Here is a 55,594-nt window from a genome sequence, read left to right as displayed (position 1 = left end):
TGGGTTGTAGTGGTGCGAGCGTAGGTGAGAGAGCTAGAATCTAGGGCTTTGGGGCTATGGGATTGGCTAGAATCTAGGGACTCTGTGCTAGCTAGTGCGGGATCTGTCTGTATAAAATCAGCTTGCTCTGCTTGGGCGCGCCCTACAAACGCATGTAAAAATGGCTTGATATTAGCATATTTAGTGAAGCGGTGGATTTTAGCCTGAAGTGCTGGGAGTGAAGTGCGAGAATCTAGAGCGCTAGGATTTGATTTGAGTGATTTGCCTTTTGCCTCATCTTGGGTTAATGTATCTTGCCCCCCCCCCCAATTTTTTAGTGCTTGATAGAGATTCTGGTGTGCTAAAGGCTGGCTCGATAGCATAGATGATACTCATCATAGCGACACTAGCGTATTTTATATAGTTATCATCACAGCCAAAAACGATGTGATAGGCATTGTCTGGGAAGTTTGTAGGGCTTGGTTTCATTTGGAGTGTCCTTTGATATGGGCTTTGGGGCGATATTATAGCAGAAGCAGAATCTAGGATTGCGCTTTTGCTTCTTGTGGGTCTTGTGGGTCTAAAAATCGCTCATCGCTAAAGCTATTTGCGTGGAGATTGCTAAAGGCATTTTTGAGCGATTTGAATAAAAGTGGATTCTCAAGCTCGAGATTTTCTAGCATTTTTTTGGTGTTGGCGCGAGATTTTGGGCGTTTATCTTCAGGGAGCCAATTTATAGGGCAGTTGCAATCAGGGGCTATGTAGATGTTGTTATGAGCGATAAAGTCGCGGATCTGTCGCTCGCGCACGAAAATCATCGGGCGCAGGACATATAAGCCATTTTGTGCGCGATAAATGGGCGGCATAGAGCGCAGCGCGCCATTAAAGCTAAGGTTCATAAAAAAGCTCTCCACCGCATCATCTAAGTGATGTCCTAGGGCGATTTTATTAAAGCCGCCCTCAAGGGCAAGTGTGTAGAGACTGCCTCGGCGCATCCTAGAGCAAAAGCTGCAGTAAATCGTCCCCTCTCTTTTGTGCTCTTCTAAAATCTTATAAATATCTGTGCGGATTCGCTCATATGGGATATTGTTTTGCTCACAATACTTGATGATATACTCATACTCCCCACCCCTGCCATAGTCAATCGTAACTGCCTTAAAGTCAAAGGAGAAAGGCGCGTGCTTCTTCATATACGCAAGGATTGTGGCAAGCAGCATAGAGTCCTTACCCCCACTTAGCCCTAGTAGAATCCTATCGCCCTCTTGGATAAGCTTGTATCGCGCGTTGGTGCGCCCTACGATGTTTAAGATCTTTTTGCTAATGGTGGGAGTGATGGGGGCTGTCATTGGGGCTTCTTTATGGTGCTGGCTAGCTCTTGGGCTTGCTGTGTGTCGATAATGTCGCTATCGTATTTTAAGACAATCACGCCTTCTGTGTCGTTGGTATAGACTTCGATAATGCCATTTGTGGATTCTAGGGTGGAGATCTTGCTGCGATCATACTCGCTTATGGGGAGATAGAGATTTTTCTGCTTAGTGGGGCTTGCTAGTAGAGCAAAAGAGCCTAGCCATAGCACACAAACCACTGCGACAATAATCCCTATCCACATAATCCCTAAATGATGATATAGCACACCGCCTAGCACACCCCCTGCAAAGGACCCCGCATACGCATAGGTGGTAAAGACTCCCAATGCCCTGCCTCTCTCGTGCGCTTTGGCATACTTGCTTGTGAGCGATTGCATAATAGGCTCTAAAGTCGCAAAGCCTATGAAAAACAGCACGATCCCAGCCACAAATAGCCATAAATAATTCTCCGCCCCACCAATAGCAAGCAAAATATATGCGAGCAAAAACAGCCCCACACCATAGCCTAGCACGAGCTTCGCCCTGCCATATTTCTCCGCCAAAATACTTGCAGGTGCTAGGGCGAAAATCCCACAAAGTGCCGCTGGAGTGTAGATCTTCCATAAATCTTCTTTATGCGCTCCTAGCTCATTGACAAAGCACAGAGGGATTACGACAAAAATCAAAGTCATAAACATCTTTTCTAAAAATGAGCTGCAATTCATAATGGTGAGGTTGCGATTGCGCGCGCTTTTTTGCGGGGCTTGCTCAAAGGAGTAGGAGATTTTGGGCGTGGGTGGGACTTTGAGCGCGAGCAGAAGCATTGAAATAAGCGTGAGTGCAGCAGTAAGCCAGAAAAGCCACGCCACACCGACATAGCCACCGATGAGCGGACCAATAAGCATAGCAAGCGTAAAGCTAGCAAATATCCCCCCACCCATAATCGCCATAGCTCCTGTGCGCTGCTCCTCTCGCACAAGATCGGTGATCTGCGCGCTCACCACGCCGCCTATCGCGCCTGCTCCTTGGATAAATCGCCCAAGAATGAGCAGGTAAATATTATCGGCTAATGCGCAAATAACAGAGCCGATAAGAAAAATCAAAAGCCCTGCCATAACGACCTTTTTGCGATCGATTTTATCGCTTAGGATACCAAAGGGCGTTTGAAAGATGATTTGCGTAAGATATGCCCCACCCACCGCAAGCCCTAGTAAAATCGCGGAAGTCTCGCCAAACTCTGTCGCATACAAAGAAATAACCGGAAGCACGATAAAAAGCCCCAAAAATCGCAGAAATACCACGAAGCTTAGGGGGAGAATTGTCTTAAACATCAATAAGTCCTTTCGATAAATACTTGAAGTTTATGGAAGAAATTCGCTATTATAGCCGCTTTATTGTAAAAATTTCGCTAGAAAAATCATCTAAATTATTAGATTCTAGGAGTGGGAAGTATGTTTCAGTTTATCATCGCGAGCAACAATGAGGGCAAAATCAAAGAATTCCGCGCCATGCTTGGGGATCTTGGCAGGGTGATGAGCCAGAGAGAAGCTAATATCCGCCTTGAGCCAGAAGAAAACGCGCAAAGCTTTGAGGAAAATGCACTGAAAAAAGCAAAGGCGATTTTCAACACACTTCCCCGCGAGCCTTATGGCACATTTATTTTGGCTGATGATAGTGGGATTTGCGTCGATGTGCTAGGCGGGGAGCCTGGCGTTCGTAGCGCGCGCTATGCGAGTAAAAATGACAAAAATGCCACCGATGAAGCCAACCGATACAAACTCATTCAAGAGCTAAGATCCCATGGCGTGCCAAGCTCACCAGCGCGATTTGTGGCGTGTGTAGCGCTTGTAGGCATGGGTGCGCGCGGAGAGCGGATAGAGTTTGTCGCTAGGGGCGAGTGCGAGGGCAGGGTCATCGATGAGGAGCGGGGGAAAAACGGCTTTGGCTATGATAGGTTGTTTATCCCAGATGGACTAGAAGAGACGCTAGCAGAAGTCGCTCCAGAGATCAAAAACCGCCTCTCACACAGATACAAAGCCCTGCTACAAGTGCGCGCTCATCTCGCTGCACTTATGTAGAATCTATCGCAAATCAAAATCCAAGGCTGCCTGTGAATATCGTGCAAAAACTCTTGCGCAATAGTGCTGTGAAATATGCCATTGTCGGGGGGATCAATACACTAGTGTGCTGGGTGGTGATTTTTGTGCTGATGTGGGGCGGGGTTATCCCAGAGATTGCCAACGCCATTGGCTATGGTGTGGGGATTATTGTCTCTTATGTGCTCAATAAACGCTATACATTTGCCTCCAAGCGCTCGCATAGAGAGGATTTCGTGCGCTTTTGCGTGGCGATGGGGATTGCGTATGGGGTGAATTTCATCGTGCTGGTGGTGCTGTATCGGGGATTTGGCGTGAATGAGTATCTCGCGCAAATCATCGCAGCAGTGTTCTATACCATAAGTGGCTATCTCATCAGCAAAATCTGGGCGTTTAAACCAAAATCTAGCCATTAAGGGTTAGCCATATATGGAATTTGGTTTCTGGATTTTTATGTGTCGCTGCCTTTGTCTGTAAGATTATTTGCTTAGGTCTTGACAATCACCGGGTGTAAGGGCTTATAATGCTCGCTAGATCTAGGTTTTAGATTTTGCAACTCAAACACAAAAGGAGCAAACATGCTTTTACAAGAGAATCTGGCTCAAGCTCAAAGCGGGCAAAAAATCACAGCCAAAGGCTATGCCCTAGCGCATAAAGATGATACATTTGCGCCTTTTTCTTTCACGCGACATGCGATGGGAGATACTGATATTCTTATTGAGATTCTTTATGCTGGAATCTGCCATAGCGACATACACTCCGCGCGCAGCGAGTGGAAAAAAGGCATCTACCCAATGGTCCCAGGGCATGAAATCGCCGGGCGCGTGGTGGCTACTGGCAAAAATGTAAGCAAGTTCAAAGTCGGCGATTATGCAGGGGTGGGCTGCATGGTAAATAGCTGTGGCGAATGCGAGGCATGCAAAAAGAGTTTGGAGCAGTTTTGTGAGCGTGGGCAGACGATTTTTACCTATGATTGCCTTGACTGCTTTCATGAGAATACACCCACCTATGGTGGCTACTCAAATAACATCGTGGTGAGCGAAAAGTTCGCCGTGAATGTCCCACAAGATGCGCCGCTCGATAAGGTTGCGCCGCTTTTATGCGCGGGGATTACCACCTATAGCCCACTGAAATTTAGTGGCGTAGGGAAGGGGCATAAAGTCGCAATAGCTGGCTTTGGTGGGCTTGGCGTCATGGCGCTGAAATATGCACTGCAAATGGGCGCTGAAGTGAGCATTTTTGCGCGAGATTTTAGAAAGAGAGAAGCGGCATTGAATCTTGGCGCAAAGGTGCTGTATGCAAGTCCTAGCGAATGTCAAGAAAAGTTTGACTTCATCATCTCTACCATTCCCACAGGCTATGATCCAATGCAATATGTCAATCTCCTAAAACACGGCGGCGAAATGGCAATTGTAGGACTACCCCCACTTAATGAGACGATAAAAACGGATTTAACGCGCCTAGTCTTTTGCGCAAACAAAAAAGTGTATGGCAGTATTATTGGTGGTATGCAGGAGACGCAAGAAATGCTGGATTTCTCAATCAAACACAACATCTACCCCGAGACTGAAATTATTGGAGTTGATGAGATAAATAGTGCGTATGAGAGTCTCACAAATGGTAGGGCAAAATTCCGCTATGTGATTGATATGGGGAGCTTGCATTAAGGAGCTTAAAGGTTGGGGTGGTGTAATGTTGGAGAGCGTCCTGCATTTGTGAGAGACAAAAGCGATCTGGGCGCTTTGGCTCTCCAAAAACGCCTAGCTTCTAAAACACTAATCTAAAAAAATAACCACAAATAACCCAGAATCCAAAATGCCCTTGCTACTTCAAACACCCAGACTACGAAAACACGCCATGAAGTGCGCTATAATCCCACACAAAATCACTAAAGGATATGTATGCCACAATCACAACCAGCCACATCGCTAAACGCGCGCCAAATGCGCGATAGCCTTGGTGGCGCATTACACTACACCACGCTTTTACAAACTGTGCTTTTTACCCTACTGCTGCTTGTCCTTTGCACTTGTGCTAGGGGCATTATGGTCGCACACTATATCCCAAATGAGCTATGGTGGTCGAAGGATTTTTATGCGATGTGGCTTATGGGTTTTAGGCTCGATATGCGCACGATAGGGATTGCGATGCTTATTTTTATAGGCTTTAAACTAATCGCTTATAGCATAACGCTGCTGCTTACTCTGGCTTCAAAGCTATCAATTAAGTGGGAGCGGGGGCAAAAGGGGCTAAGGCTCTCTAGGGCATTTGCCTTTTTATGCACATTTTTCACTACTTGTAGTAGCGCGGTATTTCATCTCTATGCCTTTTTGCTTGGGCTTGTGTTTATGGCAGCAGCCTTTGTAAATTTTTATTATTTCCAAACTTATGGCAGCAAAATCGATCTTTTTATCTTTGGACTCAAAGATGATGATACACTAGCGATTTTATCTGTTATGTGGCAGGATTATCCTGTTATTTGGGGTGTTTTGGCATCTTTGCTATGTGGGTATATCACGCTCACCATTTATAGATTCCCCATAGCCCACCAACATATCGCCAAGCAAATGCAAATAGCTTTTAGCAAGACCAATTTTCTTATCTACGCATTTACTCATATTTGCGCAATTGCTGTGATTTTTATCGCCGCTAGAGGGTCCTTGGGGACATTTCCGCTCAAAGAAGACAACCACCACATCTCGCCGATACCTATTTTTAACCACATTGCTACAAACCCCATCATCGCATTTGACTGGGCGTGGAAAAACTACCGCCATAGCGCAGTAATTAGCAAGCCAGACATACTTAGGGGTGAGAGCTTGCAAAAGCAGCTATTCCCTCTTTTTCATGCCACCCCAGATTCTAGCTTTTTACGCGAAAATCCGCCGCATATTGTTGTCAATCTTATGGAAAGCTTTGGGACAAATACGCTCATCTATGATGATAAGGACACAAATGACTTGCTTGGGGCTTTACGCAAGCATTTTGAAGATGACTTTGTGTTTTATCGGTTTTTAAGCGCAGCAGATGGGACGGGACCATCGACTTCGGCATTGTTTTTTGACGCTCCAATGCAAATCTCAATCAGCACATACAAATCACTAAAACTGCCATATAATCCTTTTGCAATCTATGCAGATGCTGGCTATGATGTTGTTTTCATCACTTCTGGCTATGGTGCGTGGCTTGATCTGGGTGAGTATATCAAAACTCAAGGGGCGCATAGATTTTATGATGCTGTTAGCATTATGGAGAAATACCCAGAGAGTAAGCAAGACCTAAATGGATGGGGCGTGCCAGATGAATATATCTACAAAATCGCTTATGAGATTCTAGATAATGCGCAAAAACCTACATTTATCGCAATACTCACAACCAGCAATCACCCACCACTTATACTCCCCCACACCTATACCCCAAAGCCCATCTCCTTGCCCGATGATTTACTGGCTAAATTTCCAAGGCAAACCAAAACAAAGCTCGAAATCCCCATAACACTCTATCAATATGCCAATCACTCTTTTGGAGAGTTTTTGGACAAGATTAAGCAATCTCATCTCGCTAAAAACACTATCATAAGTGCCACTGGCGATCATCGCCTGCGTAATTTTGAGATCAACCCCACGACAGACAAAGCCTTGCACCATAGCGTGCCTTTCTATCTTTATGTGCCACAAGCCTATCAAACACATCTCACCTATGATCCAGATCGCATAGGCTCACACAAAGATATATTCCCAACTCTCTATGCCCTTAGCCTACCAAATACCACTTATATGAGTTTGGGCGGGCGCAATATGCTTGCCAAAGTAGATGATGAGAAATATGCCTTTGGCTACAACCAATCTGTATGGATTGATAAACAAGGAATCTACCCAATCCACGCAAGCGTAGGATATATGTGGCAAAATCCCCAAGCCCCAGAATCTAAAACACAATTTACCAAATGGCTAAAAGACTTCACATATTCTCGTGATACAAGCTTCGCCCTGCACGATAAAAAAGACTTTATGGAGCTGTATAATGAGCTTTTTGCCTATGCTATCGCGTGGAGAATCCAAACTGCTAGCAAATAAGCGCTATCACTCATAAGAATCTCACATGGGTAGTCGCCCATGATACAAATCTGGACTTCCCTGATATGCGGTATTTGGTCGCATTTGTTTAAAAATATTTAACCAAAAATTAAAGTAATATTTAAGTGTTTAGCGTTACAATCGGTGTTTCAATAAAGTCAAAAGGAGAGAGTATGGCTGAAGTCAAAAGACGCGATTTCTTAGGCTTGACGCTTGGTGGCGTCGCCGCTGTCGGCGGTATCGCCTCCCTAATCGCTATGAAAAAGACTTGGGACCCGCTGCCAAGTGTTGTTTCTGCTGGATTTACGACAGTTGATCTAGGCAGTTTGCAAGAAGGAGAATTTGCCCAAGTGGAGTGGCGTGGAAAGCCGGTATTTATCATAAGAAAATCTAGTGGTGATGGGTTTGATGATCGCCGAGATTTTAAGATTGGCGATAATGTCTATACGCTTGGCTTGCAGGTTTGCACGCATTTGGGCTGTATCCCGCTATACAAACCAAGTGAAAAAGAATTTCTCTGTCCGTGCCACGGCGGTAAATTCACTATCGATGGTATCAATGTCGAAGGCACGCCACCTCCACGCCCATTTGACATACCACCTTTCAAGGTAGAGGGTATGACTCTAACGCTGGGTGAGGCTGGGGAAGAATACAACAAAATGACCGCACTGGCATAAGGAGAGAAAATGGCAGAGATAAAAAAAGCAGATGGGCTTGTTGATTGGCTTGATCAACGGCTTGGGGTGAAAAAGTTTCTCCAAGTGATGATGACGGAATATTGGATTCCAAAGAATATCAATTTTCTTTGGGCTATGGGTGTGCTGCTTCTTACACTATTTACACTGCTTGTAGTAAGTGGGCTATTTTTGCTAATGTATTACAAGCCTGATGTCAATATGGCATTTTATAGTGTGAATTACACGATTATGCAAGAGGCTGATTATGGCTGGCTGTGGCGACATATCCACGCGGTGGCTGCAAGTATGGTGTTTGTGATTATTTATATCCATATGTTTGTAGCTATCTATTATGGCTCGTATAAAAAAGGGCGTGAGATGGTGTGGATTGGCGGTATGCTGCTTTTTGTCGTGTTTTCTGCAGAGGCATTTAGTGGCTATATGCTTCCTTGGGGGCAGATGAGCTACTGGGCAGCAACGGTTATCACCAACCTTTTTGGTGGGATTCCGCTCATCGGTGATGATGTGGTTGAGTGGATCCGTGGGAATTACATTGTAGCCGATGCGACCTTGACACGATTTTTTATGCTCCATGTTGTTTTGTTGCCTGTTGTGATTATGCTGCTTATCGCATTCCACTTTTATTCTCTCCGCTTCCCACACGTCAATAATCAAGATGGTGAAGAAATCGATTTTGAAGCAGAGGCGAAAAAATACCAAGAAGGTAAGAAAAAAGACGCTAAAGTGATCCCATTCTGGCCCGTATTTATGTCTAAAGACATTTTTGTAGTTTGTGCATTTATGGCACTATTTTTCTACCTTGTATGCTACCACTTTGACTTTGCTATGGATCCAGTGAATTTCGATCCAGCAGATTCTCTTAAAACTCCACCACACATCTACCCAGAGTGGTATTTCCTATGGAGCTATGAAGTGTTGCGCGGCTTTTTCTTTGATGTGGGACCAATTAAGGCTGCTGACATTGGTCTTGTAGCATTTGGTGTGGCACAAGTAGTATTTTTGCTCCTCCCTTGGCTTGATAGAAGCCCTGTTGTGCGCCCAGCCCATCAGCGCAAAGGATACTTTGTGTGGTTCTGGTCGCTTATAGTTGTGCTTATCGTGCTTACCGTGTATGGCAAGCTACCGCCAGAGGGTATTAACACCTACATTGGCTTTGTAGCTTCTATCGCATTTTTATTCCTAATCTTTGTCGCGCTTCCGCTTATCACAATTAACGAGCGTAAAAAGGCTAACTGCTGTGGGCAATGTGGCAATATAGGAGGTGCAAAATGAGAGAGCTAAAAATCCTAGCAATCCTAGTTGTTGTCGTGGGTGTAATATATTGGGGTGTAGAGCCTTTGGCACATAGTATTATGCACCCCAAAGTTGCCGATGCGCAATATGACTATGTTAAAGCAAATGCCGATGATGTAGCAAAGCTAAAAGCTACAATCGCAAACCTTGAAACAGAGCTTCAAAGTGCGCGCAATGCAAATGATGCGATCAATATCGAGCGTTTGGAGAAAGAGCTTGCCAAAAATCAATCCTATCTTGCTTCTATTGAAAATTTCTGGAAGGAAATAGACCTAAGTAAAGGCAATGCGCAGGCTGGACGAGCTCTTGTAGAGCAATGTCTCGCCTGCCATACTATTGACTCTCAAAAGCTCGCTCGCTCTAGCGGACAAAGCAATGCTGATGTATCTGCTGCTTATGGTGTAACCCCTCCAGACTTGTCCAATATTGCTGCTGTATTTGACCACACCTACTTGGCACACTTCTTAAAAGATCCGGTGTTGGCATCAAAACTTTGGCATAAAGATGGACTTGCCTACCCTATGCCACCCTACTCATATCTTAGCGATCAGGAAATTGCAGATATTATTGCATACTTCGCATCAATTGCGCCAAAATCTCTAAATGACAAGCAGGTGTTTGAGCAAGCGTGTGCTCGCTGTCATAGTGTAAGCTACGATAATCTTGCAAGCACAAGTGATCCACAAGATCTTAAGCGATACCTTGGGACAAAAGTCCCGGATCTCTCTATGATGATTCGATCTCGTGGAGAGCATTATCTAAGCAATTTTATCAATGATCCTCAAAGACTACTGCCAAATACTGCTATGCCTAGAGTTGGTGTTACAGAGCAAGCTGAAAAGCAGATTGTGGCATATTTGGATTCTGTGGGAGATAGCAAAAAACACGAGCGAAACGCGCTTGGCTTTAAGATTATTATATTCTTCTTTGTTATGACAATTATTGCATACCTATGGAAGCGCAAAATTTGGAGCGATCTCCACTAATATAGCTCGCTGCATCTGCAGCGAGCCTCTAACACAAACCTACACACCAAGACAAATGCTTGTTTGCCACCAAGCTACAATGCACCTAAATATCCACGCTAGAATCTAGTAAGCTCAAAAACATAAATCGCAAAACAATCCCACAAGCACAATTGCCCAATCCACGCAATCAAAATATCCTGTATATTTCAAAAATCTTGCTTGCTTTAAGCTGTTTTTTTTTTTTTTTGATTAGAATGCCTGTCTAATTTTGACACGAAAGGGTTCTTATGCAGTTTATCAAACATATCTTTTCATCGCTCACGCCTAGCTTTTTGATTAGAAACTATATTTTTGGTATTTGTTTTTGGGCAGCTTGTGTGTTTCTTTTGCCAGATATTCCAATACCACTCATTATTATCTTGACGATCAATCTTTTATTCTTCCCATTTGCCACACTTGTTTGGGACGAAATGTGCGATATGCTTATGGGAGGCACTGCGGTATTTTTGCCACTCTGGACTATGCTTATTATCAAATTTTTTATCAAAGGTATGATATTTTCTTTTGCAATTCCTGTTGGGGTGCTTGGGATTCTCTATATTTGGTTTCGCACAAAAAATGCTTCTTGAGAGATACCACACAATCAAGCAGAAAAGATTGTTGCTGGTTATAATCTTTGCTCCAAAATCTCCCGTGCCTGCTTAATATCACACTCTATTTGAGCCTTAAGCTCTTGGAGTGAGTCAAAGCGGCGATTTTCGCGGATTTTTTTATACATCTGTATCGTTAGTCGCTCTGGCACCTGTGTAATCTCACTATCAATAATATGGCTCTCTATTGCATATTCCCCATCTGTGCTAACACGATGCCCAAAGAAGCTCACTGCCATTTTCCCATCTACACGCGTAGCATACACACCACTTGCTGGCAAAACATAGCCTTGAGCGCGGATATTTATCGTGGGAAAAAGCTCCTTGCTCGCTATCCCCTGCCCACGCACCACTTCACCAGATACACTATAACACCACCCTAGCATTGCATTTGCCACAGCAATATCTCCGTGTTTTATAAAGTCTTTAATCACGCTTGCGTGCAATGGAATCTCGCCATAGCATACTTTAGGGACAACAATCGCCTCTATCGCTCGCTCTTGGCTACTTTGCCTAATCTCACATAAGCGCCGCAAATCGTCCGCCCCACAGAGCCGATCCCTGCCAAAGCGAAAATCATAGCCCACAATGATTGTCTCTAGGCTTGGCAGGGATTCTAGCAGCGTAGCGACAAACTCCTCCCCGCTCATATGCGCCACGCTTGCAAACTCCACGACATAGGCATTTGGCAAGCGATCAAGCCGATCTTGCAGCGAAGTAAGGAAGCCTTGATTTTGCACGCTTGGATTGTGGCTAATTAGATTCTGCTCAATCGCTTTATCGATGATTAGCACCGCGCCACGATCTCCTAGCAGCTCTAGCAATTTCCTATGCCCTAAGTGTATCCCATCAAACTTCCCAATCGCCAGACTTGTAATCTGCTTAGGAGCAAGATTCTCTGCAAGCATAGATGAAAAACTCTGCATTTCCTTCCTTTCCTTTCACGCTAGATTCTGCCACCAAACGCACGCAAAATCCACGATTTTCTATCATCACTATGACTTCTTGCATAGAGCTATCAATCGCACCGCTATCTTGCACCACCCCTCTCTTGCTTCGTTTAATCCCTCTGCCCACTTCAAACTGCGGCTTAAAAAGCACGATAAGCTCATCGCTTAACCTGCATAAATCATCGATGATACACCCAATGCTAATAAAACTCACATCACACACCGCCACATCAAAACGCCTAGCATACCTGCGCACAAAATCTCGTATATCACAGCGCTCAAACACTTCCACACGCGGGTCAGTAGCTATGCTTGTATGCAGTTGCCCACTCCCCACATCGACACAGCAAACACGCCGCACTCCATGAGTCAGTAGCACTTGGCTAAATCCTCCTCGCGCTGCACCTACATCAATCGCGCTCTGCCAGCTTGTGGGTATCGCATTTTTGGCACATGTTTCCAAGAAACCCTGTAGTTTCTTGCCTGCACGCGAGACAAACCCTCTATCTATGATAGTGATTCTGGGCATGTTGGAATCTAGCTTAGATTCCAACCCTAAAGCCAGGGCATTAGCATTATTGGATTCTCGCGCGGATTCTAGTATTTTGGCTGCTAATGTTTCATCAATCTCGTATGCTGGCTTTTGCACTATGGTGTCGTTGATAGCGACCTTGCCTGCTTTTATCGCCTCCTGTGCTTTCTGCCTAGAGTCAAACTCCCCCAGCACTACAAGCAATCTATCAAGCCGCATAGATTCTGCTAAATCGCTTGGAATGGAATGACAAAATAGCTAAAATCTAGCACCTGTGGCTCCCCGTCGATTGAGATTCGAAGCTTTGCGTTATCGCTTTTCTCCATTGAAAGCTTCTCAAATGCCACGAGATAGCAGCTTGACCATTTGTTGATTGGCTTTAGCACTGCGTCGTATTCATCTGGGGTAATTTTTCGCATATAGCGTGGTTCTTCCCATACACCATTTGCGTTGGAGAGCTCGATTTGCACGCGGTAAAGGTTGATAGGCTCTTGACTTGGGGCATAGAGCTCGACGAAAAAATACTCCAGATTTTTATAGTATGTGCGCTCGATTTCATTAAGATGCGTAGCAAATACAACTAGATCAATTTTCTCATCGCGCAGGGTTTGAAATTTTCTCGTGGCTTGGATTTTTTTCTCTTCAAGCATTTGGGGGTGATAGCCTGACTCAAAATAATTCGTGCAAGCCCCAAACACACAAACAAGCCCAGCTATCGCACTATTTTTAGCAACCTTAAATGCGCTTTTTACACTCTGCTTCAAGCTATTCCTTTAGATTTTATATAGCAAAAAGTGGCTATTATTATAGCTGCTTTTATGCCAACTTGTAAGGAAGTCCATGCGCCATCTTATCCAGACAAGCGACTTGTCTATCGATGAAATCGAGCAGATTCTCCGCAAAGCCACGCTTTTTCTTAACACCTTAGATTCTAGTGCTAAGCGCCCAACACAAACCCTAGCCCACACCAATATCATCACCATATTTTTTGAAAACTCCACGCGCACACTAAGCAGCTTTGAATGCGCGGTGAAAAATTTAGGCGGCTCTATCACTAGGCTTGATGTCTCGCGCTCCTCTACTTCAAAAGGCGAGACAATCAGCGATACCGCCGCAAATCTCAATGCGATGAGCCCTCACGCTATCATTATCCGCCACCAAAGCTCTGGCGCACCTGTGCATCTCACCAAATCTGTCTCCTGCCCTATCATCAATGGTGGTGATGGCGCACACGCCCACCCCACTCAAGCCCTGCTCGATCTTCTCACGCTCAAACAATGCCTAGGGCAGAATCTAGCGGGAAAGCGCGTAGGTATTATCGGCGATATCAAGACTTCGCGCGTGGCAAATAGCAATATCGAGCTGCTCTGTCGCTATGGTGTAGATCTAACACTCATTGCTCCTCCACATTTTCTACCCACGCACACCAGTCTGCCCTGCACGCATGATGTGCGTGAGGTGATAGATTCTCTCGATGCGATTATCTCGCTACGCACACAGACGGAGCGACACAGCAAGCAAAACTATGGATCGCTGCGCGATTATGCACATGATTTTTGCCTCACGCGTCAGCTTGTGGGCGATAGAGATATCATCATCATGCACCCAGGACCTGTGCATCATAACATTGATATTGAAGATGAGCTGCTTAAAGATCCGCGCTGCAAAGTGCTTGACCAAGTGCGCAATGGCGTGGCGGTGCGTATGGCGGTGCTAGAGTTTTTTATCCTAGGGAGTGAGTATCATGGGCAAGCCAGCTAGAGAGCTTTATATCGGGATTATCGGTATAGGCGTTGTGGGCAGTAGTGTTGTGGAGATTCTACAAAAAAATAGAGAGCTTATTACTGCGCGCACAGGCGTGGAGATTATTGTCAAAAGGGGTGTGGTAAGAGATCTAAACAAAGCACGAGCATGCACAATTCCACTCACAGATAATGTCGATGAAGTGCTTTATGATGAGTCAATCGATGTTGTAGTCGAGCTTATGGGTGGGCGCGAGCTTCCCTACCAAATCGCCAAAACTGCACTCGCACAAGGCAAAGCATTTGTAACTGCCAATAAAGCCATGCTTGCCTACCACCGATACGAGCTTGCCAGTATGGCAAAAACCCCCATAGGATTTGAAGCAAGTGTATGTGGCGGTATTCCTATTATCAACGCGCTCAAGGTGGGTTTGAGCGCAAATGAGATTCTAGCGATACGGGGGATTCTCAATGGCACAAGCAACTATATCCTAACCAAAATGGCTCAAGATGGCTGGGATTTCGCACAAGCCCTACAGCAAGCCCAGAATCTAGGCTATGCGGAGGCAAATCCAAGCCTAGACATTGATGGCTATGATGCCGCGCACAAGCTGCTAATCCTTGCGAGTATCGCTTATGGGATTAAAGCTGCTCCTGAAGAGATTTTGGTTGAAGGTATTAGCGAGGTAGCACCTGAAGATATTGAGTTTGCCAAAGAATTTGGCTACTGCATAAAACTGCTGGGAATTGCCAAAAAGCATGGCAATGAAATTGAGTTGCGCGTGCATCCAACAATGATTGATGAAGAAAAACTGCTAGCAGATGTCGATGGTGTAATGAATGCTGTGAGTGTGGTGGGGGACTGCACAGGTGAGAGTGTATATTATGGAGCTGGAGCTGGTGGGAATCCAACCGCAAGCTCTGTAATAAGCGATCTCATCGCCATAGCACGCAGCTACCACATAAGCCAAAGTCTCCAACCAAGTGCTATGCTTGGCTTTATCACTGAACAGCAGTATAGCATTACCCCCAAAGAGCAGATAAAGAGCAAATACTACATGCGTATTCTTGCTGATGATAAACACGGAGTGCTGGAGAAAATCACCGCAATCCTTAGCAAAAACGCTATTTCCATTAGCACATTTTTGCAAAAGCCCCAAAAGCCTGCGCATACGGATTCTACACCAAGCCAGATAAGCAGCATAGACGGCTTAAACCAGCCAGAGTGCGCCAAGATTTTGCTAGCTACACATGAGACTTCAGAGCTCGCTATCCAAAATGCCATAAAAGGTCTGCAAGCACTAGAATCTGTGCGCCAGCGTCCTGTCATTATCCGCATAGAAGAGTAGGCGCCACATGGAAAAGCGTGTGCATGCTGCGCGCCGTGCCCCAAAAGCCAAAAGTGCAAGAGTCATGGGTAAAGTGGGCGAGGATAAAGCATGCGCGTGGCTAGAATCTAGGGGATTTAGGATTCTGGCGCGTAACTGCTCCACACGATTTGGAGAGATTGATATTATCGCATTGAAGAATGATGTGCTGCATTTTATCGAAGTGAAAAGATTCTCATCTAGCAGCCTCTCTCCACGCTACGCTATCACCCCAAAAAAGCTAGAAAAAATCTATACCAGTATCGCCGCACTCCAAACATACGAGAATCTAGCACAATCTGCCAGCCCCTCTGCTACTCAAGAGTTACAAAAAGCATTGCAAAATCTCCATGCCCATCAGCATTGTGTCGATGCGCTGCTGATTTGGGGCGATAGTATTGAATTATTAGAAAATATAAGCCTTGCGTGATCTCTACAAGCAATCTCATAAGCCTATCAAAGTCTATGGCTACTTGGCAGCAAATAAAGCAGTAAGCAAGCGTGATTTATCTAATTTATCCCCAATACATAGTTAATATGATCATTGCGACCACTTTTATTAGCAGCTATAACAACTCTCCCGCATCGCACATATTCTGCGAGCATATCGTTGCCAAACTTCGCAAGCTCTTTATCAGTTATAAACCCATACCAGCTAAGCCATAGTATTGCTAGATCTGCTTGAGCATAGCCTTGCTCTGCCATCTCACTATCTAAATCGCCAGCCGCATTGCCGCGAGATTGAAGAATCGCCCCTACCATATCATCAATTTCACCTTTATTTGGATAGTTGCTAGAGTTTTTGACTTTTACTCAGTACCTATCAAACACCGCGTCTAGCTCCACTTTTGAAAGCTTTTGATACTCTTTTATGCTCTTTGGTATATCGCTACCACAGCCGCCAATTATCAGCATTGCCATCACGCCTAATGGTAGGGATATTTTCATTCTTACTCTTTATGTAGCAAAGGACGATTAGCAACCAGAATCTAAATATCACTTCAATAATCATCGCTGTAAATTTTTGTGGAAATAAAACAGGTGGCCGGGAGAGAGGGATTCGAACCCCCGGAGGTGTTACCCTCAACGGTTTTCAAGACCGCCGCTTTCAACCACTCAGCCATCTCCCGCATATTGTAGAAAAATCGAAGTAATTTGGAGGCGACACCCAGATTCGAACTGGGGAATCAGAGCTTTGCAGGCTCCTGCCTTACCACTTGGCTATGTCGCCTTAAACCCCGAGTGGTGCCCGGAGCCGGACTTGAACCGGCACGGACAAATGTCCGAGGGATTTTAAGTCCCTTGTGTCTACCATTCCACCACCCGGGCAAGATACCATTGACTTCAAGGATTATAAAAACGATTTAAAGATGATGATTAAAAAGTGGAGCGGGAAACGGGGATCGAACCCGCGACCCCAACCTTGGCAAGGTTGTGCTCTACCACTGAGCTATTCCCGCAAACAGATTCTGTAAATAAAGGCGTAATTCTAGCAGTGCTTTGAAAAAAAATCAAGGCTATAAAAGGAATTTTAGTATTTTTTGCATACAATACGCCCGTAACAGCCACGCCAGCATAGCACAGCGCCTTATATGCCATATCACCTTCAAGGAGCACCATGCAGTTTGAGCCTTATCCTTTTGAGCGACTCCAAGCCCTTATCGCATCTATCACACCAAAACAGCCTGTGCGCAAGCTCACTATCGGCGAACCCCAGCTTGACACACCAGAATCCATCACTCACGCTCTGCGCGATCATGCTAGCGATCTCCGCTACTATCCACCCTCTGCTGGCATGCCCTATCTCAAAGAGGCTATGCTGGATTTTATCCGCGCTCGCTATGGTATTGCGCTAGATTCTGCACAGCTTATCCCAACATTTGGCACGCGCGAAGCGTTGTTTAATTTTCCGCAATTTTATCTCGCAGACATAACCTCCCCTGTCATCGCCCACCCAAATCCTTTCTACCAAATCTATGAGGGCGCTGCAATTGCCAGTGGGGCAAAAACAATCTACATGCCCCTAACCCAAGAAAACAACTTCAAGCCAAACCTAACCATAGAGGAATGCAAGCTCGCAAATCTCGTCATACTAAACTCGCCCAATAATCCAACAGGCAGCACACTAAGTCTCGAAGAGCTCACAGGCTGGGTGCAAAAGGCACTAGAGTATGATTTTGTCCTGCTTTGCGATGAGTGTTATAGTGAGATTTATAAGCTGCCAGACACGCTAGAATCCACTTTTTTACACAGCAATGCACCGGCAGGGATTTTACAGGCAAGCATTAAGGCGGGTAATCCCACATTTAAAAATATCCTAGCGCTAAATTCCATTTCCAAGCGCAGCAGTGCGCCTGGACTTCGTAGTGGATTTATCGCGGGGGATAGGGAGATTCTCGCGCGCTACCAGGTTTATCGCACTTATGCTGGGCTCGCCCAGCCCCTACCTCTGGCAAGAGCAAGTGCAGTAGCATGGAGAGATGAGCAAAGCGCGCTAGAGATTCGCAAAATCTACAGCCACAATCTCGCTCTCGCTCAAACGCTTTTTCCCGATGTCCCCATAGCGCCTTATAGCTTTTACATCTGGCTACCTGTGGAAGATGATCTTGCTTTCACCACGCAGCTCTATGAGCAAACTGGGATTCTCGTGCTACCAGGGAGGTTTTTAGGCAGAGAAAATGCTGGGGCAAACTATGTGCGAATCGCACTTGTCTATCCCACAGAGCAGATGAAAGATATCCTAGAAGAGCTTGCAGCTTTTTATACGGCATACAAGCACGCCCACATTGCCATCGCACCAAAACCTAAGATCCCTCCGTTGCATAAAGCCAGAATCCACTTTATAGGAATCGGCGGGATTGGGATCTCGGGGCTTGCCAAATATTTGCGCGCACAAGGTGCGACTATCAGCGGTAGCGACATCGCCCACTCGCCTACCACGCACTACTTGCGCTCACTTGGTGTGCAAATCCACATTCCCCATGATGCCAGTGCGATTACCAATCAAGATCTCATTATCCACTCCGCGATTATTACTCAAGACAACCCCGAAATTATCCAAGCTAAGCAAAAGCATATCCCTGTTTTCTCGCGCGAGCAAGCGCTAAGACTTATTTTGGATTCTAAGCGTGTCTTTAGCGTGTGTGGCGCACATGGGAAATCCAGCATTAGCGCTATGCTTAGTAGTATTTTCCCAGAGTTTGGTGCGATTATTGGTGCAGAGAGCAAGGAATTCCACTCAAATGTCCGTGAAGCTCAAAGTGAGAGCATTATCTTTGAAGCTGATGAATCTGATAAAAGTTTTCTAAATTCCAATCCCTACTTCGCCATCGTCCCAAATGCCGAGCCAGAGCATATGGAGACCTACGGGCACGATGTGGGCGTGCTACGCGCTGCGTATGAGGAGTTCCTAGGCAAGGCGAGCGTGCGCTGCGTAAATGATAGCGATGAGTTCTTGCGTGGTATTACTATCCCAAGTCTGCACCTAGACCCTGCAAAAGACATTAGCAATATCTCCTATGTCCTAGAAGATGATATGCCCTATACAAAATTTCATCTGCGGGATTTAGGGGAGTTTGCTGTGTGGGGATTAGGGGAGCATGTCGCACAAAATGCCTCACTAGCTATACTTAGCGCCCTAGAATCCATGCGCCAAGATTGCCAAAGCCAGGATTCTGCCCTAGAATCTAAACTAGCTTGCCACTCTAGCTATCCTAGCGCGCACATTGAGCAAGTGCGAAAAAATCTCAAAAACTTCGCTGGAATCAAAAAGCGCTTTGATATCCTCTGCACAAACGAGCTTACAATTATCGATGACTACGCCCATCACCCCACAGAAATTAAAGCCACAATCCAGTCTCTCCAAGTCTATGCGTGTCTGCGAGATATTACAAATATCAGCGCAATTTGGCAGCCACATAAATTCTCGCGGCTTTTTGATAATCTACAAGCCTTTCAAGAATGCTTTGAGGGTGCGTTTTCTGGCGATGGTAGGCTTGTCATACTGCCCGTTTGGCGCGCTGGAGAACAGCCTAGAGAGGTGGATTTTGCCACGCTTTTTGCACGCTATAACCCTATCATCGCCACGCGCACCCAGCGCAATGGCAACACACTAGAAATCTACCACAACGACACACTGCTTACTACACTAAAAAGCGGAATTGCGATAGGGTTTGGCGCAGGGGATATTACCTACCAGCTGCGAGGAGTGAAATAATGGGGTCCATCTCTGTCATCATGCTGTTTTGCTTGCTCATTGCATTTGTGCTCATCGTGCTTAAACAAGCCCATATCACAATGCGCAAAAAGCTTATCACAGGAAGCGTGCTTATGCTTATGCTTGGTGCTACAGGCTGGCATAACTACACGCAATCCAAGCGTGCCAATGTCGCCACTCTCCTAGAGCAGGCATTTAACGAAGAAAAAACCCTAAACTGCGAGGGCTTCCTTGTGCATAAAAATGACTTCAATCTTATCACGCAGACCTATACGCTTATTGGGAAATCCAACACGCCCACGAGCAATATCATCATCACTCTAGAAAAATGTGTCATCACCGAGCCCCAAACCCAAGAAGAAGAGCTACCAAATGGACATACAATCGAGGAGCTAGGGCGCGAGTAGCTAGAATCTAGCCCTAGGCACATGCGAAAATCCCGCTGGATTCTAGCCATGTTTAACACAAGCTTAACCTTTAAGCTAGATTTTAGAGCTACAATTTAAGACTCCAAATCACAAGGAGAATCCATGCCAGAGAAACTCACAGACCAGACAATAAAACACCTGCTCACCCAAAGCCGGACAATCGTCATCATCGGCTTATCAAGCGATGAGTCAAAGCCTAGCCATAAGGTCGCTTGCTATCTACAAGCACAAGGCTACACCATAATCCCAATCCACCCAAAGGGCGGAGAAATCCAAATTAACAGCATTAGGCATAGAGCATTTGCCACACTACAAGAGTGTGCCAGGGATTTAAATGAGCGTGGGGAGAAAATTGACATCATCGATGTATTTCGTAAAAGTGATGCGCTACCTCAAGTAGCCGATGAGATTCTAGCGCTTGGGAATCTAGTTGCCAAGAATCCAGAAAATCCCCAAAAACCCCTAGCTATGCAACTCCCCACCTGCGTGTGGGTGCAGCTAGGATTGACAAATGCAGAGGCAAAAACCAAGCTTACCCAAGCTGGAATCCATTACATCGAGGATAGCTGCATCAAGCTAGAACATGAGCGACTCTTGAGCCAACGCTAGATTCTGCCAATCCCTAAAGACTCTAAGCACTAGTCATGCTAGATTCACGCCAGAATCCATAGCAGAATCTAAATTTTCTAGCAAAATCCAATCTCCTAATCTTTTGCACTTTCTTGCAGTATGATTCTAAGTAGCTGGGATTTTGTATGGCAAGATTTTGGAGATAAATTATAGAATTTGCAAGATGGTTAAAGGCTGTGCATATTGGGCGGCACATAACTGCAAGTAAATCAAACAATCACTATTTAGTCAAGAAGTCAATGTGTCAAAGCTAGCTTGCTCTAGTCTTTGTGCTGGTAGGTGGCGAGATTATCAAGGACTTTTTGGTTGTGTTTTTGAGCAAAAATCATCTCCAGCGAGTGCTGCTCCTGCTCGCTTAGATTCTGCTCTGCTTGTGGCTCTTTGGATTCTGGCTTGGCAAAAATGAAGCCAGAATCCACTCGTGTGAATAGCTCGCAGTCCTCATTTTGCGTGTCTTTGATAAATATTTGATATATACCTCGGATTCGCACACTTACACGCTCCATGCCCCCTGGCGTGAGCCCTGCGATGAAATTTGCATATGTCTGCCCCAGAGAATCCTGTGTGATCTCAAAAGAGTCAAATGTGCTCCCAGAAATCATAAACTCATACATTCTGCCAATTTGCGTGGCTTGCTCCCTGGCTTGTGGCGGCTCAAAGCGCACCTTGGATTCATCGCAAAGTATCCCAAAATGCCGCCCACTTTGGCGTAGGAGAAGCAACATTTGCGTGCAAATACCATCATAGAGCATTTCAAATGCTTGGCTTGGAGTCATGTCTGTCCTTTTCTTGCTTTTTGTGGCTTGGGGCATATAGATACATGTTTAGATTCTAGCTACTTTTTAGTGCTTTTGGGCTTATGTGCGCCTTTGTGTTTTGCTGATTTGCTCAAGCTAGAATCTACTAGATCCATAAACTCTCCAAGTATTTTGCGCACTTCTTGCATGCCTATCTCCCAGAATCGTTCATCTTCTATATCAAAGCCAAATATCCCTACAAGCTCGCTTGGCGACTTGCTTCCGCCTGCTGCGAGAAATTCTGTATATTTGGAGACAAAGTCTTTGCATGCTCCGCTTTTATATAGCCCAAAGAGCGCGAGCACAAGTAGCTGCCCATAGCTATAGGCATAGCAGTAAAATGGTGAATGGATAAAGTGTGGGATATAGCTCCACCACCTGGCGTAGTTTTTGGTGAGCTTTACGCTTTTGCCAAACATTTTGGCATTTTCCTCTTGCCAGATTCTGTCAAACTCCTCCGCCTTTAGCTCACCCTCATGCGCGTGGATTGCACGCTCGAAATTTGTCATCACCACTTGCCGAAAAAGCGTGGAGAATATATCCTCGAGTTTGCCTGCATATATGGGGAGCAACTCGTGGGTAGGGAGGGTTTGCTTAAGATAGTCAAATAGTAACATCTCGCCAAATACCGAAGCTGTCTCGGCGGTGGTGAGTGGGGTGTCGTGGTTTAGCACGCCCACGCGTTTGCTTAGCTCTTGATGAATCATGTGCCCAAATTCGTGTGCGATTGTGAATGTGTCGCGTCGATTGCCAGTCCAGTTTAGCAGCACATAGGGGTGTGCGCTAGGCACGCTGCCATGGCTAAAAGCCCCGCCGCGCTTGTTTGGCATGGGGTGCGAGCTTACCCAGCCTTCTTGCAAGCTTTTATCGATAATTGCGCCAAATTCTTTAGAAAACTGCATATAGGTATTTCGCACAAGATCCAGCGCATCTGCGTAGGCTATGGAGCTAGATTTTGTATTTTTGGCAAAAAGTGGGGCATAGCGGTCATAGTCTTTGAGTTTGAAGCCTATGAGCTTGGATTTTATCGCGTAGTAGTCATGCACGATCGAAACACTTTTGTTGGTAAGTGTGATCATAGAATCCACGCTTTTTTGGCTGATGTGATTGCTCAAGTGGCGTGGAGCTTCTTTGGAGGGGTAGTGACGCAAGCTCGTGGTGATAGAGAGATCTTTTCGCACCATGTTTAGGATATACACAAGCAGCTGGCTGGAGTGTTTTAGGCTTTTGGTGAAAGCTTTTTGCGCATTTTTTCGCACACTGCGTTTGGGGCTATGGAGTAGGGCTAGCACTTCTTCTTCGCTTTGTTTTTTCTTGCCAATTTTTAGCGCGCTTAAATGCTCATCAAAGAGCCTGCTAAAGGCATTTACCCCCACACTAGAGGTGGCGATGAGTGCTTGCTCGGCACTAAGAGAGAGCTGGTAGGGTTTAGAGTCCAGCAGGCTCTGGAGATAAAATCCATAGGGCGTGGCTTCTTTGATGAATGCTTGCTGGGTTTTGGATTCTAGCTCGCAGAACTCTAGCTCAAAAAACACAAGTAGCGCATGGGTCTGGTTTGTCTCTAGCTCATAGCGCGCGTAGATATCGCCTTTTTGCGTGTTTTCTGCGAAAGTGAGAAATGCAAAGGTCATTACGCGATAGAGTCGCTCGATGAGCTCCTCATACGCGCGCAGTGTGGCGTGAAAATCAGCCGGAGAGAGTGTGGCGAGCTTGCCTTGATAGCGCGCTTGGAAGCTTATAGCCTGCTTATGTGTGTGTTTGGCATAGGCATCGCATTCTGCCTGGTTTGCAAACAGCGCTCCTAAATCCCACTCGTGCTTTAGGGATTTTTGTGTGCATTTTTTGGTGCATTTTTTGGTGTGCTTGTGGCTGGTGGTGCTTTGTTTTTTCTCCATGATTATGCCTTTGTATGGGGGTGTAGGTATTGTAGCATAACTTATCTCCGCTTCCTTTGCGCTAGAATCTAGTGCTGTAAATCCTGGGCGATAATCTCAAGAGTGTGCATAAAGCGCACATCTGCTTGCTCATGGGCTAGGGCGTTGGTGATTTGCATGCGACAGGCGCTGCATTCGGCACTTACGACTGGTGCTTTTGTCTGGGTGATCATCTGGGCTTTGGGGATTCCAGCTTTTAGCGTGAGATTATAGCGATCAGATTGCATGCTCACTCCGCCAAAGCCACAGCAGCGATCGGGTTCGCTCATTTCGATGATTTGGCGTGTTTTGCCAAGCAAGATTCTAGGTTCTTGGTGGATATGGAGGACTTTTTTCGCATGGCATGGGTCGTGATAGGTGATTTGGCGATGTGTGATTGGCGCACGAGTATTGAAGTTACCAGAATCCAGCGAGCCAGATGTGTTGCTTGGTGTGCTTTTGGAGTCTCGTGCAGATTCTAGTAGTGTAGCGAGATTGGTACTGTGATAGAGCCAGTGGCTTGCCATAGTCATTTTGGGCGTGAGCTTGCGTAGGCGTGGGAGCAGGGCTTTGGACTCCTCATCGTGCATAAGCGCGTGTTCCCAGTCTTTTATAAGCATAGCGGCACAAGTCGCTTCAGGGATTAGGATAGCATCAACTTCATCGATAAATCGCTCGAAAAGTTCGATATTGCGCTTGATGAGTGTCAGCACACTTGTGATATCGCCTGTGAAATACGCGGGCGCACCGCAGCACTCCTGCTCTGGGACAAGCGCATCAATCCCTAGTCTATCAAGGATAGTAAGTAAGCTCTCCCCCACGCCCTTGTAGTTATAGTTTGCTAGACAGCCGATAAATACTGCGACTCTGTGGTGGGCGAGATTTTGGGTTTTTGGCGCAGTGGCGGGGACTAGTCCTTTGTAGGTGTTAAGAAAGCTTTTTTTACTAAATGGAAAGACGATACGCTTGCTAAATGGGAGTGTATACCCCTGTGCATTGCTTTTAAACGCGCAAGGTGCGACAAACGCTACCATACTAAAGACAATGTCCATGAGCCTGCGGTGTTTAAGCAGGAAAAAATACAATCGCTTATACCATGCGATTCCATAGCGTTTGGCGATGTCGATACGGATTTTTTCTATCGCGACATCAACATGCAAATGTGATGGGCAGTTTTCTACGCATGTGGTGCAGAGAAAGCAAGACTCAAAATAGTCTTTTGTAAGCTTATCGAGTGAGAGATCCCCGCGCGCATACGCACCTACAAGATCGAGATAGCCCCTAGGTGAAGTTACCTCCTCTCGGTGGATTCTGTAAATCGTGCAGTGGGGGATACATTTGCCACATTTTACGCATGCTTGGGAGATCGCGTTAAAATCTATTATATTACTCATACTACCCTGCGCTATATTGTTTTGCTAAATGTGTGCTCTCTAGGCTTTGCTAGGTAGGTATCAAATACCATGGCAATATTGCGAATGAGTAGCGCGCCTGTGGGGGTGGTGTAGAGTCCGCGTTCAGTTCTGTGTAGCACGCCTAGGTCGATAAACTCTTGCAATCGCGCCAGCTCGCTAGAAAAATACTGCGTGAAGCTAATCCCAAAGCGCGCTTCAATGGGCGCAAATTCGAGACTAAGTGTATTCATAAGCTCCATGATGACGCTTTTGCGCAAGATGTCTTCAGGGCTTAGAGCAATCCCGCGCTCTAGCGGGATTCTACCGCCATCAAGCGCACTTTCATAAGCAGTCAAATCTTTGGTATTTTGCGCGTAGTAGTCATAGCCCTCGCTTATAGATGTCAGCCCTATGCCAATAGTCTGGGAGAATCCTTTAGTCGTGTAGCCTTGGAAGTTGCGACGCAGGGTTTTGCTGCTAGCAGCGAGATAGAGCTCGTCATTTTTCTTGGCAAAATGATCCATGCCAATCATTGCATATCCATGACTATGTAGAAAGTCAATGGTGTTTTTCAAAATCTCTAGCTTCACGCTTGGCAATGGTAGCGCGCTCTCATCAATTTTTCGCATAGTCTTTTTTATCCATGGGACATGGGCATAGTTGAAAATTGCGAGGCGATCGGGATTAAGCGCGACGACTTTTTCCAAGGTTTGCATGAAGCTTTTTAGATTCTGGTGGGGCAGACCATAGATGAGATCGAAGTTTATTGAAGCAACCCCCGCTTCACGCGCGATTTTTACAGCACTCCCCACAAGCTCCACGCTCTGGAATCTATGGATTGCCTGCTGCACACGCTCATCAAAATCCTGCACCCCAAAGCTTAGGCGATTAAAACCGCCAGCCCTAAGTGCCTGCATTTGATCGGGATTAAAATGGCGCGGATCAATTTCGCAGCTAATTTCTGCATCTGGTGCGAAGTTCCCAAAGCTCTCACGGATAAGTGTTATGATGTGTGAGAGCTGTTTGGCGTCAAAAAATGTCGGCGTCCCCCCGCCAAAATGTAGCTGCACAGCTTGGCGCGAGGTGTCCATGAGCGTGCGCAGGATACTAAGCTCTTTGTCTAGGTAGGCGATGTAGCGGTCTTTTTTGTCTTCTTTGCTGGTGTAGATGACATTGCAGCCACAGAAATAGCATGCACTTCGGCAAAATGGCAAATGCACATAGAGCGAGAGTGGTATGCCAGAATCTTTCGCCAAAGCGTCGTTGCGTGTGTAGGATTCTACAAGATCATCATAGGTAAAATCTGGTGTAAATTCTACTGCGGTGGGATAGCTGGTGTAGCGTGGGGCTGCAGTGGAGTAGCGCGCGAAAAACGAAAAATCAATCGCACTAGAAGGGCTTGGTGTGAGATTCAAAGCAGAATCTGCAGAATCTAAAGTGGGGACTGCACCGGAGTGCTGTATGTGAGTATCGTGGCTCATCGCATGCCTTTGAACAAAAATTGCTCTGGGATATTGAGAAAGAGATTTGGGTATTGTTTTTTGATTTCTTTGATTAGGGATTTGGTGTTGATTTTAGGCAGGGAACCATCTGGCAGGCGCCTGGATTCTAGTTTATTAAGTGCTACTGCTAGGACATCATCGAAATCCACAGGTGTTTGCTGGCTAATATCACGAGAGAGCTCGAGTAAGAGCTTTTCTTCATGGGCATTGCGAATGATAGAGATGATTTTTTTAAGGATATTTTGGGGCATGACGACATACTCTTCTCCGTCATCATCGTGGAGAAACCATGCTTCTCTTGGGTCAAACTCCCCCTTTTCTAAATGCAGCAAAATCTGGCTATTTGAGATTCTGCTAATTTTAGCAATATTATCCGCGCGGAAGATTTGTGCTGGGTTTAGTGATTCTGTGCTACTAGCCATAGCATGATTCCTTGTTGGATATAGAGACGATTGTGTGCTTCGAGCCATACTTGGGACTGCGCACTTTCGATGACTGCCTCACTTACTTCATAGCCACGATAGGCTGGCAGGCAGTGCAGGAATATCGCGCGAGAATCCGCGCGTGCCATAAGCCCTTCATCGACACAAAATCCCGCAAAATCCTTCAGCCGCTGGTGCTTTTGCTCTTCTTGCCCCATGGAAATCCATGTATCAGTGATGATGACATGTGCGTCCTGAACTGCTTGAGACGCGTCGCGTGTGATAGTGATAGGCTTGCTCGCATGCGCTTTGGCAAACTCTAGCACCTCTGTGTGGGCTTCATAGCCAGCAGGCGTGGCTAGGCGAAGCTCTAGACCAAGAATCGCCGCGCAGTTAAGCCAAGAATTTGCCATATTATTGCCATCGCCTACATAGGCGATTATGGGTTGGGCTTTGGATTCTGGGAGAGTGGGGGCGTCATCTGCGTGCTGAGTGAAGCGCGCATAATAGCTCGCAAACTCACGAGTATAAAATCCGCACTCAATCATAGTGAGCATATCGGCAAGCACTTGGGCTGGGTGATACATGTCAGTTAGCCCATTGATGACAGGCACAGCACTAAAGCGAGCGAACTCCTCAATCGTCTGCTGGGAGAATGTGCGAATCATCACCATATCCACCATGCCGCTTAGCACCCGCGCTGTGTCGCAGATTGGTTCGCCACGACCAATTTGGGTATCTTTTCCCATAAGCACGATTGCATGAGCACCTAGCTGATTGATCCCAGACTCAAAGCTCACGCGTGTGCGGGTAGAGGGCTTCTCAAAGATGAGCGCGACATTCTTATTGCGCAAGGTAGCTTGGCGCAAATGTTCTGGCACGAGCGCAGTGAATGCGTGCCTGGCGTGCTTATGCACAAAAGAAAGCGCAAGAATCTCATGCAGCTCATCTTGGCTAAAGTCTTTTAGCGTAAGAAAATGGCGCATATACGAGTCCTTGAAGCGAGTAATAAAGAGCGAATATACTTTAAAATCACTAAAATAATGCTTAGATTCTGCTTTGAGATCATGGTGCTGTGCTTGCTAATGCGTGGTAAAAAGTGCCGAGCCAATGCGCACCATAGTCGCACCTTGGCTAATGGCATAGGCAAAATCCCCGCTCATACCCATGGAGAGCGTGTTGATGTGAGATGATTGGGCTTTCATACAATCATAGAGCTCTTTTGTCTTTTGGAAGCTTTCTTGGATTCTGGCGATATCTTGTGTATGCGCACCAATAGTCATAAGCCCGCAGATTTGGAGATTTCGCGCTTGGGAGCTAATGCGCGCAAATGCTTCTAGGGTGGATTCTGGCGAGAATCCATGTTTGCTAGGCTCGTTGGCGCTATTTACTTGCAGCAAAACGCGCTGGATTCTACCGAGCTTTCCGCAGCGCTCATCAAGTGCTAGGGCAAGCTCTAGGGAGTCGATAGAGTGGATTAGGGTGGGGCTTAGTGCTAGGAGGGCATTGATTTTGTTGCGCTGGAGTGTGCCGATGAAATGCCACTCAATGGGCTTTGCAGGGGCTATCACAGCAAATTCGCCCACTTTTTGGCGCAAGTCTTGCACCTTGTTTTCGCCAAAGGCACATTGCCCAGCTAAATGGAGCGCGCGCATAGAATCTACATCTTGATATTTGCTTACTGCAATAAGCTTGACTCTATGTTCCGCAATACCTGTTTTTGTTTGATATGCTTGCGCGGCGACTTGTATTTGGCGCATAACACAAGAGAGATTGTTAGCAATACGCGCCTGCCTATCTCTTTCTTGTGTATTTTGCGCGTGCTTATCCCAAGCGTGTTTATCCATTGTAGGGTGTGCCGCCAAAATACACAAGCGCAGACCCCCAAGTAAAGCCCCCGCCAAAGGCATCAAGCAGCATAAGATCCCCCTTTTTAAGTCGCTTAGTTTTATAGGCTTCATCAATAGCCATAGGGATACTAGCAGCAGAAGTGTTGCCGTATTTTTGCACAGTTAGAATAATCTTCTCACTACCTAAACCGAGCTGCTCCCCAACGGCATTGATGATACGCAGATTTGCCTGGTGAGGAATGAAAAGGTCGATAGAATCTGTGCTAAGGTTATTCCGCTGTAAAATATGCTCCACATCAGCAGTGAGCGTGCGCACAGCATGCTTGAAGACTTCATTGCCTTTCATTTGGAGCTTGCCGCCTTGTATTTCACCTTTTTGTGTGCTTTGGATTTTGGCTTGTGGAGTCATGAGTAAGTCGCTATATGCACCATTAGCACTAATATGCACATCGAGGATTGCTTCTTTTGGGTTATCTGTGCGCGAGATCACTGCTGCTCCAGCACCATCACCAAAAAGCACGCAGGTCCCGCGATCACTAAAATCTAAAACACTGCTGATTTTTTCTGCACCTACGATGAGCACATTGTGGTATGCGCCAGATTCTACAAAGCTTTTTGCCACGCTTAGGAGATAAATGAAGCCTGTGCAAGCTGCCGTGATATCAAATGCTGGGACATCAGTGATCCCAAGCTTAGCACTGATAAGGCAGGCATTGCTAGGCATAGCCAGGAAATCTGGGCTTAGTGTGGCACAGACGACTAAATCAATGTCTTTGGGGGTAAGGTTGGCTCTTGAGAGTGCTAGGTGTGCTGCTTCCACGCCCAGATCGCTACCGCTTTGATCGTCGCTGGCAAAATAGCGTGTTTTGATTCCAGTGCGCTTGGTAATCCACTCATCGCTTGTATCAAGCGTGCTTTCAAACTCTGCGTTTGGGACACAGCGCGTAGGGACATAGGAGGCGATGGAGCGCATAGCAGCATAATACATCTCTACCCCTTTGTGCTAGCAAACGCTTGGGCGATGTGCTCGCACACTTTGGCTTCACAAGCTCGAAGTGCTTGATATACGGCGTTTTCTATGGCGCGGGCATTGGACTTGCCGTGGCTAATGATTGCTACTTGTTTCACACCAAGCAGTGGTGCGCCGCCGTATTCCGCGTAATCGATCTTTTTCTTAAGGTTGGCAAATGCGCCTTTAAGGAGTAGCCCACCTAGCAGGCGCAAGGGAGATGACTTAATCTCTTGCTTTAAGATATGGCTAATGGAGCTTGCCACGCCCTCGCTAGCTTTTAGCACGAGATTCCCACTAAAGCCATCGCACACGATGACATCAACACTGCCATTAAAAATATCGTTACCTTCGACATTGCCTTTGAAAAACGGATAGTCCCTAAGCAAAGTAAAGGCGGCTTTTGTCAGCTCGTTGCCTTTGGATTCTTCCTCGCCATTTGCTAAGAGCCCTACGCGGATAGCATTGTCATCATAGCCCATTACACTGCGCGCGTATTCATAGCCCATTATTGCAAACTCTACTAGGTATTCTGGCTTGCAGTCGGTGTTTGCCCCAGCGTCTAAAATCATACTTGGTTTGTCGGTGATTGTGGGCATGAGCGTGCAAATTGCAGGGCGAGAGACACCAGCAATCCTCCCGAGTCGAAGTGTGGCTAGACTCATTGTCGAGCCACTATGTCCTGGAGATACGAGTGCGTCAGCTCTACCCTCGCGCACCAGCTCTGTGGCAATGTAGATTGAAGACTCTTTGCGTTTTAGAGCATCTGTGGCGCTTTCTTCCATACGGATATAGTCACTACAATGCACAACCTCTATAATACTCTCTTGCAGATTCTGGGAAGATTGGATATGCTGCAGCTCTCGTGCGATAGGGCTTTGATCGAGCACTGGGGCAATCTGTTTCTCATCACCCACGAGCAGGATTTTGCATGCTGGGCAGCCGTGAGATTTGTGTGATTTTGCGGCTTGGAGTGCGCCCTCTACGATAGGAGCGACCCCATGATCTGCACCCATCACATCAACAGCTATTTTCCACATATCTGCTCCTTGGCTTTGAATGCGACCTCGATGAGCTTTGGGGTAGGGTTTAGGGCTATCCCTAAATCAAATTCTTGCAAATCGAAGTCTTTTGAGTTTTGTAGATTTACTTGTATGAGCCGCTAAACTTGTTGATATGATGTGGCAACTTCCAGCTGCCGTCTTTGTCTTTGATAGGCTTTGCTAGCGTGATTTTGTAGTGAGTCCTGCGCTTTGCTGCTCGTGTTTTACTGACTCGTCTCTTTGGCACTGCCATGATATTCTCCTTTGTAGTGGTAATCAAGTTTTATGGACTCTATCTCGCTTTGCAGAATAGAATCCAAATCGATAAAGCCATCAAAACATTCGATCACATCAAATGCCTCAAAGCGTTGGCTTTGTGTATCCCAGAATCCATCTGAAATATACAAAACCAACGCCTCATCAATGGCTTGCATAAATGCCTCTCCGCTCCTATCGCAGATAAGCTCGATTTCCCCCTCTAGCCTCGCCTCTAGGCAAAATAGCCCGCGCTCTTTGGCATAGAGCTCACCCTTTAGGCGTAGCCCATGCGCACAGACTTCAAACGCTTTTGGTGCGGAGGATATTTTGCGCGTTTGGATCTGCATGCTAGATTTAGATAGCTCTAGCAAATCTCTTTAGCAGCGAAAAAGAAAGCGATTTCATTGCGCGCATTTTCTAGGCTATCGCTGCCATGCACAGCGTTTGCATCAATACTTTGGGCAAAATCTGCACGAATCGTGCCGGGCTTGGCTTCCTTGGGGTTTGTAGCACCCATTAAGTCGCGATTTTTAGCTACGGCATTGTCTCCTTCTAGCACCATTACAACCACCGGACCACTTACCATAAACTCCACAAGATCGTTGAAAAATGGGCGGTCTTTGTGGATCGCATAAAACGCCTGCGCATCGCATTTAGAGAGCTGGAGCTTTTTCATCGCGGCAATTCTTAAGCCATTGCTCTCAAAGCGATCGATGATTTTGCCGATCACGCCCTTTTGCACGGCATCTGGCTTGATGATAGAAAGGGTCTTTTCTGCCATAACTTCTCCTTAGCATAAGTCAAATGTAGTAAATAGAATTTGCGATTATAAGCCCCTAATGCTTAAATAATAATTACTTAAATAATAATCGCGCTAGGCTTGCGATATAATGCGCGGCTTTGATGTGTTAGCTAATCTCAAGGAGAATCTATGGTCATAATCCCAGCGCGCCTTGCTTCCACCCGCTTTCCTAATAAGATTCTAGCAGATATTTTTGGGCTGCCAATGGTGGTAGCAAGTGCGAAAAACGCCGCCAAAGTCGATGAAGTATGCGTAGCGTGCGATGATATAAGCGTGCTAGAGCTATGCAAAAGCCACAAAATCCGCGCTATCCTTACTAGCAAAGATCATCAAAGCGGCACAGATAGATGCTATGAAGCGGCAAAAAAGCTAGGGCTTCCTAGCAGTGAGATTATCATCAACCTCCAAGCTGATGAGCCGTTTTTAGAGCCAGAGATTGTGCAGGCATTGCAGGGCAAAATGGCGCAAGGTGCGTTTATGGCAAGCTGTGCCACGCCTATCACGCAGACCCAAGCCCTTAATCCAAATGTCGTGAAAGTCGTGGTGGATTCTAGTGGGAATGCGCTGTATTTCTCGCGCTCCATTATCCCTTATGATCGCGATGGCAGCACAGATGATAGCAAAATGGATTCTAGCTATCTGGGGCATTTGGGCGTGTATGGATATAGTATGGAGAGTTTGAGAGAGTTTTGCGCCCTGCCGCAGTCTAGGGAGCACTCCCCCCTAGAGCATAGAGAGAAGCTAGAGCAGCTGCGCGCACTTTACTATGGCAAGCGCATTGCTATGGTGCTTGTGGAGACGCAGAGCATAGGGATTGACACACCAGAGGATTTACAAAAAGCACTTGAGAAATTTAGCGCCAGGGCATTTGGGGAATAGTATTTGCTGCAGCTTATGCGACTTTCGCACAAACCGCATGGTAGCTGCATGGCTGGCTGCGTAAATTTGTATTATTAAGGATATGTATGAGAATCTCCCGCCACATTCCTATCATCACCGCGCTTTGTGGAAGTGTGTTGCTTGCTTTTGCGCTCCAAGCCTGCTACAAGCTCCCCACCCCAAGTAAAGATGCCCTGGGTGTGCAAATCTATCGAGGTAAGTCCTCGCTCAAAGATTGCGTCTATATTGCCGAGAGCACAGGTGTAATCAATACCAAAGGTTATGGCGTGAAGCTGCTTGATGCTATAAGCGGTGCAGAGAATGATCTGCGAAACAAAGCTGCGAAATACGGCGGTAATGCTGTGCTTGTGCTGCATACCGAGTCGCGCTACCTAGGGGCGGACTACCAGTTCAAAATGGGGCTAGCAAATGACAACCCTGCTAACAAAATCGATGAATACATTATTTATGGCGAAATCTACCGCTGCAAGTTTTAAGCTGCATTAGTTTTTCTGCACCTTTGATAAGGGTTGCGCTTCTTGTATTGTGCGTGCAAGTCGGCTATTGTCTTTAGTATCTAGGTGTAAGTGTTTGTAGTATCATCAAACTGCTATGGGGATTGGTGCGGTGGCAATCTATGGGCTAGAATCTGGTGCTAAAAGGACCCCAGAGGCATGCACTCAAAGGCTTCTAAATCTCTGCTAGGTATTTTTGATAAGCCCTGCCTCATGCAAGAAAATTGAAGGCTCATAAGCGATGTTTTTTATCTCATCTCTTTTGGCATAGGAGAGATAGAGCTGTGTTTTGGCGCGCGTGATGGCTACATAAAACAGCCTGCGCTCTTCCTCCACGCTACCGCCTTTAGCAATAAGCTTGAGATTAGGGAAGCGTCCTTGCATAAGATCAATGATAAACACAATCCCAAACTCCAGCCCCTTGCTTGCGTGGATTGTGAGGAGATTTACACCGCTGCCTTGCGTATTTTCGTTGCTACTTAGCACCATGGCATTCAAAAATCGCCCTAGATTCTCATACTGCTTGGCGATGTCTTGGAGGAGTAGAAGTTTGCGCTGGATAGCTTCCTTAGCCTGGGTTTTGCGATCAAGATCGAGCGAGCCATCTTTGTTGCGCGCTCTTTTGACACATAGGATTTCTACAATATGTTCATATAGCGGGCTTTTCGCTAGCTTATTGATAAGCTCTCGGGGCTTATTGTGTGTCTCATAGCGCTCAAAAATCGCATAAAATTCATTCAAAAACCGCACGCTATCTGCACTAAGCTTTGGGTGTGCAAGGATAGGGTGCCCTACGAAGCGCCCTTGCGCGATCGTGTCAAACCGCTTAACATCTTGGAGAATGAAAAAATCATCAAATAGCCCTTGCTGGGCGTTTTTCGCACGCTTTTCAAATGCGCGGACACTAGAATCTGGCATAAGCAATCCGCGCTTGGCATTCCCGCCACCTAGCCGAAGTAGCCCTTGATACAGCTCTCTAGCGATAGAATCCCCAATCCCTGCGCCATAGCTCAAGACATGGATATAAGCCATCATATCTTTTGGGTTATAAAGCAGCGAGCAGAGATCTAGCATAAGTGCGACTTCTTTGGCATCAAAAAAACTCACCCCGCCTTTGCGCTTTGTTGGGATATTGAGCTCTCGTAGCAGTGCTTCACAACCATCAGCAGAGGAGTTGTTGCGAAAGATTATGGCGATATCATCAAGCGGGTGGTTGGCGGTTAGGATCTTCTGTGCTACGCCTTGATACTGCTCAAAAAGCGTATTATAGACTAAGAGCTTTGGTGTGATTGGCGTATCGGTATTGACGACTTCAAGCTCTTTGGGGTAGATTCGCTCGTTTTTTTCAATCACACGATTGGCAAGGTCTAGGATATAGCGTGTGGAGCGGTAGTTTTTGCGCAGGGTGAAAACTGCAGAATCCTTATACGCCTGCTGGAAACTCGAGATAATCGAGATATCCGCTCCATTAAAGGCATAAATACTCTGGTCATAATCCCCCACACAAAAGAGGCTTTTGGGGTTTAGTGCGTGGATTACGCTATTTTGCAGGGGGTTTGTGTCTTGATACTCATCGCAGAGGATTTCTTTGTAGGGGCAGGGGGTTTGGCGCATTTCATTTGCGTATTCAATGAGAAGATCGTTGTAGTCCATGTAATTATGGGATTGCTTGAGTGCGCGGTATTCCTCGAAAATCCCCTCATACACATCGATATATGGGCTATGATCGCTGCTTCCACGCGCCCCTAGCCATTCCTCGAAACTCTCGCTATTGCGCGAGTTTAAAAACAGCGAATACAAATCAAACAAATACTCCCCAGAATATGGCGGAGTGCTAGTGAGATTTTGATATACGCGCGATTTAGCGATACTTTTGAAAAGGATTTTTAGCTCTTTTGGCTGCTTTAGTGATATGGCATATTTGTCTTTTAAAAACCGATAGCACACTGCGTGAAAAGTTCCGCATTCGATTTTTTTTGCCACATCGCCAAAGCGCTTAGCCACGCGCGCAATCATTTCCTGGGAGGCTTTGTTGGTAAAGGTTAGTAGGAGAATCTCATGCGCCTCTATGCCGCTTTCTAGCAGATGTGCGATGCGCCCCACGATTGTAGAAGTTTTCCCAGTGCCAGCAGAGGCGATGATGAGATTATGCCCCATGGGCGCGGTGGCTGCTGCGTATTGCTCTTGGTTTAGATTATGCAGTGGCATTATTGCTCGATGCTTTTTATGATCTCATCAATCACCAAATCCACAGGCTTAAATGCGCGCTTTATGACATTGAGCGGGGTTTTGAGAATATCTTGGGCGAGACTGATTTGGGTTTTGGGGTCTTGGAGTGTGCCGCGCAGACTCACTTGTGTGGTAACTTTGCCATCTTTGCCAAGGAGCAGATAGCCTACAATTGGGATTTTATTGAGAATCCCACTTAGGTTTTTGAGTGTGGAGATTGAGAGTCCCATATCCACTTCTTGCGTATCAAGCTCGATGAGACCATTGCCTTCGATGTCCATGGATTTGCCAATGAGATGGATAGATTCCAGCCCGACATATTGGGTATTTAGCGAGAGCTTGATTGTGCCGCTTTTGACTTCATAGCCTTTAGAGCTAAGCCCAGGGCTTCTAAACATCACAAGGGAGGGGATTGTATCAATAAGCCCAATGACATTTTGCACGATTGCAAAGCCTTTGAAGCTGGTGCTTTGCATTTTGATATCGCCATTAAATATATCATTTTTGTAGATTCCACTTAGCTCGAAAAGCCCTCCATCTACGATTTGCCTTCCGATGACGCGGTTTAAAAACTCTCCGCTGAAATTTCCAGCTTTAAAGATTGTATTGCCATGGATAATGTCAATATTGGCGATTCCGTTTTTATAGGTGGCATCTGCACTTATGCGATCGTCGCGGATTTTGGCGTTAAAATCATCAAGCGGAATGGTAACTTCCTTGAAAAATCCTGTAACATTTTGTGCTTCAATGGCGATGATTTTTGGCTTGATATTATGCGTGCGCTCATAGCGACGCTTCGCGCGTAAAAACTCACTTTCAAAGAGAATCTCATCGCTGGTGAATACCGCCTTTTTCTCACTCGAGGTGCTAAATATCTCTTGAATCGCGGGGATTTTGCTCTCTAGTAGTCCATCAATACTCACATCGAGATCTTTAAATCGCGCAAGCGTGGTATTGTCATATAAATCAAGCCTGATAAGCTCATCATCACTACGCACCTGCAGTTTATTATCAACATACTCTCCGCGGAATACAAAATCTTTCACAATTTTTTTGTCTTTGGTTAGCAGGAAGCTTGGATAGTCGTTGATCTGGACTTTGAAGTCGATATCGCGCGCCCCTTTGAGAGCAATATTTGCATTTCCAGATGAGAGTCCAAGATATTGCATGAGCGGGGAGAATGGTGCAAATTTGGCGAAGTTTAGGATATTGGCTTGAATTTCATTTTCAAAGATTTGCATATACACATCAAGCGCTGGGATACTAATGCGCATGGGGTTTTGCGAGAAATCCACATCTACATCGATTTGGGGTAGGTTGTCTTGCGTGGCTTTGAAAATATCGTAGGTAAATTTCTGTTCATCTTGGTATTTGAGTAGGGCGATGATTTTTTCAAGCTTTTCTTGCTCACTCATAGGTTTTGTGAAATCCAGCTCTACGCCATTTGCACGATGGGTTTTTTTCTCTGGGGCGGATTCTGGTGTGTTGCTTTGCATAGTATCTTGTGCAGTGCTTGGAGCAGAATCTAGAGTGGCTTGGGTATCATCTATCTCATCATCTCGCTCATCTTCTTGTGGTTGTTTTGGGTCGGCTTGCTCGTCTTTGGGGTCGATTTGTGTAGATTCTGGGGCTTGGGTAGAATCTGTGAGATCGAGTGTCTGCTCTGTGGGAGCAAGCGAAATGTCAGGCTTTTCAAGCGGGGTAATCGGCTCGCTAGGCGTCTGTGGTGCGTTGGATTCTGGGCTGGTGGAATCCTTAGAATCTGCATCTTGATTGGTAGGATTTGTCGCTGTGGCTTGGGTCGCAGGATCTGGGCTGGATTCTGGTGGGGTAGGTGCTTTTACTTGCGGGGAATGCACTTGTGGCTCGCTGGGTGCTGGTGTGCTTGGCGCGGGAGTGCTAGCGGGAGATTCCAGGGAGGGGGAGTCAAGTGCTGGGGATTTTGACACAGGAGTGTTGGGCGAGTGGGGCTTGCTAGATTCTGGGTGATTTGGCGAGTGTAGCGGTGGAGCTTCTAAAATCTCTTCTAGGTTTATGACCTGCTGGGTGGCGCCTGGCTCTGTGGATTGTGGCGCGGGGGGATTTGTAGCAGAGGTGCTGGAATCTGTGGATATAGATTCTGGCATGCTTGTGGTGTCGTGCGCTCTGCTGTTTGCTGTATCGCTTGCTAGAGTATTTGAGATTTGCACCAAATGCGCCAGCTCTGTGAGCATGCCTGGCTTAGCAAATGGCTGCATACTTGCAAGCTGTCTAATATCGCTTGGCGCGAGATGTGTGGGAAGCGGTTTGTAGGTGCGCACTTCAAGGCTATCGGCGAAATCTCCACCGACTAAATCTCTAGCAAACACCTGTATCAATGCTTTGCCTAGCTCTTGCTCACGACTTGTGGGGTGCTTGGCGTAATGCTGGATAGGTGGATTCTGGTGTGCGCTTTGACTTGGTTTGGCAGATTCTTTGGTGCTTGGTGTGTTTGGCGTGCTAGATTCTGGCACACTAGATTTTGATGTATCTGGCTTAGGGGCAGAATTTAGCCCAGAATCCCCCGCGGAATCTACGCTGGATTTTGGATTGGACTCTGTGGAATGGGGCTGCTTGATGAGCTTTTGGTTGATGTCAGGGTTTGTGCTCACTCGTAGTGAATGCACAAACAAGCTAGTATGCAGCTTTTTTTCTGCAAGGTTTAGGTGGGTTTTGGTATCGATATCAAAGAGATTTTCATACGCAAGATTCTGTGTCCAAACTTCGATTGCGTTTGTGTTTGTTTTGGGGTTGATGTTGATTGCCACAGAGGCGCTTTTGCTTGTGAAGTCCAGCCCTCCAGCCCTTAGCACCGCATTATCAGCATTCAGTCTCCCATCAAAGCCGACATGAACCTCCTGGGCAAAGGGAATCGTGATAGCAAGATCAGCTTTCATATCCGCCATGATGCGTTCAATTGGTAGCTTCACGCCATAAAATCCAAGTAAATCCTGCAATGCTTGCGTGTAGCGTAGTGCGCCAGAATGTGCCAGGATAGAGAGTGTAGGCACAGAATCCACAAACGAAAATGCCAGACTAGAGCCTTGCAGATCAATAGATTCTAGCGCTGGTTTTTCAAGCTCGAGCATGGCTTGGGCTTTTTGCACTTGGATTTTGGCATGCTGCGCGCTAAAGGGCGCTAGGCTTGGGTGAAGCTTGTATGCAGGGGATTGTATAGTGAGGGTGAGATTGGTGTTTTCTAGCAGGGTTTTGACAAATCGTTTCTCGCTTAGTGTGATGTCAAAGCTTGCGCGCTCGAGTGTCAAATGTTTAAATTCTAGTGCGTTAAATAGCCATGTATCAAGTGCTGGGAGTAGGGTGCTTGCATGCTCTGTGATCAGCTCACGCACAAAGCCTAGATCCGTGATTTGTGAGCTTTTGGCGCGCAGCAACAGGCGTTTAAAATCGCTTGAGCCTTGCACAAAAAGCTTTGGCGCAGGGGTGTTGCTCGATGAGATTTTGGTGCTTTGGGCTTTTGTATCTTTGGCGCTCGATATAGACTCCATAGGCTCTGCCCCAGAATCCATGGAGTCCAAAAACCCATCAGCCCCCAGGGCATTTGCTAGCGCAGAATTCATAGGCGAAATCGAAAGCCCAAAGCTTGCTTGCTTGTTGGTGTTTGAGTAGATGATTTTGCCAGCAATCTCCATATCTGGATCAAGCAGCCGTAAGCGCTTAATATCAAGCCCGATAGCGTTTTTTTCGTTTTGCACATCAAAGGTGGCTTGGAGCTTGGGAAAAGAGAGCGAGTAATGCGCGCCATCATAGATGACACTTGCTACATGCTCATCGCTTAAGATGATTCTCTCGATGCGTAGATTCTCAAAATACGCTAATCCCCAGAGCGCGTATTTCACATAGTCGTTTATCTGCTGGAAGTCTAGCGCGGCGCTTGGCTTGGCGCTTTGTTTGGAAGAGCTCTTGCTCATGGCTTTGATGAGGTCAATCTCTTTGATTTCTAAGATGAATTTGTTGTTTAGTTTTAGATACAATCCGCGGACTTGAATGTCAGCAAAGCGCAATGAGTCGATACTAATGCCATTTGAGAGAATCCTAAACCCACCAAAAAGGACAAACAAGGTGACAAAAAGAATGATAAATGCGCTTAGCGCTTTTTTAGACGGGGCTTTTCTCATTATTTTTATATTCTTTTTCTACTTGGGGTTGCCTATGGTAAGTCCTTCCAAAATCACGCTCCCACAGGGATCAATCACCGCGATTATAGCATATCTCTCCAAAAATGGCTTAGATATTAACCAGCTGGATAAATACATTTTGCGCGCACTTGGCAAGCCACAAAGTGGCGAAATCGACATTAGCTATCTTATGAAAAAGCCCCAGAATCTAGCTCCAGAATCTAGTGCAGTAGGTGGATTTGGTGGATTGAGCGTGTCGGGCTCTTTGGGCATTATCACCAAAGGCGACTTTCTCTATGCGCTCACTTCTGCTAAAGCTGCACAAGAGAGTATCACGCTAATCCCAGGGGAGACGATGTATTATTTCATCAAAGACATCACCGCGCAGCTGCGCTTAAATGAGCAGAAGCTCTGGGAAGCCTACAAGGCTCTCGCACCTTATGAAGAGGGTGTCATCTTGCCAGATACTTATAAAATCCACGCAAACCCAACCGAACAAACGCTGATGACGCTGCTGGTGCGCTCATCACTAGAAAAACACCAGAATCTTGCTAGGCAATACCTAGGGAGCTATGATGAGAAGCAGTGGTTTAAGCATATCGCCATGGCTTCTATTATCCAAAAAGAAGCTGCCAATACGCAAGAAATGCCAATCATTGCAGCTGTCATTTATAATCGCATAAAAATCAATATGCCTTTGCAAATGGACGGCTCGCTAAACTATGGGCAATATTCGCATGCCAAGGTTACACCAGATCGCATACGCAACGACAAATCCCCCTATAATACTTACCTGTATAAGGGGATTCCGCCACTGCCCGTGGGGAGTGTGAGCATAGAAGCGATACGCGCGGTGTTTGAGCCTGCAGATGTGGAGTATCTCTTTTTCGTGCGCAACAAAAATGGCACACACTCATTTAGCAAGACATTCAAGGAACATAGGGAGAATTTCGATAAATAAGCCCTAGATTCTAGTCGCACTACCTAACATAATAAGGAGCTTACATGCAAGCATATACAAACGACCTACACATTACAAAAGATCTCCACTTCGCCTCAGATTTTGGGCAAGTGGCGTATGATCTTTATGAACCTGCAAAAGTGGATTCTAGTCCCATAATTATCCAAATCGCTCACGGAATGATCGAGCATAAAGACCGCTATGAGTGGCTTGCACGCGAGCTGGCGAGCCATGGCTACATCGTCGCAGCCAGCGATCATCGCGGACATGGGCAAAGTATCAATGCTGAGCATGGGATTGGGCTTGGGAGTATGGGGGAGGACGGATTCTCGCGTGCGAGCTATGATCTCTATAAGCTCACTTGCCTGCTTAAAGACCAATACCCAGGCGCTAGAGTCGTGCTCCTAGGGCACTCCATGGGATCGCTACTCTCGCGCCGCTATGCCTCACTCTATAGCGAGGCGCTCTCTGGGCTTATCCTTAGCGGATCGCCAGCATTTGACGAGAATCTGGGCTATGGGATTATGCTTACAAAGATTCTGCGATTTTTTGGGGCAAAAACCTTTGGGCAGAAGTTTTTGACCAAAACACTTTTTGGCGGATTTGATAAGCATTTTAAACGCGATACGCAGTTTGCTCCGCAGTGCTGGCTCTGCTCAGATCCAGCGGTGGTGCAGGCATATCGTGATGATCCTAAGTGTAGTTTTATGTTTGATATTGAGAGCTTTTTGTATTTGTTTTTGGGCATGCAAGAAGTCTATGGCGAGTATCCAACTATCAAAAACCCGACCCTCCCGATTCTCTTTGTCAGCGGGAGCGATGATGCTAGCGGGCAGTTTGGCAGCGGCGTGCAAGCGGCGTGCAAGCACCTTGAAGCACAGGGGTTTAGTGATGTGGGGATTTTGCTCTATAAAGGCGCACGCCATGAGATTCTCAATGAGCCTATAAAGCCTCAAGTCCTAGCAGATATCTTGCTTTGGCTTACTTCCAAAGGTTTGCAGGCAGAATCTACCACAAAGGAGGCGTAAGTATAATGACCTGGCATGTGAGGATTCTTGGGCTTGCTGCATGTGTCGCTTTTGGTAAGTTTGCGCAGGCTGGTGCGATTTGTGAGTATAAAATCCACCAAGCCAAATCGGGGCTTGAAGCCTATGAGAACAAACCAAACCCCAACCAAAAAAAGCTTCAAGAAGCGCGCGCTGAACTAGAATCGCTACTAAAGCATTGCGATGATGAGGAGATTTTAGGAGAAGTGCGCGCAAATATCGCTGCGACAAAATCTAGGCTTGATCAGGCAAATGTCGCGCTTGCACAAGTTAAAGAGATGAACGGGGGAATGAATGATAGGGCTGCTTTGCAGCAAGCACTCTTAGCGCAGAAAATCGCCCAAGCCCAATACATCGCCGCCCGCCAAGAAGAGCTACGACTTAAAGACTTGCTAAAGCCTCTACCTAAGCCTTAGACTGATTGCTTCTGGCGCAACCTTGTTTGTTTGCGCCAGAATTTGTTGCCAGAATCTATTTGTGTTACTTGCCATTGATCCACGCATTTATGAGTTTGTAGGCTCTAGTATCAGCCCTTTTGCTAAACTCACTTATAGCAGCGGCACGATCTTTCGCATATCTGTCATCAAAGCTGCCGCTATAAATGCTATTGCCGTGGCAGTCTAGCAGCTCTAGCTCAAGTGCTACTTGATTATTATCATAATCGCCATCAATGAGTAAATCGACCTTGACAACAGAAGCGCGCCCATCATTTGCACCTAGCACCTTAAAAAACTTGCTAAACTCTTTACTTAGCTTGCTTTGTAGGATTCTAGCTTCGCTAAAGCTCTCTCCATACTCAATCACTGCAGTTGGCTTCTCTAGGAGCATTTTATTTAGCTCGGCGATTTTGACATCGCCTATGCTACTGCCACCAGAGGCATTCAGCACATCGCGGTAGTGTATCGCTCTATCAAGTGCGCTTTGCAGCTCTCTTTGGTGCTTTGGATTAAGGCTACAAGTAGCATCATAGGAGATAGATTCTAGGGCTTGGCGTTGCTTTTGCGTGTAGCTCTTTATAAGATCACTCTTGCGGATTCTCACTTCTGCGCTCCAGCCATTGCCCTCTTGCCTTGTTTCAAAAAACTTCTCCACATCTAAATCAATATCTTTAGATATGGCACTTGTGTTTAGCTTCGCGCTTGTTGTAAGCGTGCTATCGCTTCGCACTTTGCTTGACTCATAGCTTGAGCTAACGCTTATTGGCACTTGGCTTGAAATATCGTGCAAGGCGTTGCGCTTGGCTTCTGCTTCTGTGAGTCCAACTCCCTTGCCTATGAGTAGATCCTGCCCTAGTGGGTTTGTGGCACCATAAGCAAGCCCCACAAACGCCACGCATATAAGCAGCCACTTCATACGCATTCCTAGTTAGCTGGCGCAGTTAGGATAGACTGCAGCATAGAGTCTGTCGCTGTATCGATATATTTGCGATATTTTTCTTCGGCATTTTTATCCATTTGTAGCAGCACCCAATACTCATCTTTATCACCCACAAAGGCTTCTTTCTGTGAAGTGCCGGGCAGTTTGTTTGCCGCGCCTTGTTTAAGCTGATTGAGCGAGTTTGTAACCCTTTGGTGATTCATTTTATTGCCATCTCCTAGCTGGCTGCTAGATTGTATAGTTTTCTCATACTTACTATCTACATAGGCATAGATTTTTAGAATCATACTTTGTCTAGCAGCCGCCATAGCTTCCTGTCTAGCAAAGTCCAAGTCTCCGCCTACAATCGGCGCACTTCCTACTGCTTCAAAGTCTCCTACACTTCCAGACTTGCCTAGCACCCACGCAGGCGCACCTTTTAGCCCGTGTTTTTCTTGTGCTTGCTTGCCGATACCACCGCTAGCACAGCCTACAATGCCTAATCCAGCAACCGCTACAACACTTGCTAATACAATACTTTTAATTTTCATTTTTGCTCCTTTATTTTGTAACTTTAGTGATTGGTTCTTGCCTGCTCCAAACTCTCAAGCCGGTTTGGAGATTTGTCAGCCTGAATGACAAGACATAGTCTCGTTTTTCTGTCTTGTTATTGAGCCTGGTTACCTTTTCGGTTATTTTTCCTTCCAGCGTGAAATCTGCCAATCTTCTACTTCCCTTTTCTGCGACATAGCGCTGGTCTATCTCTTCGTCATCTCTGGCATTTTTATGCAGATCCTTACGCGCGCTTACGCGACCTCCACTTCCAGCATAGAAGCTTGTAATTTGATATTTCTTAGCGTTTTGTAGGTCTGTAGTAATCATCTCGGTTAGTTGCTCAACATCAAAATCCTGCATAGTGTCATTGATAACTTCACCTACTTCTAGGACTTCGCTACCATCAGCATTTGCGCCATAAGTTTCTAGGAAGTTATCCACAAGCTTTTTGGCGCTCATTTCTAAGTCATGGTAATCCAGCCCTTTGCTTACATATTCCCTGCTACTAGAATCTACATAGGAAGTAGTTTTCCCACCGCAGCCGATAAACAACACCGCGCAAAGCGCGGCGGCACATAACTTTAGCGTGTTATTCATTTACTGCTCCTTGATGATTTGTGCATTTACCGGAGCATTTGCGCTTGTCGCTCGCAGCACTAGGATATTGTTTTTATCCGCGCAGAGAGATTCTAGCGAGCCGCTTTTATCCCCGCAAGTCTCTAGTTTGGCGTTAAAGATTTCTTTGCCATCGCCTTTTACGCTGATTTCATCGCCTGTATTTGGGATAGAGACTGCTAGATATTGCTTAGGAAGTGTGCTGATAGAATCTACTATCTTTGGCTGCATAAGCGCATCGGTAGCTGCATCAGCTGCCACTTTTGTCCCCACAGCTCCTAGTGCGCCAAATTTAGAAGCAGCAGCTTCAGTAGCGAGTGCTTTTGCTACGCTAATAGATAAGCCTTGTAAAATCGATAGAGTCACCGCCATTTTCGCACCTGCTTGGAGCTCATTTGCTGCCACAGCATCTAGGCTGCTAAGAAGCTTGATAGACTCTCCATTTGCACTATAGCTGCCAAACGCACTCTTGCCTTCTTCAAGCTTCGGTATATAGAAAGTAAAATCTAGTGGCGCACTAAGCCCAACCGCTGCACTTATCAAAATACCAATGGCAGGATCTAGTTTATAAGGCTCTTTCCACTTAGCAGCGATAGAGCCATCTTCGATTAAGATCCAGGTGCGCTTTTGTGTATCACCACTTGCCATTAGCGCGAAGTCTTTGTTTAAAATCTCATTATTTTCTACAACTTTGTCAATCTGTTTGTAGAGATTCTCTGCCTTTGGTCTATCGCCCTCTATCATCGCTGATAGCGCGCTTACATAAGTTACATAGGTTTATACTTCTCATACTCTTTAGAGACTTTATATTTAGCACTAATTTGTGAAATCTGCCCTTCTAGCTTATCAAGTGGCACTTTTTCTGGGATTTTTGCCTTTAAGTCTTCTGCTTGCTTTTGCTGCTTTTCTATCTTTTTGGCAAATGTCTCTTTTGCCTGATTTTGCTTATCGTGTGCGCGGTTTAGTGCTGGGCGAGCCTTTTGCACATCATCTTGGCTGCCATAGTTATACGCAGTGTATAAATCTAGCAGCACGCTCTCATACACATAGGGGTTGTAGCCTGTGCTTATGAGCTTTTCTTGCGCTTTTTCTATGCCTTCATCTGCGCTTTTTAGCAGCTTTGCTGCTTCTTTGCTATCACCTAGCCAAAACGCATTCACACCACTTTGGTAGTCCCATAGCACACCCTTGCCACCTTTAGCGATTTTGAGCGCCTCTTCTTTGTCTCCTGTGTAGAACGCCTGATTAAACTCTGCCATATTGACCTTGCCGCCGCAAGCACCTAGCAGCAGTGCCGCACACACGCTAAGACCAACGCCTAAAGCACCTTGTAACGCAACTTTTGTCTTCATTTACATCCTTTCTTTTTCTTTTCAAGCCTATTTCTAGGGAACTTGAATTGCAATATTGTCGTTTTTTTTTTTTTTAATTTTTGCTTAAGCGATTGTGGCACGGCTGAAATAGCAACATTGTCTTATGGCATGCTCTATCTACCTAAAATCTAAACCTTAAAAAAATATACTATGGTGTTTATCAACAATTTTTGCACAGATTTTATGTGGATTTATTATCAAACTGCAAAAGTGGCATTATTTTTGCTGGTGATGTGGCAATCAATTCACAAGGAATGGCGATGAGGCTAAGGAAGCTAGTGTTTGTTTGCTTGGGTGTGGGACTCCTGTATGGGGCAGACCTCAAGCTCAATGATGCTCCAGCAAACTCATTTCAAGATGCTTTTGCACGCGGGCTTATCTACGGACATGCTGGGCTACTTTTCCAGCAGTCGATTGACAAAGCTCCCACCTATGGTGATATTAACCTAAGTCTGGGCTATGAGTCGCGGCGGTATCTGGGCTATAAATTTGGTGCGGAGCTGTGGCTTATCCCCAAGCTCTATGAGGGGCAGAGAGATGACTTCCGCAAGGCACAGACTTATTTCGAAGCTCCACAGCTCTATGCTGACTACTATAATCAATACGAGCGTTTTGGCGGGACAATCGGGCGGTTTCGCATCGATGAAGACTGGATTACGCATTTTAATGAGGGGCTTTTCCTAAAATACGAGCAAATCCCAAATCTCTCACTCGCTTTTTCATGGTCGCTGCGCAATGCCTATATCACGCCATTTTTCTCACAGAATTATAAAGTGTTTGGCGAGTATCAAAGTGGCAAGGTTGGCAAATGGACGGGAGGGGCATTCTACCTGCGTGCTAATATCATGATCCCTCAAGCACCCATTACGCTTACGCCCTATATCTATCTTGTGCCAGATTTTTTCGTCGCTCCGGGGCTTAGGGGTGAGCTAAATCTCCCTATCACGAAAAATGTGTTATTTAAGGGGATTATCCATCTCACTTCCTATGTCGAGCTAAACGAACAGCGCAAAGCGCTTAATAGTGGCGGTGGCGGAGTCATCTGGACAGAGGGGGGAATTGATTGGGCAGGTATGCGTATAGGGGCTGGGATTATCAACACCCCAAAAGGTGGTGCGATTTATATCGATGGCTTTGGGCAAAAAACGCCATTTGAGCGTGCGGATGGGATATTCTACTATAATGCAATTACACCCTATGCCTACATTTCGGCAAATCTCTGGAAATACGCTAGTTTGTATGGAGCGTTTCGCACGAGTATTATTGGTGCCCAGAGCGTGCTAAACTGGGAAGCACGAATGGATATTATGCCGATACAAAATGTCCGCATGGGTATCAGCGCATTGGGCATGAGTAATCCCACCCAAGCTCCCTCGAGATTTGGTCAAAACATGGGGAGTTACATGATTTTCCGCGGCTATGTGGAGTATCATTTCTAGTATTTTAGATTCTGCTAGAATCTAAAATACTCTAAGCTAGTGAAATCCCTGTTATAAATAAAGCTTAATAAAAGCAAATACCAGGTAAAATCGCGGCATTTTTTACAAAGGCGATAGAGATGTTGAAAGTTTTGGAAGATATTGAAGATAATGGCGAGTTCGCCAAAATGCTCGCAGAAAGCGAGAGCAAAGGAGAATCTGGACAGATAAAAACAGGGCGCGTCATCGCTGTGCAAGAAGATAGGATTCTTGTAGATGTGGGCGAGAAGGTCGAGGGATCATTGAGTATAAGTGAGGTTATCGACAAGGACAAGAATAATCCTTTTAAAGTGGGCGATGAAATTGTGGTGTTTGTTTCTAGCGGTAGGGGAGAGCGCCCGAGCGTATCGTATAAAAAGGCGATAAAGCTTGCTAATATCGAGCAGAAAATCAAAGATCTAGGTAGCGATTTCAAAGACAAAGTCATAGAGGGTAAGATTATCCGCAAAAACAAAGGTGGGTATATTATAGAGGCAGATGGCGTGGATTATTTCATGCCGCGTGCGATGGCAGCACTCAAAGATTCTGCTAAAAACATTGGGCAAACTATTCGGGCATGTATTATTGATGTGCGTCCAGATGAGCACTCTATCGTCGTCTCCCGCAAGAGATTTTTTGAGATTGATGATGTCCAGCAGGCAGAGGGCGTGAAAAAACTCCTTGAAAAGCGCGATCAAGTGCTACAAGGTGTGGTTCGAGGCACGGCAAGTTTTGGGATTTTTGTCGAGGTTGATGGTGTGAAAGGGCTTGTGCATTACACAGAAATCAGCCACCGAGGTCCGGTCAATACGACAAAACATTACAAAGAGGGCGATAGCGTCTCGCTTAAGGTTGTTGGCTATGATGAGGAGAAAAAGCGCCTATCTTTCTCCATAAAAGCAGCCACACAAGATCCATGGCAAGAAGTGCAAAAAGAGCTTAAAAAGGGTTACACAATAAAAGTCGTTGTCAGCAATATCGAGGCGTATGGAGCATTTGTTGATATTGGTAATGATGTGGAAGGATTCTTGCATATCTCTGAGATCTCATGGGATAAAAACATCAAGCACCCTGGGGATTTCCTAAAGGTGGGCGATGAAATCGATGTGGAAGTCATTGAAATCGATCCTACAAACCGCCGCCTACGCGTTTCGCTTAAAAGTCTTCTTGAAAAGCCTTTTGATAACTTTGCTAAACAGCATAAGGCAAATGACATTATTAAAGGTAAAGTCGCTACGCTTACGGATTTTGGTGCGTTTGTGAATCTGGGCGAAGTCGATGGGCTACTGCATAATGAAGATGCGTTTTGGGATAAAGGCACGAAATGTAAAGATGTCTTTAAAGTGGGTGAAGAGATTGAAGTGCGTATTATTAAAATCGATAATACAAATCAGCGAATATCTCTTAGTAAAAAAGCCCTGGAAGAATCCCCAGCAGAAAAATTTGGCAAAGCGCATAAAGTCGATGATATCGTCAAAGGCAAGGTGATTGACTGCAAAGATTTTGGAGTGTTTATTGATGTTGATGGTATGGACGCGCTTATTCGCAACGAAGATCTCTATCCGCTGAAAAAAGAAGAGATTGAGCAGGGTGCGGAGATTGAGTGTGTGATTGTATCAATCGATAAGCAGAGCAATCGCGTGCGCGTGTCTGTGCGAAAACTAGAGAAGCAGAAGCAAAAAGAAGAAATCCAAGCATTCAACAGCGCTGATGACAAAATGACGCTTGGCGATAAGCTTAAAGGCAAAATCTAACATCACAGAGTGAGGTCATGGGCGCGAAATCTATTTGGATAGTCCTTATTGCGAGTGTGTTTGTGGGGGGGAGTATTGGCTGGCTCTTGCACTATAAAAGTGAAGTTTTGTCTAAAGAGCTTGTGTTTGATTTCTTGACAGATGCGCCTGTGGCAAAAGCTCCAATCCCCACCAAAGAAAACTGGCTTGATAACCTTAAGCACTTCAACAAAGCCTATTCCTATCCAGCCCAAGAGTTTGAAGCATTTGTGGATTTTGTCGATCCTGTGATCAAAGATGTGCCACAGAAACTTTTCATCTCGGCGGTAGATGAGTATTTATTCTTCTGTCTCAATGAAATTTTCAAACAGAAAAATATCGAGTTTGCTTATAGTAAAAACACCAATTCTATTGATTTGGTTGTCTATATTCCCAAAGAGTATCTCAAAGCCCAGAATCTTATCCAAGAGCTGCAGTATTATGAGATACCCTACACCTATTAGTTTAAGGAGTTGATGATGTATAGGATAGTCGTATGTGATCATATCCACCAAAAGGGCTTAGATATGCTCTCCTCCCAGAGCGATATAGCTATGCTAAATCTCGCCACACTCCCTAAAGATGAGCTGCTAAAGTCCTTGCATAATGCTGATGTGGCTATCACGCGTAGCTCCACGAGTGTGGGAGAAGAGTTTCTTGCAAATGTTCCAAACCTCAAAGCGATCGTGCGTGCGGGCGTTGGCGTGGATAATGTCGATATTGATGCGTGCTCTAAGCAAGGGATTGTAGTGATGAATGTTCCTACTGCAAACACCATCGCTGCTGTCGAACTCACTATGACACATATCCTAAGTGCGATACGAAATTTTCCTGGTGCAAATGCTCAACTCAAAGTCGAGCGAAAATGGAAGCGCGAGGATTGGTATGGCACAGAGTTAAAGGGCAAGCGTGTGGGCGTGATTGGATTTGGGAATATCGGCTCGCGCGTGGGAATCCGCTGCAAGGCATTCGAGGCGGAAGTGCTTGCCTATGATCCCTATATCCATCCATCAAAAGCTATCAATGCAGGGGCTAGCTATGTGAAAGATTTTGATGAGATTTTGCATTGCGATATCATCACGATTCATACGCCTAAAAATGCAGAGACCAAGAATATGATCACTGCTAAAGAAATTGCCAAAATGAAAGATGGAGTGATTCTTATCAACTGCGCGCGTGGCGGACTTTATAATGAGCAGGATTTATATGATGGGCTTGTGAGTGGGAAAATCCGCTGGGCGGGGATTGATGTGTTTGAAAAAGAGCCTGGCACGACTTGTAAGCTTTTGGATTTGCCAAATGTCTATGTTACCCCTCATATTGGTGCTAATACCCTAGAATCCCAGGAGGAAATTGCCAAGCAAGCAGCTCAAGCTGCTATGGAGGCTGCGCGCGGGATCTCCTACCCAAATGCGCTCAATCTCCCCTCCAATACTGCCCAGATTCCAGCATTTGTCGCGCAATACACAGAACTCACACAAAAGCTTGGCTTTCTCTGCTCCCAGCTTGATAAAAGCGTGCTAAATTCTCTTGAGATTACTGCGCAGGGTGAGATTAGCAAATATGTGGATTCTCTTGAAACCTATGCGGTTGTAGGCGTGCTTAAACCCTCGCTTGATGATAAGATAAACTATATCAATGCGCCATTTATTGCCCAGGATCGTGGGATCAAAATCCAAAAAACAGCACTCGAGGGTTCAAAAACTTATAAAAACCTTATCACTCTTACTGCGCGCACGAATAATGGCAGCATCAGTGTCTCTGGCACGGTATTTGATGATAATATTATCCGCGTGAGTGCTATCAATGAATTTGAAGTGCTCATTGAGCCAAAAGGGCGCATGCTGCTATTTAAAAACACTGATGTCCCCGGAGTGATTGGCAGTGTGGGGCAGATTCTGGGCAAACATCAAATCAATATTGCAGACTTCCGTCTCGCGCGCAATACCAAAAAAGAAGCCCTTGCAGTAATCCTTGTGGATAATATGGTTTCTGCAGAGGTTTTGCAGGAGCTTTCTGGTATTAGTGCGTGTATTTCGTTGCAAATGGTTGTGATCTAGCGGTATGTGATGTAACTCACAAGGGATAAAGGCAAGGGAGAATAAGCGATGACACAAGAAGAGCTCGATGCGTTGATGAGTGGGGAGGATTCTGGACTGCAGGATATTGACTCGCTAGATTCTAGCCAAGCAGGTGTAGGGGTAGATGAGGGGGCAGGCGAAGAGGCTGGGGAGATGAGATTCGATCCCAACGACTTCCGTGTCCATGCTGCCAAAAGCTGGCCACCGCCTCCACCAGACAAGGATCATAAGGTTGTTCATCAGCTAGATGATGTTACGCGCGATACGGAGGTTAAAGCAGGCGAGGTGTTCGATCAGCTAGATATCATCAGCTCAAATGCAGAATCCATTGTCAAATCTACTAAAAAAATGAAAGAATATTTTGTCGCGCAAGAAGAGCTTTTTACAAAGCTTACCGAGCATTTCTTGCATGTGGAGAGTTTTAAACATGCACTAGAATCCACCCAGGCTATGCGCAAAGAAGTCGCAGCAATTACAGATAGTGCAAATAACTGCTCAGATGCAATTTTGCAGGCGATGGATATCATGCAGTTCCAGGATATTAACCGCCAACGCATTGAGCGTGTCATCAATGTCATGCGTGCGCTCGCGCAGTATATGAACTCGCTTTTTGAAAGTAAAATTGAAGACAGCAAGCGAGTCGCCTCTGCGGTGTATATCACAGGTGATAATAATCCAAATATCGCAGATGCCGAGGATATTGAAAATCTCATCGCTTCATTTGGACAGAAAAAATAGCCCAAATCTGCCTAAATACAGAATCTGTGAATCAAGCAAAGGCAATAAGAAAGGAATAGAGCAAAGCATGGGTAGTAGCATGGATAAAAAAGTGCAGATTCTCTCTCCTGCAGGCAATCTTGCTAAGCTAAAAATCGCGCTCGCCTATGGCGCAGATGCGGTCTATGGTGGAGTGAGCCACTTTTCGCTACGCACGAGAGCGGGAAAAGAGTTTAGCTATGAGGATTTCGCAGAGGGTGTGCGATATGCCCATGCATTGGGGAAAAAGGTCTTTGTAACCATAAATGGATTTCCCTTCAATAACCAGCTAAAGCTCCTAGAATCTCATATTCTAAAAATGGCAGATCTAGCTCCTGATGCATTTATTGTCGCCGCACCGGGTGTTGTAAGATTGGCTAAAAAGCTCGTCCCACAAATCCCAATCCATCTCTCCACCCAGGCTAATGTCCTTAATGTGCTTGATGCAGAAGTTTTTTATGAAATGGGCGTGAAGCGTATCGTCGCCGCACGCGAGCTTAGTCTAAAAGATGCTAGAGAGATTAAAAAGCATTTGCCGGATTTGGAGCTAGAGATTTTTGTGCATGGGAGCATGTGCTTTGCTTTTTCTGGGCGCTGCCTTATCTCTGCATTGCAGTCTGGGCGCGTGCCAAATCGCGGGAGCTGCGCGAATGACTGCCGATTTGATTATGAGTATTTCGTGCGCGATGAGGCAAGCGATAGCCTTGTCAAATTTAATGGCAAGGAACTATTTGTCAAAAACCCGGACAATGGCGTGATGATGAGGCTTGAAGAGCAAGAGGGGCTAGGCACACATATCTTTAATTCTAAGGATTTAAATCTAAGCGCACATATTAAGGAGATTTTAGATTCTGGCGCAGTAGATGCACTTAAGATTGAGGGACGCACGAAATCACATTACTACGCGGCAATCACAGCTAGAGCCTATCGTGCTGCTGTTGATGACTATTATAGAGGGGAGTTAGATTCTAGTTTTTACGCATTTGAGCTAAATACTTTGAAAAATCGTGGCTTCACTAATGGATATATCATCAGCCGACCTTATGAGAAAAATACCACGCAAAATCATTTGACTGCCATAAGTGAGGGCAGTTACCAGGTCAATGCCGAAGTGCTAGAGGGGGGCGAGTTTGCGCTCTGTAAGCATACTATTCGAGTGGGAGAATCCAAAGAAATTGTGTTGCCTTTTGGTGCGCATGTGGAGTGTGGTCAAAGTGAGCTAGGGGAGATTTATGAGGAGGAGATAGAGCAGGGTGGGCAAAAGCGTTTGGTAAAGAAAATGCGCTTTGATAAGATTCTAACCCAAGATGGCAAAGAGCTAGAATCTATCCATAGCGGCAATGTCAATGCTTTCAAGCTCCCGTTGCCTCTACCGCCTTTTAGCTTTTTGCGTCAAGAGATTGTAGAGTAAGCGCCAACGACTCTGGCGCTATATGTAGCTTGTGTGTTGTCTGTGGTTCTGGATACCTGTTGGCATTTGCTTATGTGGCGAGAGCATGGCTGGAATCTTGCTGGATATAGATTCTGGTGGGAGCTAGTGATTTAGCTCGTTGTAGTGGCGGGTATAGACTTCTTGCATACACTGCTCAAGCTGCTCATACCACGAATCTTGCCGTAGATTCTGCTGCGATTCCTGTGTGGTAGCTTGCTGGGGTTGGGTTGTTTGATTTGCTGACATGGATTCTGTGGATTCCGCACCAGAATCTACAATACATGCTAGCCCTCGCGTTTTGCGTGCTTGTTTGTGCGCTAGGGTTTTGGCGCGATCAAGTGAGTCGCTAGAGTGGTAGAAGACTTCTTTGCTTGGCATTTCATCAAGAGTAAAAGGCTTTAGCGCAATCATGCGCGCACGATTGCTTGTTGCTTCTAAGGGCGAGGAGTTAAAAATTCTTCGCGTATTGACCAGCACGATTGGCTGGATTTTGAGATTGAATTTCTCGGCGATTATCTTTGCACCAGGCTTGAAGCGTAAAAATCGCTCACCCCCCTTGCTGCGTGTGCCTTCTGGGAAAATCACAATCGGGCGCTTTTGGGCGAGCTTCTCTCTAACCATGCCTAGCAGGAGTGCGAGCCCGCGCTTGTCTTCCCTGTCGATTAGAATCATCTCTGGACCTGTGAGTGCGTAGCCATAAAATGGAATCTCCCCTAGCTGCTTTTTGGCTACCCAGCAGATATTGCGTGGGTGGTAGGCTTCTAGGCAGAGGATATCTGCGACGCTTTGGTGATTCATAATGATAAGGTCAGCGCTCTCATCAAACTCCCCTAGTTGCTCAAGCCGAATGTTTGCTAGTGTAAAAAATGTATGACAGCTCATGCGCGTGCTGCGGGCGTTATTTTTCTTGCGATTAAGGAAGATAAAGCAAATGATAATCGCAAGCCCTACGCCAATGAGAAGTAGCTCATAAATTCCTTTAAGCTTATTTCGCATCGTCTTTCCTAATCCAGCCTATTGTTTCCGCGGGTGTGCTGATTTTGTAGTATTTGTCGTGTTCGCCGATGATTTTCACTTCCATGGCGGCGCTTGTTTCCTCTAGTAGTGTGGAGTTGTGTGTCGGTAGAATCCAGATTTTGGTCTGGGCATCAATCATGGCAGTTTTTGTGTAGAGTAGTTGATAGAGCAGATAGAGCAGCACACACACACCAATGGCGATAAGCACTTTACGCAAGCGCTTGGCAAAAAATGCCAGCACAAAAAAGCTAATCGCCACGCCAGCAAGTGCGAGTGCTCGGTAGATAAGATAGGTATTTTTGGGCTTTAGATTCTCTTGTGTGGTAACCCCCTCAACCACTGGCACAACAGGGATTCGCACTTGTTCGAAGCGGTTTGTCTGTGTGGAGAAATACTCGAGTAGGAGATTTTGCATACTGCGGGGCAGAATCGCATAAAAAATCGCCCTGGATTCTGCGAGATTAAAGCTTGATCGTTCAATCCCTTGCTTTTCGATATTTGGAAGTTTAAAATCTTCGAGATTTGCCTGCTTGGCGATGAGTTCAAAGGCGATTAGGTTATTGTGCTCATCATAGGGTTTGGCTTTGTAGATCCCTAGCTGGAGGTCTTGTCCCACCACGCCGACATAGTTTTTATTCTGGTAGAGATCTATGGCGCTAAGCGTGAGTGCTTCGCTTGTGGCGACATCGATATATGCACCATCAGCAGAAATCGCAGAGACTTCAAATGCTGGAATGCGTGCATTTGGGGTTTTGATTTTGAAGATATAGGTGATCTCATAGGATTTTTGGTTTTGCGGGTTTTGGGCGGGCTCTCCTGTGCTAGCCTCCTGCCATGGCTGGTTTGGATTCTCGAGTGTAATTGCGTTTGTGGTGGTTTTTTCTTTGAAAGAGCTTTGATTGAGCGAGGCATTGTTGAAAAATAGCACACGATAAGTGATAGGGATCTTCTGCCCGATGTAGATTGGGGACTGGAGAATGGATTCTGGTGTGATGTTTTGGAGGTGCAGAATCTGCTCCGTGCTTGTCTGCATGCTACTTGGGCTAGGGCTATTAGAATCGGCAAAGGATTCAAGAAGCTTGGAATCTTCTGGTGCGGCATGAGCTGCCACAAACGATAAGCACAAAAGTGTAGAGAAAAGTAGCGCACGCATACTATGCCTTGTAAATGGATTCTAGCATGGCTAGCCCTTGTGGAGTAGTCGAAGTAGTCAAAGTGCTTGTGTGATCTTTGGTGGATTCCACAGGTGTATCGCCTGCTCTGCGCAGAGAATGTGCGCGAATATAGCGAAGCGAGAGCGCTTCGCATGCGCGCTCTGGGTGAGGCATAAGTCCAAAGATATTTTTCTCTGCATTGCAGATTCCTGCGATAGATTCTACCGAGCCATTTTCATTCTCCACATAGCGCAGTAGAATCTGCCCACCCTCCTGCAAGC

At 45.9% G+C, this 55,594-nt stretch carries 55 protein-coding genes, 4 tRNA genes and 2 pseudogenes (1 of these 61 running past the window's edge); 26 read left to right on the top strand and 35 right to left on the bottom strand.

The annotated features are described in order from the left end of the window. The 4 genes from Q0171_RS07280 to Q0171_RS07265 all read right to left on the bottom strand — a co-directional run. The coding region (locus Q0171_RS07280) for a hypothetical protein (protein ID WP_299328333.1) at nucleotides 1-362 on the bottom strand (362 nt) is incomplete at its 3' end. After that, complete coding sequence (locus Q0171_RS07275) at nucleotides 274-468, bottom strand: hypothetical protein (RefSeq protein WP_299328331.1); 195 nt, start codon at nucleotides 466-468, stop codon at nucleotides 274-276. The genes Q0171_RS07275 and Q0171_RS07280, both read right to left, overlap by 89 nt. Nucleotides 469-521: 53 nt before the next feature. Then, on the bottom strand, nucleotides 522-1,325 hold the full coding sequence (locus Q0171_RS07270) for an ATP-binding protein (protein ID WP_299328328.1): 804 nt from the start codon (nucleotides 1,323-1,325) through the stop codon (nucleotides 522-524). After that, nucleotides 1,322-2,656, bottom strand: coding sequence for an MFS transporter (locus Q0171_RS07265; protein ID WP_299328325.1), 1,335 nt, complete (start codon nucleotides 2,654-2,656; stop codon nucleotides 1,322-1,324). The genes Q0171_RS07270 and Q0171_RS07265 overlap by 4 nt, the downstream gene beginning before the upstream one ends. A 120-nt stretch (nucleotides 2,657-2,776) precedes the next feature. Between Q0171_RS07265 and Q0171_RS07260 the strand changes: the two genes are divergently transcribed. The 8 genes from Q0171_RS07260 to Q0171_RS07220 all read left to right on the top strand — a co-directional run bounded on the left by Q0171_RS07260 (nucleotide 2,777) and on the right by Q0171_RS07220 (nucleotide 11,085). Continuing rightward, the gene (locus tag Q0171_RS07260; protein ID WP_299328322.1) at nucleotides 2,777-3,403 is read left to right on the top strand and encodes a non-canonical purine NTP pyrophosphatase; all 627 of its coding nucleotides are present in this window, start codon (nucleotides 2,777-2,779) and stop codon (nucleotides 3,401-3,403) included. Between the two features lie 32 nt (nucleotides 3,404-3,435). Beyond that, nucleotides 3,436-3,837 (top strand): GtrA family protein, encoded by a 402-nt coding sequence (locus Q0171_RS07255; protein WP_299328319.1) that lies wholly within the window; start codon nucleotides 3,436-3,438, stop codon nucleotides 3,835-3,837. Nucleotides 3,838-3,999: 162 nt separating this feature from the next. Further along, nucleotides 4,000-5,088, top strand: coding sequence for an NAD(P)-dependent alcohol dehydrogenase (locus tag Q0171_RS07250; protein ID WP_299328316.1), 1,089 nt, complete (start codon nucleotides 4,000-4,002; stop codon nucleotides 5,086-5,088). Nucleotides 5,089-5,322: 234 nt separating this feature from the next. Beyond that, nucleotides 5,323-7,497: an alkaline phosphatase family protein gene (locus Q0171_RS07245; protein ID WP_299328314.1), complete on the top strand. Its 2,175-nt coding sequence runs from the start codon at nucleotides 5,323-5,325 to the stop codon at nucleotides 7,495-7,497. 173 nt (nucleotides 7,498-7,670) lie between these two features. After that, a complete protein-coding gene (locus tag Q0171_RS07240) occupies nucleotides 7,671-8,174 on the top strand; it encodes a Rieske 2Fe-2S domain-containing protein (protein WP_299328311.1) in 504 nt (167 codons plus the stop codon). A 9-nt stretch (nucleotides 8,175-8,183) separates the two neighbouring features. Beyond that, nucleotides 8,184-9,467 (top strand): cytochrome bc complex cytochrome b subunit, encoded by a 1,284-nt coding sequence (locus Q0171_RS07235; protein WP_299328309.1) that lies wholly within the window; start codon nucleotides 8,184-8,186, stop codon nucleotides 9,465-9,467. Then, nucleotides 9,464-10,474 carry a c-type cytochrome gene (locus Q0171_RS07225; RefSeq protein ID WP_317279171.1) on the top strand — a complete coding sequence of 337 codons (1,011 nt, stop codon included), beginning with the start codon at nucleotides 9,464-9,466 and terminating at the stop codon, nucleotides 10,472-10,474. The genes Q0171_RS07235 and Q0171_RS07225 overlap by 4 nt, the downstream gene beginning before the upstream one ends. 269 nt (nucleotides 10,475-10,743) lie before the next feature. Next, nucleotides 10,744-11,085 (top strand): hypothetical protein, encoded by a 342-nt coding sequence (locus tag Q0171_RS07220; RefSeq protein WP_299328306.1) that lies wholly within the window; start codon nucleotides 10,744-10,746, stop codon nucleotides 11,083-11,085. Between the two features lie 38 nt (nucleotides 11,086-11,123). Here the strand turns inward: Q0171_RS07220 and Q0171_RS07215 are convergent, their stop codons facing one another. From Q0171_RS07215 to Q0171_RS07205, 3 genes are read right to left on the bottom strand one after another with little or no spacing between them, the layout of a single operon-like run. Then, complete coding sequence (locus tag Q0171_RS07215; protein ID WP_299328304.1) at nucleotides 11,124-12,032, bottom strand: bifunctional riboflavin kinase/FAD synthetase; 909 nt, start codon at nucleotides 12,030-12,032, stop codon at nucleotides 11,124-11,126. Continuing rightward, nucleotides 11,989-12,807, bottom strand: coding sequence for an SAM-dependent methyltransferase (locus Q0171_RS07210; RefSeq protein WP_299328301.1), 819 nt, complete (start codon nucleotides 12,805-12,807; stop codon nucleotides 11,989-11,991). Before Q0171_RS07210 ends, Q0171_RS07215 begins: the two co-directional genes overlap by 44 nt. Nucleotides 12,808-12,815: 8 nt before the next feature. Next, nucleotides 12,816-13,352, bottom strand: a complete 537-nt coding sequence (locus Q0171_RS07205) for a hypothetical protein (RefSeq protein WP_299328298.1) — start codon at nucleotides 13,350-13,352, stop codon at nucleotides 12,816-12,818. A 76-nt stretch (nucleotides 13,353-13,428) separates the two neighbouring features. Between Q0171_RS07205 and Q0171_RS07200 the strand changes: the two genes are divergently transcribed. The 3 genes from Q0171_RS07200 to Q0171_RS07190 all read left to right on the top strand — a co-directional run bounded on the left by Q0171_RS07200 (nucleotide 13,429) and on the right by Q0171_RS07190 (nucleotide 16,127). Beyond that, nucleotides 13,429-14,349: an aspartate carbamoyltransferase catalytic subunit gene (locus tag Q0171_RS07200; RefSeq protein WP_299328295.1), complete on the top strand. Its 921-nt coding sequence runs from the start codon at nucleotides 13,429-13,431 to the stop codon at nucleotides 14,347-14,349. Continuing rightward, complete coding sequence (locus tag Q0171_RS07195; RefSeq protein ID WP_299328293.1) at nucleotides 14,333-15,679, top strand: homoserine dehydrogenase; 1,347 nt, start codon at nucleotides 14,333-14,335, stop codon at nucleotides 15,677-15,679. Before Q0171_RS07200 ends, Q0171_RS07195 begins: the two co-directional genes overlap by 17 nt. Before the next feature lie 64 nt (nucleotides 15,680-15,743). Next, nucleotides 15,744-16,127, top strand: a complete 384-nt coding sequence (locus Q0171_RS07190; RefSeq protein ID WP_299328351.1) for a YraN family protein — start codon at nucleotides 15,744-15,746, stop codon at nucleotides 16,125-16,127. An 80-nt stretch (nucleotides 16,128-16,207) separates the two neighbouring features. On the opposite strand, the gene Q0171_RS07185 is transcribed toward Q0171_RS07190, so the two are convergent. The 6 genes from Q0171_RS07185 to Q0171_RS07160 form a co-directional block, all read right to left on the bottom strand. Continuing rightward, entirely contained in the window at nucleotides 16,208-16,459 is a 252-nt protein-coding gene (locus Q0171_RS07185; protein WP_299328290.1) for a hypothetical protein, read from the bottom strand. A 51-nt stretch (nucleotides 16,460-16,510) separates the two neighbouring features. Next, a complete protein-coding gene (locus tag Q0171_RS07180; protein WP_299328287.1) occupies nucleotides 16,511-16,645 on the bottom strand; it encodes a hypothetical protein in 135 nt (44 codons plus the stop codon). A 94-nt stretch (nucleotides 16,646-16,739) separates the two neighbouring features. Beyond that, nucleotides 16,740-16,827: transfer RNA gene (locus tag Q0171_RS07175), tRNA-Ser, on the bottom strand. Between the two features lie 26 nt (nucleotides 16,828-16,853). Next, nucleotides 16,854-16,928 (bottom strand) — tRNA-Cys (locus tag Q0171_RS07170). A 12-nt stretch (nucleotides 16,929-16,940) separates the two neighbouring features. Then, nucleotides 16,941-17,026 (bottom strand) — tRNA-Leu (locus Q0171_RS07165). Between the two features lie 56 nt (nucleotides 17,027-17,082). Then, a tRNA-Gly gene (locus Q0171_RS07160) sits at nucleotides 17,083-17,157 on the bottom strand. 158 nt (nucleotides 17,158-17,315) lie between these two features. Here Q0171_RS07160 and Q0171_RS07155 point away from each other — a divergent pair. The 4 genes and pseudogenes from Q0171_RS07155 to Q0171_RS07140 all read left to right on the top strand — a co-directional run. After that, nucleotides 17,316-18,449: pseudogene (locus Q0171_RS07155) on the top strand (succinyldiaminopimelate transaminase); the annotation flags it as partial. A 33-nt stretch (nucleotides 18,450-18,482) separates the two neighbouring features. After that, a complete protein-coding gene (gene murC, locus Q0171_RS07150) occupies nucleotides 18,483-19,913 on the top strand; it encodes a UDP-N-acetylmuramate--L-alanine ligase (protein WP_299328348.1) in 1,431 nt (476 codons plus the stop codon). Then, entirely contained in the window at nucleotides 19,913-20,320 is a 408-nt protein-coding gene (locus Q0171_RS07145; protein ID WP_299328284.1) for a hypothetical protein, read from the top strand. The genes murC and Q0171_RS07145 overlap by 1 nt, the downstream gene beginning before the upstream one ends. Before the next feature lie 123 nt (nucleotides 20,321-20,443). Beyond that, nucleotides 20,444-20,950, top strand: coding sequence for a CoA-binding protein (locus Q0171_RS07140; RefSeq protein WP_299328281.1), 507 nt, complete (start codon nucleotides 20,444-20,446; stop codon nucleotides 20,948-20,950). A 281-nt stretch (nucleotides 20,951-21,231) separates the two neighbouring features. Here Q0171_RS07140 and Q0171_RS07135 read toward each other — a convergent pair whose 3' ends face one another. From Q0171_RS07135 to ndk, 12 genes are all read right to left on the bottom strand, one after another. Continuing rightward, the gene (locus Q0171_RS07135; protein WP_299328278.1) at nucleotides 21,232-21,747 is read right to left on the bottom strand and encodes a hypothetical protein; all 516 of its coding nucleotides are present in this window, start codon (nucleotides 21,745-21,747) and stop codon (nucleotides 21,232-21,234) included. A 59-nt stretch (nucleotides 21,748-21,806) separates the two neighbouring features. Next, entirely contained in the window at nucleotides 21,807-23,663 is a 1,857-nt protein-coding gene (locus Q0171_RS07130; RefSeq protein WP_299328275.1) for a M3 family oligoendopeptidase, read from the bottom strand. A gap of 68 nt (nucleotides 23,664-23,731) precedes the next feature. Further along, nucleotides 23,732-25,075, bottom strand: a complete 1,344-nt coding sequence (locus tag Q0171_RS07125) for a (Fe-S)-binding protein (RefSeq protein WP_299328272.1) — start codon at nucleotides 25,073-25,075, stop codon at nucleotides 23,732-23,734. Between the two features lie 11 nt (nucleotides 25,076-25,086). Further along, nucleotides 25,087-26,556 carry an oxygen-independent coproporphyrinogen III oxidase gene (hemN, locus tag Q0171_RS07120; protein ID WP_299328269.1) on the bottom strand — a complete coding sequence of 490 codons (1,470 nt, stop codon included), beginning with the start codon at nucleotides 26,554-26,556 and terminating at the stop codon, nucleotides 25,087-25,089. Beyond that, a complete protein-coding gene (locus Q0171_RS07115) occupies nucleotides 26,553-26,999 on the bottom strand; it encodes a DUF2603 domain-containing protein (protein ID WP_299328267.1) in 447 nt (148 codons plus the stop codon). Before Q0171_RS07115 ends, hemN begins: the two co-directional genes overlap by 4 nt. After that, on the bottom strand, nucleotides 26,975-27,985 hold the full coding sequence (gene argF, locus Q0171_RS07110) for an ornithine carbamoyltransferase (protein WP_299328264.1): 1,011 nt from the start codon (nucleotides 27,983-27,985) through the stop codon (nucleotides 26,975-26,977). The genes Q0171_RS07115 and argF overlap by 25 nt, the downstream gene beginning before the upstream one ends. Nucleotides 27,986-28,081: 96 nt before the next feature. Further along, nucleotides 28,082-28,846: a YggS family pyridoxal phosphate-dependent enzyme gene (locus Q0171_RS07105; RefSeq protein ID WP_299328261.1), complete on the bottom strand. Its 765-nt coding sequence runs from the start codon at nucleotides 28,844-28,846 to the stop codon at nucleotides 28,082-28,084. Further along, a complete protein-coding gene (locus tag Q0171_RS07100) occupies nucleotides 28,839-29,837 on the bottom strand; it encodes a beta-ketoacyl-ACP synthase III (protein ID WP_299328259.1) in 999 nt (332 codons plus the stop codon). The genes Q0171_RS07105 and Q0171_RS07100 overlap by 8 nt, the downstream gene beginning before the upstream one ends. Nucleotides 29,838-29,839: 2 nt before the next feature. Beyond that, nucleotides 29,840-30,898, bottom strand: a complete 1,059-nt coding sequence (gene plsX / locus Q0171_RS07095) for a phosphate acyltransferase PlsX (RefSeq protein ID WP_299328257.1) — start codon at nucleotides 30,896-30,898, stop codon at nucleotides 29,840-29,842. 106 nt (nucleotides 30,899-31,004) lie between these two features. Then, nucleotides 31,005-31,154, bottom strand: a complete 150-nt coding sequence (rpmF, locus tag Q0171_RS07090) for a 50S ribosomal protein L32 (RefSeq protein WP_299328255.1) — start codon at nucleotides 31,152-31,154, stop codon at nucleotides 31,005-31,007. Beyond that, a complete protein-coding gene (locus tag Q0171_RS07085; protein WP_299328345.1) occupies nucleotides 31,126-31,506 on the bottom strand; it encodes a hypothetical protein in 381 nt (126 codons plus the stop codon). Before Q0171_RS07085 ends, rpmF begins: the two co-directional genes overlap by 29 nt. Nucleotides 31,507-31,523: 17 nt before the next feature. Continuing rightward, nucleotides 31,524-31,940, bottom strand: a complete 417-nt coding sequence (ndk, locus tag Q0171_RS07080; RefSeq protein ID WP_299328253.1) for a nucleoside-diphosphate kinase — start codon at nucleotides 31,938-31,940, stop codon at nucleotides 31,524-31,526. Nucleotides 31,941-32,090: 150 nt separating this feature from the next. Between ndk and kdsB the strand changes: the two genes are divergently transcribed. Both kdsB and Q0171_RS07070 read left to right on the top strand, forming a co-directional pair. Beyond that, the gene (gene kdsB, locus Q0171_RS07075) at nucleotides 32,091-32,840 is read left to right on the top strand and encodes a 3-deoxy-manno-octulosonate cytidylyltransferase (protein ID WP_299328249.1); all 750 of its coding nucleotides are present in this window, start codon (nucleotides 32,091-32,093) and stop codon (nucleotides 32,838-32,840) included. Between the two features lie 86 nt (nucleotides 32,841-32,926). Further along, a complete protein-coding gene (locus tag Q0171_RS07070) occupies nucleotides 32,927-33,337 on the top strand; it encodes a DUF4156 domain-containing protein (protein WP_299328247.1) in 411 nt (136 codons plus the stop codon). 204 nt (nucleotides 33,338-33,541) lie between these two features. On the opposite strand, the gene Q0171_RS07065 is transcribed toward Q0171_RS07070, so the two are convergent. Next, nucleotides 33,542-35,563 (bottom strand): ATP-dependent helicase, encoded by a 2,022-nt coding sequence (locus tag Q0171_RS07065; RefSeq protein WP_299328245.1) that lies wholly within the window; start codon nucleotides 35,561-35,563, stop codon nucleotides 33,542-33,544. After that, on the bottom strand, nucleotides 35,563-39,738 hold the full coding sequence (locus tag Q0171_RS07060) for an AsmA-like C-terminal domain-containing protein (protein ID WP_299328242.1): 4,176 nt from the start codon (nucleotides 39,736-39,738) through the stop codon (nucleotides 35,563-35,565). Before Q0171_RS07060 ends, Q0171_RS07065 begins: the two co-directional genes overlap by 1 nt. A 34-nt stretch (nucleotides 39,739-39,772) precedes the next feature. Here Q0171_RS07060 and mltG point away from each other — a divergent pair, with 34 nt between their 5' ends. Genes mltG through Q0171_RS07045 form a run of 3 tightly spaced genes read left to right on the top strand, consistent with a single transcriptional unit; the run spans nucleotide 39,773 to nucleotide 42,161 of the window. Beyond that, the gene (mltG, locus tag Q0171_RS07055; RefSeq protein ID WP_299328239.1) at nucleotides 39,773-40,699 is read left to right on the top strand and encodes an endolytic transglycosylase MltG; all 927 of its coding nucleotides are present in this window, start codon (nucleotides 39,773-39,775) and stop codon (nucleotides 40,697-40,699) included. 44 nt (nucleotides 40,700-40,743) lie between these two features. Continuing rightward, a complete protein-coding gene (locus tag Q0171_RS07050) occupies nucleotides 40,744-41,727 on the top strand; it encodes an alpha/beta fold hydrolase (protein WP_299328237.1) in 984 nt (327 codons plus the stop codon). A 5-nt stretch (nucleotides 41,728-41,732) separates the two neighbouring features. After that, complete coding sequence (locus tag Q0171_RS07045) at nucleotides 41,733-42,161, top strand: hypothetical protein (protein WP_299328234.1); 429 nt, start codon at nucleotides 41,733-41,735, stop codon at nucleotides 42,159-42,161. A gap of 64 nt (nucleotides 42,162-42,225) precedes the next feature. On the opposite strand, the gene Q0171_RS07040 is transcribed toward Q0171_RS07045, so the two are convergent. From Q0171_RS07040 to Q0171_RS07020, 5 genes are read right to left on the bottom strand one after another with little or no spacing between them, the layout of a single operon-like run. Further along, complete coding sequence (locus Q0171_RS07040) at nucleotides 42,226-43,098, bottom strand: hypothetical protein (protein ID WP_299328231.1); 873 nt, start codon at nucleotides 43,096-43,098, stop codon at nucleotides 42,226-42,228. A gap of 8 nt (nucleotides 43,099-43,106) precedes the next feature. Next, nucleotides 43,107-43,652, bottom strand: a complete 546-nt coding sequence (locus tag Q0171_RS07035) for an LPP20 family lipoprotein (RefSeq protein WP_299328229.1) — start codon at nucleotides 43,650-43,652, stop codon at nucleotides 43,107-43,109. Nucleotides 43,653-43,662: 10 nt separating this feature from the next. Next, nucleotides 43,663-44,253, bottom strand: a complete 591-nt coding sequence (locus tag Q0171_RS07030) for a hypothetical protein (RefSeq protein WP_299328226.1) — start codon at nucleotides 44,251-44,253, stop codon at nucleotides 43,663-43,665. Then, the gene (locus tag Q0171_RS07025; protein ID WP_299328223.1) at nucleotides 44,254-45,015 is read right to left on the bottom strand and encodes a hypothetical protein; all 762 of its coding nucleotides are present in this window, start codon (nucleotides 45,013-45,015) and stop codon (nucleotides 44,254-44,256) included. 23 nt (nucleotides 45,016-45,038) lie between these two features. Next, a complete protein-coding gene (locus Q0171_RS07020; protein ID WP_299328220.1) occupies nucleotides 45,039-45,623 on the bottom strand; it encodes a hypothetical protein in 585 nt (194 codons plus the stop codon). Between the two features lie 281 nt (nucleotides 45,624-45,904). On the opposite strand from Q0171_RS07020, the gene Q0171_RS07015 reads away from it, so the two are divergent. The 6 genes from Q0171_RS07015 (at nucleotide 45,905) to Q0171_RS06990 (ending at nucleotide 53,121) form a co-directional block, all read left to right on the top strand. Continuing rightward, entirely contained in the window at nucleotides 45,905-47,083 is a 1,179-nt protein-coding gene (locus Q0171_RS07015; RefSeq protein ID WP_299328217.1) for an outer membrane family protein, read from the top strand. 119 nt (nucleotides 47,084-47,202) lie between these two features. Next, complete coding sequence (locus Q0171_RS07010; protein ID WP_299328214.1) at nucleotides 47,203-48,855, top strand: 30S ribosomal protein S1; 1,653 nt, start codon at nucleotides 47,203-47,205, stop codon at nucleotides 48,853-48,855. A gap of 17 nt (nucleotides 48,856-48,872) precedes the next feature. Then, nucleotides 48,873-49,337, top strand: coding sequence for a hypothetical protein (locus Q0171_RS07005; RefSeq protein ID WP_299328211.1), 465 nt, complete (start codon nucleotides 48,873-48,875; stop codon nucleotides 49,335-49,337). A 15-nt stretch (nucleotides 49,338-49,352) separates the two neighbouring features. Next, nucleotides 49,353-50,933: a phosphoglycerate dehydrogenase gene (serA, locus tag Q0171_RS07000; protein ID WP_299328342.1), complete on the top strand. Its 1,581-nt coding sequence runs from the start codon at nucleotides 49,353-49,355 to the stop codon at nucleotides 50,931-50,933. Between the two features lie 48 nt (nucleotides 50,934-50,981). Next, on the top strand, nucleotides 50,982-51,692 hold the full coding sequence (locus tag Q0171_RS06995; protein WP_299328208.1) for a chemotaxis protein: 711 nt from the start codon (nucleotides 50,982-50,984) through the stop codon (nucleotides 51,690-51,692). Nucleotides 51,693-51,771: 79 nt separating this feature from the next. Beyond that, nucleotides 51,772-53,121 (top strand): peptidase U32 family protein, encoded by a 1,350-nt coding sequence (locus Q0171_RS06990; protein WP_299328339.1) that lies wholly within the window; start codon nucleotides 51,772-51,774, stop codon nucleotides 53,119-53,121. 402 nt (nucleotides 53,122-53,523) lie between these two features. Here Q0171_RS06990 and Q0171_RS06985 read toward each other — a convergent pair. From Q0171_RS06985 to purQ, 3 genes and pseudogenes are all read right to left on the bottom strand, one after another. After that, nucleotides 53,524-54,138 (bottom strand): annotated as a pseudogene (locus tag Q0171_RS06985) (1-acylglycerol-3-phosphate O-acyltransferase); the annotation flags it as partial. Continuing rightward, nucleotides 54,128-55,312: a hypothetical protein gene (locus Q0171_RS06980; RefSeq protein ID WP_299328205.1), complete on the bottom strand. Its 1,185-nt coding sequence runs from the start codon at nucleotides 55,310-55,312 to the stop codon at nucleotides 54,128-54,130. The pseudogene Q0171_RS06985 and the gene Q0171_RS06980, both read right to left, overlap by 11 nt. Nucleotide 55,313: 1 nt before the next feature. Continuing rightward, nucleotides 55,314-55,594, bottom strand: the final stretch of a protein-coding gene (gene purQ / locus Q0171_RS06975) for a phosphoribosylformylglycinamidine synthase subunit PurQ (RefSeq protein WP_299328202.1). It continues 466 nt past the right edge of the window; the window shows 281 of its 747 coding nt (coding positions 467-747); the start codon falls outside the window, past its right edge; its stop codon occupies nucleotides 55,314-55,316.

Source organism: uncultured Helicobacter sp., from assembly GCF_937906905.1.
GTDB lineage: Bacteria > Campylobacterota > Campylobacteria > Campylobacterales > Helicobacteraceae > Helicobacter_B.
This window is presented reverse-complemented; position numbering and strand designations above follow the sequence as displayed.

What these genes read in the sequence shown, in the direction of transcription:
- Q0171_RS07275 (WP_299328331.1), bottom strand. Translation starts at nt 468, where the DNA reads ATGAAACCAAGCCCTACAAACTTCCCAGACAATGCCTATCACATCGTT.
- Q0171_RS07270 (WP_299328328.1), bottom strand. Translation starts at nt 1,325, where the DNA reads ATGACAGCCCCCATCACTCCCACCATTAGCAAAAAGATCTTAAACATC.
- Q0171_RS07265 (WP_299328325.1), bottom strand. Translation starts at nt 2,656, where the DNA reads ATGTTTAAGACAATTCTCCCCCTAAGCTTCGTGGTATTTCTGCGATTT.
- Q0171_RS07260 (WP_299328322.1), top strand. Translation starts at nt 2,777, where the DNA reads ATGTTTCAGTTTATCATCGCGAGCAACAATGAGGGCAAAATCAAAGAA.
- Q0171_RS07250 (WP_299328316.1), top strand. Translation starts at nt 4,000, where the DNA reads ATGCTTTTACAAGAGAATCTGGCTCAAGCTCAAAGCGGGCAAAAAATC.
- Q0171_RS07245 (WP_299328314.1), top strand. Translation starts at nt 5,323, where the DNA reads ATGCCACAATCACAACCAGCCACATCGCTAAACGCGCGCCAAATGCGC.
- Q0171_RS07240 (WP_299328311.1), top strand. Translation starts at nt 7,671, where the DNA reads ATGGCTGAAGTCAAAAGACGCGATTTCTTAGGCTTGACGCTTGGTGGC.
- Q0171_RS07235 (WP_299328309.1), top strand. Translation starts at nt 8,184, where the DNA reads ATGGCAGAGATAAAAAAAGCAGATGGGCTTGTTGATTGGCTTGATCAA.
- Q0171_RS07225 (WP_317279171.1), top strand. Translation starts at nt 9,464, where the DNA reads ATGAGAGAGCTAAAAATCCTAGCAATCCTAGTTGTTGTCGTGGGTGTA.
- Q0171_RS07220 (WP_299328306.1), top strand. Translation starts at nt 10,744, where the DNA reads ATGCAGTTTATCAAACATATCTTTTCATCGCTCACGCCTAGCTTTTTG.
- Q0171_RS07215 (WP_299328304.1), bottom strand. Translation starts at nt 12,032, where the DNA reads ATGCAGAGTTTTTCATCTATGCTTGCAGAGAATCTTGCTCCTAAGCAG.
- Q0171_RS07210 (WP_299328301.1), bottom strand. Translation starts at nt 12,807, where the DNA reads ATGCGGCTTGATAGATTGCTTGTAGTGCTGGGGGAGTTTGACTCTAGG.
- Q0171_RS07200 (WP_299328295.1), top strand. Translation starts at nt 13,429, where the DNA reads ATGCGCCATCTTATCCAGACAAGCGACTTGTCTATCGATGAAATCGAG.
- Q0171_RS07195 (WP_299328293.1), top strand. Translation starts at nt 14,333, where the DNA reads ATGGGCAAGCCAGCTAGAGAGCTTTATATCGGGATTATCGGTATAGGC.
- Q0171_RS07190 (WP_299328351.1), top strand. Translation starts at nt 15,744, where the DNA reads ATGGGTAAAGTGGGCGAGGATAAAGCATGCGCGTGGCTAGAATCTAGG.
- Q0171_RS07185 (WP_299328290.1), bottom strand. Translation starts at nt 16,459, where the DNA reads ATGGTAGGGGCGATTCTTCAATCTCGCGGCAATGCGGCTGGCGATTTA.
- Q0171_RS07180 (WP_299328287.1), bottom strand. Translation starts at nt 16,645, where the DNA reads ATGAAAATATCCCTACCATTAGGCGTGATGGCAATGCTGATAATTGGC.
- Q0171_RS07145 (WP_299328284.1), top strand. Translation starts at nt 19,913, where the DNA reads ATGGGGTCCATCTCTGTCATCATGCTGTTTTGCTTGCTCATTGCATTT.
- Q0171_RS07140 (WP_299328281.1), top strand. Translation starts at nt 20,444, where the DNA reads ATGCCAGAGAAACTCACAGACCAGACAATAAAACACCTGCTCACCCAA.
- Q0171_RS07135 (WP_299328278.1), bottom strand. Translation starts at nt 21,747, where the DNA reads ATGACTCCAAGCCAAGCATTTGAAATGCTCTATGATGGTATTTGCACG.
- Q0171_RS07130 (WP_299328275.1), bottom strand. Translation starts at nt 23,663, where the DNA reads ATGGAGAAAAAACAAAGCACCACCAGCCACAAGCACACCAAAAAATGC.
- Q0171_RS07125 (WP_299328272.1), bottom strand. Translation starts at nt 25,075, where the DNA reads ATGAGTAATATAATAGATTTTAACGCGATCTCCCAAGCATGCGTAAAA.
- hemN (WP_299328269.1), bottom strand. Translation starts at nt 26,556, where the DNA reads ATGAGCCACGATACTCACATACAGCACTCCGGTGCAGTCCCCACTTTA.
- Q0171_RS07115 (WP_299328267.1), bottom strand. Translation starts at nt 26,999, where the DNA reads ATGGCTAGTAGCACAGAATCACTAAACCCAGCACAAATCTTCCGCGCG.
- argF (WP_299328264.1), bottom strand. Translation starts at nt 27,985, where the DNA reads ATGCGCCATTTTCTTACGCTAAAAGACTTTAGCCAAGATGAGCTGCAT.
- Q0171_RS07105 (WP_299328261.1), bottom strand. Translation starts at nt 28,846, where the DNA reads ATGGATAAACACGCTTGGGATAAGCACGCGCAAAATACACAAGAAAGA.
- Q0171_RS07100 (WP_299328259.1), bottom strand. Translation starts at nt 29,837, where the DNA reads ATGTATTATGCTGCTATGCGCTCCATCGCCTCCTATGTCCCTACGCGC.
- plsX (WP_299328257.1), bottom strand. Translation starts at nt 30,898, where the DNA reads ATGTGGAAAATAGCTGTTGATGTGATGGGTGCAGATCATGGGGTCGCT.
- rpmF (WP_299328255.1), bottom strand. Translation starts at nt 31,154, where the DNA reads ATGGCAGTGCCAAAGAGACGAGTCAGTAAAACACGAGCAGCAAAGCGC.
- Q0171_RS07085 (WP_299328345.1), bottom strand. Translation starts at nt 31,506, where the DNA reads ATGCAGATCCAAACGCGCAAAATATCCTCCGCACCAAAAGCGTTTGAA.
- ndk (WP_299328253.1), bottom strand. Translation starts at nt 31,940, where the DNA reads ATGGCAGAAAAGACCCTTTCTATCATCAAGCCAGATGCCGTGCAAAAG.
- kdsB (WP_299328249.1), top strand. Translation starts at nt 32,091, where the DNA reads ATGGTCATAATCCCAGCGCGCCTTGCTTCCACCCGCTTTCCTAATAAG.
- Q0171_RS07070 (WP_299328247.1), top strand. Translation starts at nt 32,927, where the DNA reads ATGAGAATCTCCCGCCACATTCCTATCATCACCGCGCTTTGTGGAAGT.
- Q0171_RS07065 (WP_299328245.1), bottom strand. Translation starts at nt 35,563, where the DNA reads ATGCCACTGCATAATCTAAACCAAGAGCAATACGCAGCAGCCACCGCG.
- Q0171_RS07060 (WP_299328242.1), bottom strand. Translation starts at nt 39,738, where the DNA reads ATGAGAAAAGCCCCGTCTAAAAAAGCGCTAAGCGCATTTATCATTCTT.
- mltG (WP_299328239.1), top strand. Translation starts at nt 39,773, where the DNA reads ATGGTAAGTCCTTCCAAAATCACGCTCCCACAGGGATCAATCACCGCG.
- Q0171_RS07050 (WP_299328237.1), top strand. Translation starts at nt 40,744, where the DNA reads ATGCAAGCATATACAAACGACCTACACATTACAAAAGATCTCCACTTC.
- Q0171_RS07045 (WP_299328234.1), top strand. Translation starts at nt 41,733, where the DNA reads ATGACCTGGCATGTGAGGATTCTTGGGCTTGCTGCATGTGTCGCTTTT.
- Q0171_RS07040 (WP_299328231.1), bottom strand. Translation starts at nt 43,098, where the DNA reads ATGAAGTGGCTGCTTATATGCGTGGCGTTTGTGGGGCTTGCTTATGGT.
- Q0171_RS07035 (WP_299328229.1), bottom strand. Translation starts at nt 43,652, where the DNA reads ATGAAAATTAAAAGTATTGTATTAGCAAGTGTTGTAGCGGTTGCTGGA.
- Q0171_RS07030 (WP_299328226.1), bottom strand. Translation starts at nt 44,253, where the DNA reads ATGAATAACACGCTAAAGTTATGTGCCGCCGCGCTTTGCGCGGTGTTG.
- Q0171_RS07025 (WP_299328223.1), bottom strand. Translation starts at nt 45,015, where the DNA reads ATGATAGAGGGCGATAGACCAAAGGCAGAGAATCTCTACAAACAGATT.
- Q0171_RS07020 (WP_299328220.1), bottom strand. Translation starts at nt 45,623, where the DNA reads ATGAAGACAAAAGTTGCGTTACAAGGTGCTTTAGGCGTTGGTCTTAGC.
- Q0171_RS07015 (WP_299328217.1), top strand. Translation starts at nt 45,905, where the DNA reads ATGAGGCTAAGGAAGCTAGTGTTTGTTTGCTTGGGTGTGGGACTCCTG.
- Q0171_RS07010 (WP_299328214.1), top strand. Translation starts at nt 47,203, where the DNA reads ATGTTGAAAGTTTTGGAAGATATTGAAGATAATGGCGAGTTCGCCAAA.
- Q0171_RS07005 (WP_299328211.1), top strand. Translation starts at nt 48,873, where the DNA reads ATGGGCGCGAAATCTATTTGGATAGTCCTTATTGCGAGTGTGTTTGTG.
- serA (WP_299328342.1), top strand. Translation starts at nt 49,353, where the DNA reads ATGTATAGGATAGTCGTATGTGATCATATCCACCAAAAGGGCTTAGAT.
- Q0171_RS06995 (WP_299328208.1), top strand. Translation starts at nt 50,982, where the DNA reads ATGACACAAGAAGAGCTCGATGCGTTGATGAGTGGGGAGGATTCTGGA.
- Q0171_RS06990 (WP_299328339.1), top strand. Translation starts at nt 51,772, where the DNA reads ATGGATAAAAAAGTGCAGATTCTCTCTCCTGCAGGCAATCTTGCTAAG.
- Q0171_RS06980 (WP_299328205.1), bottom strand. Translation starts at nt 55,312, where the DNA reads ATGCGTGCGCTACTTTTCTCTACACTTTTGTGCTTATCGTTTGTGGCA.